We start from the raw sequence: 57404 nt of genomic DNA on the forward strand, positions 1-57404 counted from the left end.
GCTACGAGACGGCCTGCGACCCGCGGCTGAACCGCAGCCAGTCCCTCGACCTGGCGTTCCTGGTCGCGGAGATGTACCGGGACCAGTAGGCGCACGGCGACATCCGTACAGGTGGGGCGCGGATCCATGTGATCCGCGCCCCACCGGCGTACCCGGGGCTTTTGTGGGTCCCGGGTCGCGGGTAAGGTTAGGTTAGCCTCACCGATCAATGAGTTCGGTACGGCGCTGCCCACCGGCCCCTGGGCCCCGATCGGGAGGTGAACCCGCGTGTACGTCTGCAACTGCTTCGGTATCACCGAGGCGCAGGTGAGGCAGCACGCGGCGGACGGCGCCTGCACCCCCCGGCAAATAGCGTCGGCCAGCAAGGCGGGTACCGACTGCGGGTCCTGCGTGCGGCGCATCCAGGCGCTGCTCGGCCGGGGCACATGCCCCCGCCGTGACCTCCTCGACCAGGGGGAACCCGCGGTGGCCCTGGCCCCTGAGGCGGAGCTTCCGGAGGCGGCCTAGCTCTCCGGCTGCTCGATGAGCTGGGCGATGTACAGCGGCTCCCCGAGCTTCTCGACCAGTTCGAGCTGGGTGTCGAGATAGTCGATGTGGTGCTCCTCGTCCTCGAGGATCGACTCGAAGATGTTCGCGGACGTGATGTCGCCCTTGGCGCGCATCACCTCGATGCCGCGCTTGAGGCGGTCGATCGCCTCCGCCTCGATCTGGCGGTCCGCCTGGAACATCTCGGTGACGGACTGACCGATGCGTACGTGGAACAGCCGCTGGTAGTTGGGCAGGCCGTCGAGGAAGAGGATCCGGTCGGTGAGCACCTCGGCGTGCTTCATCTCGTCGATCGACTCGGACCGGGTGAACTTGGCGAGCTTCGTCCAGCCGTTGTTCTCCTGCATCTTCGCGTGCAGGAAGTACTGGTTGATCGCGGTGAGCTCGGCGGTCAGCTGCTCGTTGAGGAATTCGATGACCTCGGGGTCGCCCTGCATCGCAGAGGCTCCTTCCAAGCGGGGGACTGGCAGGTAGCGCGCATCCTTGCACCGGCGTCCGAGGGGCGTCCAGTAAGTGCACGCTTAGTAGGAGTTGCCCGAATCCGCGTATACCTGGTCACGTCCACTGCTTCCGGTCTGTCAGGATGGAGGCATGGGTCAGCCGGTGGGTCGTACATCTCGAGACGTAGTGGAGCCGGACCTTCCGCCGGGGCAGCGACTGCAGCGCGGCTGGCCGGTCACGCACTACGGCCCGGTTCCCAAGTTCCGCCCCGAGCGCTGGGACTTCAGGGTGTTCGGCGCCACCGCCGACGGCGAGAAGCACTCCTGGACGCACGAGGAGTTCTCGGCCCTGCCGTACGCGACGGTGGTCGCCGATCTGCACTGCGTCACGAAGTTCAGCATGCTCGGCGCCGAATGGGGCGGCGTGCTCGCCCGCGACTTGACCGAACTCGCGCCGCCCGCGCCGAACGCCACCCACGTGATGGTCTGGGCCGAGTACGGCTTCAGCTCGAATCTGCGCCTCGCGGACTTCCTCAGCGACCGCACGATTTTCGCCACCCACAAGGGCGGCGAGCTGCTCACCGCGGAGCACGGTTTCCCGCTGCGGCTCGTGGTGCCCCACCTGTACGCCTGGAAGGGCCCCAAGTGGGTCCGCGGCATCGAGTACATGACCGCCGACCGCCGCGGCTTCTGGGAGGAGCGCGGCTACCACAACATCGGCGACCCCTGGCGCGAGCAGCGCTACTCCTACCAGGAAGAGCCCGGGGACGGCCCCGAGCTCTGACGCCTGGCGGCGCGGTCCGCGCCGGTCAGTGGTGGTACTGGTGCACCACCGCGTGGCCCTTGCCGCGGCCGATCATCCACTTGTTGACCGGCGTCGTGATCACGAAGGCGGCGGCGAGCGCGATCGCGAGCAGGTACCAGAACATCGCGTCCGACAGATGGGCGTCCATGCCGCCGGGCCACAGCGCGATCACGCCGTTGTCGATGAGCTCCATGACGGCGATGGACAGCGTGTCGGCGGCGAACGCGACCCGCAGGGCCGTCTTGAAGTCGACGCCCGCCTTGAGGATGCCGCGCAGCGTCAGCGAGTAGCCGAAGAGGAACGCCAGGATGATCGCGAGGGTCATCGTCGGCACATTGCCCCAGCCGAGCGCGGTGCCGATGATCATGCCGAGCACTTCGCCGATGGCGCACCCGGTGAGGCAGTGCAGCGTCGCCTGCGCGGCCATGGACCAGCTGACCTTGCCGCCATCGGCTCCGTGATGGGCATGCGCGCCGTGGTCCGCGTGGCCGTGGTGCTGGTGTTCGGCGTGATTCTGGTGCGCTGCGTGGTTCCCGTGCTCCGGGTGCTCCGCATCGTGACTGTGGTGCTCGTGGTGCTCGTGGTGCTCGTGGTGTCCGTGCTCCGCATGCGTGTCGTGCTGCATGACAAATCCCCCGACGTCAGATAGCGGTTCCTGCCTCCGAGCAGGAACCGTATACCCCCACAGGGTATTCCTCAAGATCTTGAAAGCCGCTTCTCGGGGGTCGGCCCCTGCGCTATCCCCTGAGCTCCTTGAGGCGTGCCACGTCGGCGGCGTGCCCTTCCTTCCCGCCGGGCGTCTCGATGATCAGCGGTACGCCGTCCGTGGCCGGGTGGGCCAGCAGCTCGCGGAAGGCCTCGGCGCCGATGTGGCCGGTGCCGATGTTCTCGTGGCGGTCCTTGTGCGCGCCGACGACGTCCTTGGAGTCGTTGGCGTGGACCAGCTTCAGGCGGCCCTCGCCCACGGTGTCGACGAGCAGGTCGAGCGTCTGCTTCACGCCACCGGGACCGGCCAGGTCGTGCCCGGCCGCGAAGACGTGGCAGGTGTCCAGGCAGACGCCGAGCTTCGGGTGGGCGTCCAGGGCCTCGAAGTACGGGCCGAAGTCCCAGGTGCGGGAGCACAGCGACGAGCCCTGGCCCGCGGTCGACTCCAGGAGCAGGAACGGGGCGTCGTCGTGCGTCAGCTCGTCGAGCAGCGGCAGCATGTGCTCGCGCACCTGGCGCAGCGCCACGTCACGGCCCCGGCCGCCGGTGGCCGAGCCGGTGTGCACGACCACGCCGAGCGCGCCGATCTCCCGCCCGCGGCGCAGCGAGTGCCGCAGCGACTCCACGGACTTCTCGACCGTGGCCTCGGTGTGCGAGCCGAAGTTGATGAGGTACGGCGCGTGGACGTACGCCGGGATCCCCTCGGCGGCGCAGGCCGCGCGGAAGGCCTCGTCCTGCTCGGGGTTGCCCGGGGGCGTCGCCCAGCCGCGCGGGTTGGCGACGAAGACCTGGACGGTTTCCGCGGCGAGGTCTCGGGCGTAGGCGAGACCGACACGGGCGAGGCCGCCGGCGACGGGGACGTGGCTGCCGATGGGGGACTTCTTGTTGCTCATTCGAACCAGGGTGGCACGCCGCCGGGGCAGGTCCCGCGCGGGGGCGCCCCAGACCTCGCTCCTCAAACGCCGGAGAGGCTGAAACACAGCCGCAAGCGGCACCATCCAGCCCGTCCGGCGTTTGAGGACGAGGCGCGAAGCGCCGAAAAGGCGGGGGCACGGGGGCGGCAGCCCCCGGATCGGGAAGGGGCGGGTCAGGGGCGCCCCGCGAGGGAAGCCGGTCAGCGGATCTTGATGGTGACGGTCGACCCCTTGGGCGCCTCGTCCCCGGGGTCCACCGACTGGTCCTTCACCGTGTCGCCGAAGATCCCGAGCAGCCCCCGGTCCTCGTCGACCTCGAACCCCGCGGCCTCCAGCTTGTCCGTGGCCTCCCCGACCTTCATCCCCTCGACGTCGGGGACCTCCACCATCTCCGGCCCCTTGGACAGCGTCAGCGTCACCGTGTCGCCCCCGGCGAGCCGCTGCTCCGCCTCGGGGGACTGCTTGGCCACGGCCCCCTTGTCCTCGTCGGAGAAGACCCGCGTCGGCGCGATCTTCACCTTGAGGCCCGCCTCTTCGAGCTCCTCGCGCGCGTCGCTCTCGGAGTCGCCGGTGACGTCGGGCACGTCGATGGGGCTGCCCTTGCTCACGAGGAGGGCGATGGCGGTGCCCGCCCTGCGGACCGTGCCGGGCTTCGGATCGGTGCTGATCACGGAGCCCCTGGCCACGTCCTCGCTGAAGGCCTTGGTGACCATCCCGGCGCCGAGCCCGGCGTCGTCGAGCTTGTCCTTCGCCTCGGAGAGCGGCGTGCCCTCCAGGTCGGGGACCTTCACGGTCTGCGGGCCGAGCGAGACGGTCAGCGTGACCTTGCCGTTCTGCCGGATGCGGTCGCCGACGTCGGGGTCGGTGGCGATGACCGTGCCGCGCTTGTCGGTGTCGCTGTACGCGCCCTTGACCTTGCGCACGTCGAGCCCGACGTCGTCGAGCCGCGCGCGGGCCTCCTTCTCGGTCTTGGCGAGCACCGCGGGGACCGTCGTGAACTGGCCGGAGTTGATGTACCAGACGCCCGCGCCGACGCCCAGGACGAGCAGCACGGCCGCTATCGCCACGGTTATCCCACGCCGGGCGAGCAGCCGCTGGCGGATGCGCTCCTTGACGGAGGCGGGGCGGGCGGCCGGTGCCCCGGCGGGGCGCGGCGGGGGCTGCGGGGTGCGCAGCACGCTGGTGCGGTTGAGCCCGTCCTGCCCCGGGTCGCCGACGTCCCGGGTGGCGGGCAGCGGCAGCTGCACCGCCCGGTCCGCGCGCGGGATGACGCTCGTACGGTCCTCGGAGGTGTCGTGGGCGGTGTGCTCACCGGCGCGGGCCAGCGGCGGCACCGTGTCCAGCTGCGCGTCGGTGAGCGTGAAGCGCGCCTCACGGAGCAGCGCGAGCAGCGCCACCGCGTCGTACGGGCGCAGGTCGGGGTTGCGGGCGGTGGCCGTCGCGACCAGCTCGTCCAGTTCGTAGGCGAGGCCCGGCACCGCCGCGGACGGGGGCGGCACGTCCTCGTTCAGGTGCTGGAACAGGACCTGCGCGGGGGAGTCGCCGGAGTGCGGCTTGGCGCCGGTCAGCATCTCGTACAGGACGACCCCGGACGCGTACACGTCCACGCGGGTGTCGGCCGTGCCCTGCTCGATCTGCTCGGGGGCCAGGTACGACACCGTGCCGAGGACGGTGCCCGTGGTGTTCGTGACCGAGTCCACCGCGCGGACCAGGCCGAAGTCGGCGACCTTGACGCGGCCGTCGTCCCCTATGAGGACGTTCTCGGGCTTCATGTCGCGGTGCACGAACCCGGCGCGGTGGGCGGCGCCGAGGGCGGCGAGGACCGGCTCCAGGATGTCGAGGGCGGCGCGCGGGCGCAGCGCGCCGCGCTCGCGGAGCACGTCGCGCAGGGTGCAGCCCGCGATGTACTCCATCGCCAGGTACACGTACGGGCCGTCGGTGCCCTGGTCGAAGACCCCGACCACGTTCGGGTGGGCGAGGCGGGCGACCGACTTGGCCTCCCGGATGAAGCGCTCGACGAACGAGGCGTCGGCCGCGAGCGTCGGGTGCATCACCTTGAGCGCGAGCACGCGGTCGAGGCGGGTGTCCACGGCCCGGTAGACCGTGGCCATCCCGCCGACCGCGATCCGCCCGTCCACGCGATACCGCCCGTCGAGCACCTGCCCGACGAGGGGGTCCTTAAGGGTCGTGTCCACGCAGGGAGTCTACGAGCCGCCACCGACGCCGGAGCCGCCCCGGGCCCCGCCCGGGGCAGACTGCAGCGGAGCTGTGACCGAGCCCGCGGCTTCAGAAGGCGGGCCGCTCCGGATCCAGGGCGGCCAGGCCCTCCACGGGGGACGAGGCCTCGGCGAAGTGCCGCCGGGGGATGCGTCCGGCCCGCAGGGCCAGGCGTCCGGCGACGACCGCGTGGCTCATGGCCTCCGCCATGAGGACCGGCTCCCGCGCCCGCGTCACCGCGGAGGCGAGCATCACCCCGGCGCACCCCAGCTCCATCGCGAGCGCCACGTCGGACGCCGTCCCGGCCCCCGCGTCCAGGATCACCGGCACGCGCGCGTGCTCCACGATGAGCTGGAAGTTGTGCGGGTTGCGGATGCCGAGCCCGGAGCCGATGGGGGAGCCGAGCGGCATGACGGCCGCGCAGCCGACGTCCTCCAGCTTCCGGGCGAGCACGGGGTCGTCGTTCGTGTACGGAAGGACGGTGAAGCCGTCGTCGACGAGCGTCTCTGCGGCGTCGAGCAGTTCCACGGGGTCGGGCAGCAGGGTGCGCTCGTCGGCGATCACCTCCAGCTTCACCAGGTCCGTGCCGAGCGCCTCGCGCGCCAGGCGCGCGGTGAGCACGGCCTCGCCCGCGGTGAAGCAGCCCGCCGTGTTGGGCAGCACGCGGATGCCCAGGCGCTCCAGGACGGATAGGACGGAGCCGTGCGTACCCGGGTCGACGCGGCGCATCGCGACGGTGGTCAGCTCCGTTCCTGAGGCCACCAGCGAGCGCTCCAGGACGTCGAGGCTCGGCGCTCCGCCCGTGCCCATGATCAGCCGGGACGACAGCGTGAGGCCGCCGATGACGAGGGGGTCGTCCGCCATGTCGTCAGCCTCCTTGGACGGCGGTGAGGACTTCGACGCGGTCGCCGTCCCGGAGCACGGTGGTGGCCCACCGCGCGCGCGGGACGACGGTTTCGTTGAGGGCCGCGGCGACGCCGGACGGCGCGGTGGTCAGCTCGGCGACGAGGGCGTCGAGCGTGGTGCCCGCGGCGACGTCGCGTGCCTCGCCGTTGACCGACAGGGCGAAGGCGGCGGAGGGCGTGGTCATACGGGCAGCTCCGAAAGGTCCTTGGGCGTGGCGGGGGCGGCCGCGGCGAAGCGCAGCGGCGTGAACGGCCGGGCCTCGTCGGGCAGTTCGCCGGTGGTCAGCAGGTGCGCCATGACGTCGCCGGTGACGGGGGTCAGGAGCACGCCGTTGCGGTAGTGGCCGGTGGCCAGGTGCAGGCCGGGCAGGGCGGTGGGACCGAGCAGCGGGGCGTTGTCGGGCGAGCCCGGCCGCAGCCCGGCCCGGGTCTCGGTGAGCGGCAGCTCGGTGATGCCGGGGACCAGTTCGTGGGCGTCGCGCAGCAGCTCGTACACGCCGCCCGCGGTGACCGTGGTGTCCCAGCCGAGTTCCTCGCTGGTCGCGCCCACGACGAGCTCGCCGCTGAGCCGCGGCACGAGGTAGACGTGGCTGCCGCGGACGACGGCGCGCACGGTGCGGCTCAGGAACGGCGCGTACCGCTCGGGCACGGTGAGCCGCAGGACCTGGCCCTTCACGGGCCGCACCGGCGGCAGGACGTGGTCGGGGACCCCGGCGAGACGGCCGCTGAGGCTGCCCGCCGCGAGGACGGTCTGCCCGGCGCCGAGCGTGGTGCCGTCGGCGAGCACGACGCCGGTGGCGCGGTCGCGCGCGACGACGAGCCGCTCCGCCCACGCGCGAGCGAAGGCCACTCCGGCCCGCTCGCAGGCCACCAGGAGGGCGGCGGTGAGCCGGCGCGGGTCGACCTGGTGGTCGCCGTCGACGCGGAGGCCGCCGCGCACTCCGGGGGCGAGCATCGGTTCGAGGCGGCGGCACTCGCGGCCGCTCAGCCACTCCGAGCGGAGGCCCGACTGCCGCTGGAGGAGGTGCAGTTCGCGCAGGTGGGCGCGGTCGTCGGAGTCGAGCGCGACGGCCAGCGTGCCGCAGGCGCGGTAGCCGATGTCCTCGCCGGACGCCTCCGTCAGCTCGGCGGCGAAGTCCGGATAGCGCCGGGCGGAGGCCAGGTTCAGACCGAGCAGCGTCTGCTCGCCGTGGTGCAGTTCGGTGACGGCGGCCAGCATGCCCGCCGCGACCTGTGCGGCGCCGCCGCCGGGCTCGGGGTCGACGACCGTGACGGACAGGCCGCGCCGCGCGGCCCGCCAGGCCGTGACGAGACCGATGACACCGCCGCCGACGACCAGGACGTCCGCCGGGCCGGCGGACGGTGGTGACGTACGAGAAGGTGACGTACGGGAAACGGACGCGTTCGGTGGATTCGTACGGGAACGCATGGGCGTCCAGCCCCTCCCTTCGCCGGCATGACCCGGATCAGGTTCGTACGGTCGGAGGCCGTCCCAGCCTCCCTCTCAGCCCGGTCGTCCGGGCTCCCGCGAGTGCTCTGCACCGGCTACCCTAGCCCGTCGCCCGCCGGGCCGGTAAGCCCGTCGTGTTCAGGCGCCGGGGGCCGTCCTACAGTTGATCGGGTGAGCGAAGAGCGGAAGCGGACGGGACAGCGGGTCGTCATCGTGGGCGCGGGCATGGCCGGGGTGCAGACGGCCGTGGCGCTGCGCGAACGGGGGTTCACCGGCCCGGTCACCCTGATCGGCGCGGAGCCGCACCAGCCGTACGACAGGCCGCCGTTGTCCAAGGCGGTGCTGCTCGGCAAGGCCGAGGGCTCGGCCTTCGACATCGACTTCGAGGCCCTCGGCATCGAGCTGCGGCTCGGCGTGGAGGTCACCGGCGTCCGTCCCGCGGACCACGCGCTGGACACGGCGGCGGGCCCGGTCGGGTACGAGAGCCTGGTCCTCGCCACCGGTGCCGAGCCGATCAGCCTGCCCGGCTCGGACGGCGTGCCCGGGGTCCATCTGCTGCGCACGCTCGACGACGCGGAGCGGCTGCGGCCGGTGCTCGCCGAGCAGCACGACGTCGTGGTCGTCGGGGCGGGCTGGATCGGCGCGGAGTTCGCCACGGCCGCGCGCGACGCGGGCTGCGCCGTGACGGTCGTGGAGGCCTCCGGGCGGCCGCTCGCGGGCGCGCTGCCCGCCGAGGTCGCGGCCCCGATGGCCGGCTGGTACGCCGAGGCGGGCGCCGAACTGCGCACCCACGCGCGCGTGGCGCGCGTCGAGCCGGGCGCGGTCCTCCTCGACGACGGCAGCAGGCTGCCCGCGGGCGCCGTCGTCGTCGGCATCGGCGCCCGTCCCGCCACGGCCTGGCTCGCCGGTTCCGGCATCGAGCTCGGCGCCCACCGCGAGGTCGTGGCCGACGACCGGCTCCGCACCTCCGCGCCCGACGTGTACGCGGTCGGCGACTGCGCGTCCTTCCCGTCGGGCCGCTACGGCGAGCGGCTCCTCGTCCACCACTGGGACAACGCCGTGCAGGGGCCGCGCACGGTGGCCGCCGCCCTCGTCGGCGAGGCCCCGGAGGCGTACGACCCGGTGCCGTACTTCTGGTCCGAGCAGTTCGGCCGCTTCGTCCAGTACGCGGGCCATCACGCGGCCGCCGACGAGCTGATCTGGCGCGGCGACCCCGCGACGCCGTCCTGGACGGTCTGCTGGCTCCGCGAGGGCGCCCTGGTGGCCGTCCTCGCGGTGGGCCGCCCCCGGGACCTGGCCCAGGCGAGGAAGCTGATCGACGCGGCCACCCCGATGGACGCGGCGTTGGTCACGGACCCGGCGATCCCGCTGAAGAAGGCGATCCGCTCCTGAGGCCCCCGCGGGCGGCGGAGCCGCTCGCGCCGGAGCGCCCCAGCACACGGGCCCCGGGGGCGGAGCCCCGGCCCCCCGCTACCGGCTCCCGGCCGGAGGTGGCACGCTTGATCCGTGACCGAGATTGACGCAAAGACCGATGCTCTCGTCCCCGCCTGGCTCCACCTCCCCGACATCGCAGAGATGCTCGACATCGAGGTGACGCGCGTGCGGCAGCTGGTCAAGGAGGGCCAGCTGATCGCCGTGCGCCGCGGTGAGAACAGGACGCTTCAGGTTCCGGCGGCCTTCATCGACGGCGACAAAGTCGTCAAGGGCCTGTCCGGAACGCTGACGCTCCTGCGGGACGACGGTTTCTCCGACGAAGAGGCGCTCGAGTGGCTCTTCACCCCCGACCCGACCCTGCCCGGCACCCCCGCGCAGGCCCTGAGCGAGAATCGCGGCACGGAGGTGAAGCGCCGCGCGCAGGCGCTCGCCGTCTGACCTGACCACCATCTGGCGTACGGGCCGGGGCAGCCGCCCGGCCCGTACGCCACCGACATCGGGGGGAACGCTCCATGGCCACCGACACGGCGGGCGGCTCCGCACGCGCCCGGCTCGCGGACGCACGGCTCTATCTGTGTGTGGACGCGCGCAGGCGCCAGGGGGACCTCCCGCAGTTCCTGGACGCCGTCCTGGCGGGCGGCGTCGACATCGTGCAGCTGCGCGACAAGGGCATGGAGGCCGCCGAGGAGCTGGAGTACCTCCAGGTCTTCGCCGACGCCTGCCGCCGCCACGGCAAGCTCCTCGCGGTCAACGACCGCGCGGACGTCGCGCACGCCATCGGCTCCGACGTGCTGCACCTGGGCCAGGGCGACCTGCCGGTGCCCGCGGCCCGCGCGATCCTCGGCGCGGACGTCCTCGTCGGCCGCTCCACGCACGCCGAGGAGGAGGCCGCCGCGGCCGCCGTCCAGGAGGGCGTGGACTACTTCTGCACCGGACCGTGCTGGCCGACGCCCACGAAGCCGGGCCGCCACGCACCGGGCCTGGACCTCGTGCGCCACACGGCCGGGCTCGGCACGGACCGCCCCTGGTTCGCGATCGGCGGCATCGACGCGGCAAACCTGGACGAAGTGCTCGAAGCGGGCGCCCGCCGGGTGGTCGTCGTGCGCGCGATCGCGGAGGCGGACGACCCCGGCGCCGCCGCGGCGGACTTCGCGAAGCGGCTGCGTACCGTCTGACGGGACGACGGCGCCCGCGACCGTGGCGTACGCGGGACGGCGGTGCTCGCGGCCCTGGCGTACGCGGGACGGCGGTGCTCGCGGCCCTGGCGCACCCGGGGCGGCGGCGCCCGCGCCCGTGGCCGTGGCATACGACGGGGGCACGAGGCCCGAGGGGTACCCCGGTCGCATCAATATGTACGTACACCCGTCTGATCAATAGCTTGTGGGTGTCCGAGGGGCGGACAACAAGCTGACCAAATGGACATATCACCTGCCTTTGGTTGGGCGACCGGCGTGGCCTGGCTAACCTGCCGGTATGGCCCTAGGCACTGCTTCCACCAGGACGGACCGCGCACGCACCGTGCGCGACATGCTCGCGACCGGCAAGACCACGTACTCCTTCGAGTTCTCTGCGCCGAAGACCCCCAAGGGCGAGCGGAACCTGTGGAACTCGCTGCGCAGGGTCGAGGCGGTCGCGCCGAGCTTCGTGTCCGTGACGTACGGAGCCGGCGGCTCCACGCGCGCGGGCACGGTCAAGGAGACCCAGCAGATCGTCGCCGACTCGACGCTCACCCCGGTCGCCCACCTCACCGCCGTCGACCACTCGGTCGCCGAGCTGCGCAACATCATCGGGCAGTACGCGGACGCGGGGATCCGCAACATGCTCGCGCTGCGCGGCGACCCGCCCGGCGACCCGATGGGCGAATGGGGCAAACACCCCGAAGGGCTTACCTACGCCGCCGAACTGGTCCAGCTCATCAAGGAGTCCGGTGACTTCTGCGTGGGCGTGGCGGCCTTTCCCGCGATGCACCCGCGCTCGACCGACTGGGACTCCGACGTCCGGCACTTCGTCGACAAGTGCCGCGCGGGCGCGGACTACGCGATCACGCAGATGTTCTTCCACCCCGAGGAGTACCTGCGGCTGCGCGACCGCGTCGCCGCGGCGGGCTGCGAGACGCCGATCATCCCCGAGATCATGCCGGTCACGAACGTGCGCCAGCTGGAGCGACTGCCGCAGCTCAGCAACGCGGACTTCCCGCCCGCGCTCAAAGAGCGGATCCTCTCGGCGCAGGACGATCCCGCCGCTGTACGCTCCATTGGTATCGAGTTCGCGACGGAGTTCTGCGCGCGGCTCCTCGCCGAGGGCGTCCCGGGGCTGCACTTCATCACGCTGAACAACTCCACGGCGACGCTGGAGATCTACGAGAACCTGGGCCTGCACCACCAGCAGGCCTGACCGGTCGTACCCGCGCGGCGACCGCAGGGGAGAGGGGCGTACATGGGCTTGACGGTCCTCTACTGCGCGTTCGGCGCGGTCGCGCTGTGGCTGCTCGGCGAGGTGCTGTTGCAGTACAAGGCGCGGCTGCGCTGGCGGCTCCTCGCGTTCGTCGGCTTCCTCGGCGTGGTCGTCGGCGTGCTGATGTCGTCGGTGCTCGTGATCGCCGCGGGCGCCGTCGCCTTCGCCGTCGGGCAGACCTATGTGACGCTGTCGTTCCGCCGCGGCTTCGCGAGCGGCTGGGCGGTCGGCGGCAGGCCCGGCGCGAGCAAGCGCCGCAGGGCGGGCTCCGGCGCCGCGGCGGCCCAGCCGACGCTCCAGGTCTCCGAGCTGGAGTACGAGGCGGACGCCGCGGGCCCCGAGGCCTCCGCCGAGCCGGACCCGCTGGAGTCGACGGCCATGATGGAGGTGCAGACCGCGGGCCCCGGCGTGTACGCCCCCGAGCCGATGCCCGACGACACCGGCCAGTACGGCGTCTACGGCGACGGCCCGCAGCCCCCGCCCGCCGCCGCTGACGGCTACGCCTTCGACACCTACGCCCCGTACGACCAGCAGGAGGCACCGCCCCAGCAGGACCCCCTGCACTTCGCCTACGGCGACACGGGGGAGCAGCGGTACGCCGCCTACTCCGACCCGTACATCGGCCCGCAGACCTACGGCGCCCAGCCGAGCTACGACGCCTACGCCGACAAGGCCGCCTACGCGCCCTACGGCGGGGACGCGTACGGCACGGGCTATCAGGACACCCCGCCCGGCGGCGTCTGGGTGCCGCACCAGCGCACCGGCGACACCGCGCCCTACGGCGCCGAACCGCCGCTCGAACAGCCTCCATACCCGCCGTTCGACCCCGCCGACGGCGAGCCTGACCAGCGGAACGTCTTCGGCTACGAGCCGGGGCACAACGGCGAGCAGCAGTACCGGTACTGAGGCGGGCCGGGCCCTCGGGCCCGCGCCGCCCGGCTCACCGGAGCCGCGGAGCTCCGGTCACGGGGAGTCGCGGAGCTCCGGTCACTGGGAGCCGCGGAACTCCGGCCCCTCCACGATCAGCCCGGCGACCAGCGTGCCGGACATGCCCGCGTGCGGCAGGCCGCCGCCGGGGTGCGCCCAGCCCCCGGCCGCGAACAGGCCTGCCACGGCCGTGCTGTTGGCGGGGTGCAGCAGGTGGCCGCCCGCCGCGGCGAGAGCGGGCGGCGGGACCGCGCCGCCCTCGGCGCCGGTGGCCTCCTCGACGTCGGCCGGGGTGCGGACCTCGTGCCACAGGAGGCGGTCGCGCAGGCCGGGGACGGCGGTCTCGGCGCGCTCGACGAGCGACCGTACGTCCGTGTCCGTGACGGTGGCGCCCGCCGGGACCGTGGCGGTCAGCGTCACGGCCTCGTGGTCCGCGTCCGGTCTGCCCGCCGGGTCGTCCGGGCGCAGGACGGCGAGGGTCGGCGCTGCGGGGAGCCCCGGGCGCGGCCCGAAGACCCGGTCGAGCTCGTCCGCGCGGTCCGGGGTGTGCAGCACCGTGCGGTGCGGGGTGCCCTCGGGGCGGGCCCCGCGCAGGGCGAGGAGGACGGTGAGGCGGCTGGGGAGGCCCGACCGCGCGGGAACCTCGCCGGCGGCGCGCGCCGGCGCCCCCGCGTCCGGACCGGCCGCGTCGGACAACAGGACCTCCAGCGTGCGCGGCGGGACGCCCGCTACCACGAAGTCCGCGTCCACCACGGTGCCGTCCGCGAGGCCGACGCCCGCCGCGCGGCCGTCCTTCACCACGATCCGCGTCACCGCCGAGCCGAAGACGAACTCGACCCTGCGGGCCAGGCACCGCTCGTACACCGCCCGGGCGAGCGCGCGCAGGCCGCCGCGCACCGACCAGGAGCCGAAGGTCTGCTCCAGATAGGGCAGGACGGCCGCGCTCGCGGGTGCCGTGCGCGGGTCGAGGCCGTGGGCCAGGGCGAAGTGCTCGAGCAGGGCGCACAGCCGGGGCTCGCCGCCCAGCTCGAAGGCGCCGATCTCGGCGAGCGTGGCCGCGCGCCGCTCCTTGCGCAACAGGCGGCGCCGGGCGACCGAGGGGTAGGGCTCGCGCTCGGCGAGGACCTGCCAGTTCGGCCACAGGGGCTCTTCCAGGAGGGGGCGGCGGGTGCGGTCCCAGGCCTCCCGCGCGCGGTTCATGAACGCCGACCACCGGTCGCCCGCGCCGGAGCCGAGGGCCGCGTCCAGGGCCTCGCTGACGCCCGCCCGCGAGGCGTTCGGCAGGTCCGTCGTGGTGCCGTCCGCGAAGACGTGCCGGACCGCGGGCTCGACCTGCGACAGCTCGACGCAGTCCTCCAGGGGCTGCTTGCCCGTCTTCACGAACAGGTCGCGGTAGACCGCGGGCAGGTGCAGCAGGGCCGGGCCCGTGTCGAAGCCGAAGCCGTCGCGCTCCACGCGGCCGACCGCGCCGCCGTACGTCCGCGCGCGCTCGTGCACCACCACCCGGTGGCCCGCGACGGCCAGCCGGGCGGCGGCCGTCATGGCGCCCATCCCGGCGCCGATCACCACAATCCGTGCCATGCCAGGGACTTTATCCGCCGCCACTGACAACGCCGTCGGCCGCCCGCCCCCTACGACTTCCCGCCCCTACGGCCACCCGTCCCGCGGGCGGCCCGGCCCGGCAGGCGGCCGGTCCGGTGGCCGCCCGGCCGCGGCGGCCAGGCGGCGCTCCTCGCGGCGCTGCGCCCTGCGCCGCAGGAACCGGCGGATGCGCGAGGCGAGGAAGGCGAGCAGCACCAGGCCGATGAGCAGCAGCACGCCCGCGATGACCGCCGCGGCCTCGGGGTGGAACATCGCGAAGCTGACCACCCCGCCGACGCCGAGGTCCTCCGCGGTGCTCACGATGAGGTTGCTGAACGGCTCCGGCGAGGTGTTGACCGCCATCCGCGTCCCGGCCTTGACGGCGTGGCTCGCCAGGGCCGTGGAGCCGCCGATGGCGCCCGCCGCCACGTCCGGGAGCGAGCCGCTCTGCCCGGCGAGCAGCGCGCCCACCCAGGCACCGGACAGCGGCCGGACGACGGTGTGCACGGCGTCCCACACCGAGTCCACGTACGGGATCTTGTCGGCGACGGCCTCGCAGGCGAAGAGCACGCCCGCGGCGATCAGCACCCCCGGGCTCTGCAGCGACTCGGGCACGTCGTCGGAGACCCCCGTGGCACCGAACACGCCGAGCAGCAGGACCACCGCGTAGGCGTTGATCCCGCTGGCCCAGCCGCTGGTGAACACCAGGGGGAGAACACTCACCAGGTCACCGGCCCGCGGAAACGCGCGTCAGGCGGGCGGGGAAGTCAGCACGGGTCAGCACCACCCCAGGATCACGCAGCGGGACGCGGTACGCCATCGAGGGCCGCCACGATCCGAGCGGCGACGGCTCGCCGAACCTCGCGGGCGACACGCACGGGGACCGCAGCAATGCGAAGAGCGCCGCGGGGCGGGGACTACGGTGCGGGCGTGTTCGGTCTTGTGGTCATGTTCGTGCGGCTCGGGAGTGCGCTGCGTACGGCTTGGGGAAGGCCCGCGTTCCGGGGAACGGCGTGGACGCTGGCGTTGCTGTGGACCTCGGCCACCTTCTTCTACGCGCATCAGGAGGGGTGGGGCGTGCTGGACTCCTTCTACTTCGCGGTGTGCACCGGGTTGACGATCGGGTACGGGGACCTGGCCCCCGCCACGGCTCTCGGGAGGCTCTTCACGATCCCGTACGGGCTCCTCGCGGTGGGTGTGTTCGCCGCCCTGGCCACTCAGCTCGCCCAGGCCTTCACCACGACGCATGCCGGCCGGGCGGCCCGCATCAAGGCCCGGAAGGGGACGGCGAAGCACGGGCACGGACGTGATCGCAACTAGTAAGCGACGTTCCGGCCTGGGCGTGAGCACCCGGGCCTGAGTATCCGTACCTAGGGGTGGAGATGAGTACGCGCGCGGATGGGGTCCGACGTGCGTGGACGGGAGAGTGATGACACGGAGAAGGGCGCGGCGCCGGCACCGCCGACACGGGGCGGCGGAACGGGGCGGCGCCCTTGGCCGCTCCTCCCGCCTCGAAGGGCGGGAGCGAGGTCACGGGGGCGACCGGGGGAACGACCACGGGGGTCGCGCGGGGGACCGAGTGGGCGCCGGTCCGGTGTGCCTGTGCCAGGCCGCACCGGGCCGGCGCCGTGCGACGGGGGACGCGTACGAACGGGTGAACCGCGGCGCGCGTGCGCGCCGGTGGGCCGCCCGGGTCAGCGGCTGCCGCTCACCCGCCCCTGGAGCAGCCGGGACAGCGCCGCGTGCACGTCGTCGAGCGAGCGCTCCGGCTGGAAGGACTGCCAGTCGAGCGCGGCCACCAGGACCATGCCCACGAGGGCCGCCGCCGTCAGGGGGATGTCGATCTCCTCGCTGAGCTCGCCGTTCGCCACGCCCGCGCGCAGGACGTCCTCGACCACGGCGACGGCCTGCTGGCGGACGACCATCAGGGTGGACTGCCAGGCCCGGTTCGTGCGCCACAGCTCGGCGACGTACAGCTGGGTGAAGGCCGGGTAGCGGTCGATGAAGAGGAGGCCCGCGCGGATCATCGCGTCCAGGGCGTCGACCTTGCTGCCGCCCTGGAGGACGGTCTGCTCGGCGGCGTCCTTCAAGGATGCGGTGAGCAGGCCCACGCCGTGTCGCAGCAGCTCTTCGAAGAGGACGGACTTGCTGGCGAAGTTGTAGTAGACCGTGCCTTTCGCGACGCCCGCCCGTTCGGCGATCTCGTCAACTGTCGTGGCGGAGAACCCCTGTTCCGCGATGAGGGTGACGGCGGCCTCGTACAACTTCTGTCTGGTGGCCTCACGCCGCGTGCTGCTCGCGCTGCTTTCCATGCGCCTGATTTTCACAGGTTCCGTCCCGTTCACAGGCTCAGCTCCGGGTGCAGCCGGTCGAGTGTCCACACCTGCTTGCGGCGCGCGGTGACGGCGGTGAGCGCGAGGGCGCCCGCGGTGAAGGCCGCCAGGACCGCGCACGCCTGCCAGACCGGGCCGAGGCCGCCGCCCGTGATGAGCCTCCTGAGGGCGTCGACGACGTAACTCATCGGCAAGTAGGGGTGGATCGCGCGGAAGAAGCCGGGGCTCGTCTGCACGGGGTACGTGCCGCCCGCCGACGTCAGCTGGAGCATCAGGAGCGCGAGGACGAGGATCCGCCCGGCCGCTCCGAAGCGCGCGTTCAGCCACTGCACGAGGGCCGCGAAGCAGGCCGTCACCAGGGTCAGGAATCCGATCGTTCCGGCGGCCCGCGTCATCTGGAGCCCGAGGCCCCAGTGCAGTACGGACATCAGGGCGGCCACTTGCAGCACGCCCAGGGCAGCGACCGGCAGCCAGCCCGCGAGCGCGACGCGCCACGCGGCGGCGCCCGCGGCGAGCGCGCGCCGGTTGAGCGGCTGGATCAGCATGTACGCCACCATCGCGCCGACCCACAGGGACAGCGGGATGAAGTACGGGGCGAAGCCGGTGCCGTAGTTGGGCGCCTTGTGCAGGGACTGGGAGGCGAGCTGCACGGGGTCGGCCATGACGTCGGTGCGCCGGTCGCGGTCCTTCTTGTCGTAGTCGGGGATCTTCTCGACGCCGTCGTGCAGGCCGCCCGCCAGCTTCTGGGAGCCGTCCGCCAGGGTGAACAGGCCGCCGTTGAGGTCGCTCGCGCCCGTCTTCAGCCTGCCCACGCCCGCGTCCAGGTCCGTCGCTCCGGTCTTGGCGGTGCCGAGGCCCGTGTGCAGCTTCTTGGCGCCCTTGGCGACGTCCCCTGCGCCCTTGTCGAGCGCGTTGACGTCCCGGACGGTCTTCTCCAGGTCCTCGTCGAGGTGCGGGGCGCGGTCGGCGAGGCCCTGGGCCTTCTTCTGGAGCGCGGCGAGGCTCGTGTCGAGCCGCTTCAGATCGCCGTTCTGGTCCTTGACCAGCGTGTCCACGTCCCCGGCGATGGTCGAGACGTCGGCCGCGACCTCCTTGGCCTTCTTCAGCTTCGGGCACCAGGGCGGGGCCTCGGGAGCGCGCAGGCACTGCTCTTCGTAGACGCCGTCCAGGGCGGCCGAGGCCTCCTTGGCGTCGGTGGCGGCCCTGGGGGCCTTCTCGACCAGGGTGTTCAGGTTGTGGCGGACCGCCCTGGAGGAGTCGGCGACCAGCTGCGCGCTGTCACCGAGGGTCTTGCCGTTGTCCTTCAGGTACGGCCGCACCTTGGCCGCCTCGCCGTTGACGCGGTCGGCCAGCTTCCGCGTGCCCTCCGCGACGCGGCGCGAGCCGTCCTCCAGGTCGCCCGCGCCGGTGTGCAGCTTCCTGACGCCCGAGGCGAGGTGCCCGCTGCCGTCCTTGGCGCTCTTCAGGCCGTCGACGAGGTCCTTGGAGCCCTTCTCCGCCTTTCCGATGCCGCCTTCGAGCTTGTCGGCGCCCTTGGCCGCCTTCGCCGTCGCCCCGTGGATGTCGGAGAACGAGATGAAGATCTTGTCGAGGAAGCCGCGCGAGGCCTTCGTGGATGCTGCCCTGCGCACCTCCGAGAACACCGTGCGGGAGATCTGCCCGACGATGTAGTTGTTCGCGTCGTTCGTACGGACCTGGAGGGCCCCCGTCTCCGGGGAGGCGCCCGAGCTCGACGCGACGCGCCTGCTGAAGTCGGACGGCATGGTCAGCGAGAGGTAGTACGTGCCGTCCTCTACGCCCTCACGGGCCTCGGCGGCGCTCACCTGGTGCCAGTCGAAGGTCTCGCTGTCCCGCAGCTTCTTGACGATGGTGTCGCCCGCGGCGAGCTTCTCGCCGTCGACCCGGGTCCCCTTGTCGTCGTTGACGAGCGCCACGGGGATCCGGTCGAGGCGGCCGTACGGATCCCAGAACGAGCACAGGTACAGCGCGCCGTACAGCAGGGGAAGCAGCAGCAGCGCGACGAGTGCCGCGCGCGGGAGCCTGCCCCTGCCGAAGCGCTTGAACTCAAGCGCGGCGAGCTTCGGGGAGCGCATCCGCCGTCTCCTTGTCGTCGTCGGTGGGGCCGGTCGGGCTGGTGGTGCCGGTCGCGTCGGTCGGGTCGGTGGGCCCGGTCGGGTCGGGGCGTTCGGCGGCGGGTGCGGTCGAGACGACGACCGCGCCCTCGGGGGCCTCGCTGCACACGGCCACGACCGTCGTCCCGCGCGCGGCGACGGAGCGCAGCAGCTCCCAGGCGGCGTCCCGCTCGGCGTCCGACAGCTTGAGGTCGGTGTCGTCGACGCCGAGCAGCCGGGGACGCCCGACGAGCGCGAGCGCCACCGAGAGCCGCAGCGCGTCGAGGCGCTCCAGGTCCCGCACCGACGTCCGCGAGCCCTTGGGGAGCGCGGCGACGTCAAGACCGGCGGCCCCGAGCGCGGTGTCGATCCGCAGCCGGGATTCGGTCGCCCGCTCGGCGCGCGGGCGCAGCAGGGCGCGCAGCGAGCCCTCGTACCGCCGCTCCAGGAGCGCGCGCTCCCGCAGGTGCTCGGCGACGGTCAGCGCGGGGTCGAGGTCGTTGACGCCCGGCACCGGGCCGAGCCCGCTGATCCGGCGCACCGCGGCGAGCTGCCCGGGAAGCCGGGCGCGGCCCACGGAGGCCGTGCCCTCGGTGGCCCGCATGCGCCCCGTGAGCGCGAGCAGCAGACAGGTGCGGCCGGACCCGGAAGGGCCCTCGACGGCGACGAGCGCGCCCGGCTCCGCCGCGAAGCCGATGCCGCGGAAGGCCCAGCCGCGTGGCCCCCGGAGTCCGAAGTCCGCCGCGCTGAGGGCGGCGCCGTGCGAACCGTTCACGGTCTTCCTCGCCTTTCAGGTCGTCCGAAGCGTGCGGGGCGACCGGCCGACCAGCAGGGGCCGGTGAGCCCGGGCCGCCCGGCCGATGCCGCCGGGCGGGGCCACCGGGCAAGTTTTTGTACTGACTGGTCAGTTCAAAAGGTAGCCCGAACCGACGAACGGGGCAAAGCCCCAGGTCAGCGCCGATTGTCAGTGGCGTACCCCACGATGGGCACATACGGCCACTGCGCCGTCACACAGACGACAGGAGGTTCGTCATGGCCCGTTCGCACGCAGCGGCCGCCGCACCCCGGCGCCGCGCCGCAGGCCCTGCCCCCTCACTGACCGGCCCGGCGAGCGACGTGCACCCCGTCCTGCGCCGCGCCACGGCCCCGCCCGCCGCCCTCGAACTGCTCGCCCAGGCCCGCGCCGGACTCGACGAGGCCGCCCGCCTCGACCCTCCGAACGAGCGCTATGCGACGGCCCACCTGGCCGCCCTGCGCACCGCAGCCGCCGTCCTCGCCGCCCGCGGCCGCCCCGAGCTCAGCCCCCGGCGCAGGCAGCGCATCCGCAGCGCCTGGGAGGTGCTGCCCGAGATAGCCCCCGAGCTGACCGAGTGGAGCGCCCTGTTCGCCTCCGGGGCCGCCCGCAGGGCCCGCGCCGAGGCGGGCATCCAGGGCGCTGCCGGCGTCCGCGACGCCGACGACCTGCTGCGCGACGCGGCGATGTTCCTGCGCCTGGTCGAGCGGATGCTGGTCCTCCAGCCCGTGCTGCCCCAGGCCCGCCAGGAGCCGCCGGATGCGGGCTGACCTGGGCGTGCGCCGCGAGGCCCGGACCGGCCCCGCGGCGCACGCCCGGCCCGGGGGCGGCCGGGTGCCGCCGTGAGCGGGCGTCCGCGCCGCCCGCCCCCGGTGATGCCGGGGCACAGGTCCAGAGGCAATAGGGTGGGAGCGCCCGTACCCGAACAGCCCGCCGACGCACAGGCGGAGCCGCGCCGAGGAGTCAACTGCCGTGTCGGACCCGATGCGCCCGCCCGCCTCCCCCTGCCCGCCGCAAGCGGCGTCGCTGCGCTCCGACCCCCCTCGCCCCCGCGCTTCCCTCCGTACGGCCGTGGTCTGGGAGGTCCTGAAGGACGCCCTCGACCGCCGGGTCAAGGCCACCGCGGGCGACGGCCCCGGCGGCCTGGAGGTCCTGGACACCGGCGGTGGCAGTGGCAACTTCGCGGTACCCGTGGCCCGCCTCGGCCACCGCGTCACGGTCGTCGACCCCAGCCCCAACGCGCTGTTCGCGCTGGAGCGCCGCGCCGCGGAGGCCGGTGTCGCCGACCGCGTGCGCGGCGTCCAGGGCGACGTGCACGGCCTCTTCGACGTCGTCGAGCGCGGCGGCTACGACGCGGTGCTCTGTCACGGCGTCCTGGAGTACGTGGACGACCCCGCCGAAGGCGTGCGCAACGTGGTCGGAGCCCTGCGCCCCGACGGCGTCCTCAGCCTGCTCGCCGCGGGCCTCGGCGGCGCCGTCATCGCCCGGGCCCTGGCCGGACACTTCACCGAGGCCCACCGCGCGCTCCAGGACCCGGCCGGGCGCTGGGGCGAGGGCGACCCGGTGCCGCGCCGCTTCACCGCCGACCAGCTCACCGGCCTGGTCGAGGGCGCGGGCCTGCGCGTGGCCGGGGTGCACGGCGTGCGGGTCTTCGCCGACCTCGTGCCGGGCGTCCTCGTCGACACCGAGCCCGGCGCCCTGGAGGCCCTCCTGAAGCTGGAGGCGGCGGCCGCCGAGCTGTCCGCGTTCCACTCCGTGGCCACCCAGCTGCATGTGCTCGGCGAGACCCCCGAGGCGAGCGGGGCCTGAGCGCCGACGGGCCGCTGCGGCTCCTGTGACGCCTGGGGCTACCTCGCTGATCAGGGGCGCAGCGGCACATGGAGTACGCCACAGGCCCCCCGAACGGGCTACCGGCGCCGTATGATCGAGGGACACCGTCCGGCATGACAGACCGGCCGCTGGGGAATGCAGGCTTCAGCGAGCCGGAGCGACCTGACGGTCCGGTTTGGCGAAGTTGGCGCAGAGGGGCGGGTTTCACGGGGGCGATTCCCTGCCTATCCTGAAGGGGACCCCCCGGTCGCCCCGGCGACTGCACGATGAGGAGGACTCCGTGCCGCTCTCGGAGCACGAGCAGCGCATGCTCGAGCAAATGGAGCGAGCGCTGTACGCCGAAGATCCCAAGTTCGCGACAGCGCTTGAGGGAAGCGGGCTGCGTACGTACACCCGGAAGCGGGTCTACCAAGCGGTCGCGGGCTTCCTGGTGGGCATCGCCCTTCTCATGGCCGGAATGGTCGCCCAGCTGATCTGGGTGAGCGTGGTGGGATTCCTCGTCATGCTGGGTTGCGCGGTGCTTGCCGTCACCGGTTGGCGCAAGGCGCCCAAGCCGGGTGAGCAGGCCCCCGGCATCCCGGCTGGATCCGCCGCCCCGCACGGGCGGCGGCAGCATCAGCCCAGGCAGCGGCGGTCCATGATGGACCGCATCGAGCAGCGCTGGCAGCGCCGCAGGGACGAGCAGCAAGGCGGCCAGTAGCTCTCCCGCAAGATTTCCCCGCCGCGCCTGACTTCCCAGCTCCGCCCAAGGCCCGTCGCGCACCCCGCGCGCCGGGCCTTGTCGCTGTCCGGCGCCGTCCGGGCGGACGCCGGTGCCGCACGGCGGTCCGCGCCGAGGCCGGTGCCGTGCAACCGTCCGCGCCGCCGCCGGCACCCGGTGATCCGTGCGGGCTCCGGAGCCCGCACGCCCTGCTGCCCGGGCTCCGTGAAACAGCCGCTCCGGCATTTGCTCGCGCATGTGCACCCGCACACGCGACAAGGGTGAGGGAGCCGCACACGACGGTGGGGCGACCGCGGACAGGCGGTCACCCCACGGACGTTTCGGGCCAGGCCGCAGCGGCCGGACCCGGGGCCTCAGCTCCCCTCGCGCGCCGCGGACCGGGCCGGCCAGCGCTTGGCAAGACGCCACTGCCACCGGGCGCGCAGCCCGGCCCAGCGCCCCGAAAGCGCCCACATCACCCGCGCGGCCGAACGCGGCGCGAGCGTCGCCCGCAGCCGGGCCGAACGGCTCGCGGAGGCCCGCAGCCCCGCCCGCAGCCGCCGCACGTCGTCCGGCAGCCCCGTCGCGTGCCGCGGCTGCGGCGCGTAAAGGACCTGCTCCACGGCCGCCGCCACCCGGTGCACGGACTCCGCGGCACCCGCCTCCAGCTTGCCGAGGCGGACGATCCGGGCCGCCGCCGTGCGCGGTGTCCGGGACTCGTCCGGCGGGATGCCGTGGTCCCACGCGGTGTCCGTGACCTCCAGCCACGCCGCGAGGGTCCGCGCTGCCGCGTCCGCCTCGGTGCGCCCGCCGACGCCGAGGCGCACCGCGCGCACCCGCGTCCGCCACAGCAGCGGCAACAGGGGCACCGCGAGCACGGCGAGCCCCGCCAACGACCCGCCCACGATCATCGCGACCGGCGGCCCGTCGTCGTCGGAGCCGGACGGGAGCTGCGGCATCGCGCTGCTGCACCCGCCCGCCTGCCGCTGGTCACGCGGGCAGTCCGAGGACTGCGAGGGCCCAGGGGACTCCTTCGCCGACGTGGACGGCCCGGGCGCCGCCGGGTCGCTGGAGTCGTCGGACGGGGTCTGGTCCCGGGTGTACTCCGGCACGGAGCCACGGGTCGGCGTCGGCTCGAAGCGGGTCCAGCCCACGCCCTCGAAGTACAGCTCGGGCCAGGCGTGCGCGTCCCGAAGACCCACCGACATGGTGCCGTCCGCCTGCGCGGAGCCCGGTGTGAAGCCCACCGCCACGCGCGCCGGAATGCCGAGCGTGCGCGCCATCGACGCCATGGCGAAGGAGAAGTGGACGCAGAAGCCCTCCTTCTGGTCCAGGAAGCGCGCGATCGCCGAGGGCCCGCTGCCCGCGCGGACCTGCGTGTTGTACGTGAAGCCGCCGTCGGAGGCGAACCAGTCCTGGAGCTTCACCGCCCGCTCGTAGTCGTTCGCCGCGTCGCGGGTGATCCTGCGGGCCGTCTCCGCCACCACCGAGGGCAGCGAGTCCGGCACCTTGGTGAACTCCCGCTTCACCGCCGCGGGCGGCGGGGGAGCGGCCGCGAGCTGCTCGGCCGTGGGCTCCACGACCAGGCTGTTGACGGAGTACTGCACGCCCCGCGTGGTCTGCCCGCGGTCGCCGACCACGGCGCGGCCCACGGGCTCGTACCGCCAGCGCCCCTCGATGCGCACCTGGCTCGCCGGATACGGCATGGGCAGCCAGTTCTGCGCGTAGCCGTCCGCCGCCGAGAGGTTCGTCTGGATCTCGGTCCTGCGGACGGTGGGGGACAGGCCCTGCGGGTCCGGCAGGCGCGAGGGGATGTCCTCGATGTCCCGGACGGTGGTCTTCCACGTCGTGCCGTCGAACTGGTCGAGCGACACGATCCGCAGATACATCTCCTGGGAGTTCTTCGCGTTCGTGCGGTACGAGATGACCTCGCGGTCCTCCGGCTGGTTCAGGCTGTCCTGGAGCGCGACCAGCGGGTTCACCGCGGAGATGGTGCCGCCGCCCCCGCGGCTGCCGCCCCCCGGCCCGTTCGAGTCGTCCAGGAGGCCGCCGTCGAGGGCGGGCAGCGCGAGCGGCACCACCAGGGCGACGCCCAGGGCGACGGCGCCGATGCGGCGGCCCGTGCGCACCGGGGCGAGCGCGCCGCCGTCGCCGTCCAGGCCCGCCGAGATCCGGCCGGGCGGCCGGGCCGCCCCGCCGAAGACCCGCCCCCACTGCGAGAGCCGGTCCCGGCCCTCCGCGAGGAGCAGCAGCAGATATCCGGCGGCCGCGAGCAGGAACCACAGCCACCCGGCGCCGTCCTCGGCGAGGCCCGCCGCGATCGAGTACAGGGCGAGCAGCGGAAGGCCCGCCGGCGCGGCCGTGCGGAACGTCACCGCGAGCGCGTCCACCATGAGCCCGACCACCAGGACCCCGCCGACCAGCATCAGCCGGATGCCGTCGGTGAGCGGCGCCGGGATCGCGTACCGCCCGACGTCGTCGCCGCCCGCCTCCAGGAGCAGCCCGAAGTGCCGGAACACCTCGGGAGTGGGGATCACCCCGGCGAGCGCCTGCTCCCGGCCGAAGACCAGCGTGAGGAGCAGCAGCGTGACCAGGGCCTGCGCGGCCACCGTCAGCGGCCGGGCGAGCGGCACCCGCCGCGCCAGGCCGCCCGTGCCGCTCTGCAGCGCGAGCAGGATCGCCGCCTGCACCAGCCAGCCCGACTCGTCGACGAGCGGCAGCATCGCGCCCGACGCCATCAGCGTCGCGGCGGCGGCGCACAGCGCCAGTCGCGTACGCCCACTCATGTCCATCCCCCCGTCCCGCCCGCCGTCAGGCCCGTGCTCGCCGCGGAGGCCGCCACCGTGCCGGTGCGCAGGTGGTCCGCCTGGCGCCACACGTCGACCAGCGACACCCCGGGCGGCACGGCGACCGCCGTCCAGCCCGCCTCGCGCAGCAGCCGCAGGCCGTTCGCGGCCGCCGCGGACGGCGGGGCGCCCGCGCCCCGCAGCCAGGCGTGGCTGTCCGTGAGGAAGGCGACCGCGGCCCCGCTGCGCTGGCGCATCTTGGCGACCACCGTGGCCTGCTCCTCGTCGAGGTCGCCGAGGAAGGCCACGAGAAGGCCTTCGTTGCCCCCGCGGAGCACGTCGTACGCGCGCGAGAGGCCCGCGCCGTCCGAGTGGTCGATCACGGCGAGCGTGTCCATCATCAGCCCGGCCGCGTCCGCCGACTCCTGGCTGGCGCCCGCGAAGCCGTCGGCGCCCTCGCCGGGCAGCGAGTTGCCGGTGTCGGTCAACAGGCGTACGGAGAAGCCCCGCTCGAGCATGTGCACCAGTGTGGAGGCCGTGCCCGAGACCGCCCACTCGAAGGCCGAGTCCGGGCCCGCGCCCTGGTGGGCCACCGCGCGGGTGTCCAGGAGGACCGTGCAGCGGGCGCGCTGCGGCTGCTCCTCGCGGCGCACCATCAGCTCGCCGTAGCGCGCGGTGGAGCGCCAGTGGACGCGGCGCAGGTCGTCGCCGTAGCGGTAGCCGCGCGGAATGACGTCGTCCTCACCCGCGAGGGCGAGCGAGCGGTGCCGTCCGTCGCCGTACCCCTTGGCCTCGCCGGTCAGGCGCACCGCCGGGAGCGCCTCCACGCGCGGGACCACCGTCAGCGTGTCGTACGTGGAGAAGGACCTGGTCAGCTCGCACATCCCGAAGGGGTCGGTGAGGCGCAGCTGGAGCGGGCCCAGCGGATAGCGGCCGCGCAGGTCGGAGCGGACGCGGTAGGACACCTCGCGGCGCCCGCCCGCCTCCACGCGGTCGAGTACGAACCGCGGCCGCGGCCCGAGCACGTACGGAACGCGGTCCTGGAGCATCAGCAGGCCGGTGGGCAGCCGCGAGACGTTCTCCATGCGCAGGTGCACGCGCGCCTCCGAACCGGCGGGCACGCGCGCGGGGGTCAGCCGGCGGCTGCCCGCGACGCGGTAGCGCGTGCGGTACAGCACGCCGGAGCACACCAGCGGCAGGACCGCGAGCAGCAGTCCGACCCGCAGCAGGTCGCCCTGGCCGAGCACGTAGGCGCAGACGGCGGCGGCGATGCCCGCGGCGAAGAAGGAGCGGCCCCGGGTGGTGAGCCCGGCGAACGCCGTGCGCAGACCGCCTCGCTCCCCCCTGTCCCCGTTGTTTCCGCTGCCTCCGTCGGCTCCGCTACGCCCAGTGCCGCCCGTGCCGCCGGTGCCGCCGGGTCGCTCCGACGGCATCCCCCCGGCAGTCATCACAGCCTCCGCGCGCCGGGCGGCTGCTGGCCGAAGAATCCCTGGCCGGGCTGTGGCGTCGCCGGGACCGGGGTGCGCTGCAGGATCTCCAGGACGACCGACTCGGCCGTGCGGCGGTTCAACTGCGCCTGGGCCGTGGGCAGCAGCCGGTGCGCGAGGACGGCGACGGCCAGCGCCTGCACGTCGTCCGGAAGGGCGAAGTCACGGCCGCTGAGCGCCGCGGACGCCTTGGCGGCCCGCAGCAGGTGCAGGGTCGCGCGCGGCGACGCGCCGAGTCTCAGATCGGGGTGGTTGCGGGTGGCGCCGACCAGGTCGACCGCGTACCGCCGCACGGCCTCGGCGACGTGGACCGTGCGGACCGCGTCGATGAGCTTCACGATGTCGTGCGCGTGCGCCACCGGCTGGAGGTCGTCCAGCGGGGACACCCCGCCGTGCACGTCCAGCATCTGGAGCTCGGCCTCCGGGCCCGGATAGCCGATCGAGACGCGCGCCATGAAGCGGTCGCGCTGCGCCTCGGGCAGCGGATAGGTGCCCTCCATCTCCACCGGGTTCTGCGTGGCCACCACCATGAAGGGGCTCGGCAGCTCGTACGTCTGCCCGTCGATGGTGACCTGGCGCTCCTCCATGGACTCCAGGAGCGCGGACTGCGTCTTCGGGGACGCGCGGTTGATCTCGTCGCCGATCACGATCTGCGCGAAGATCGCTCCCGGTTTGAACTCGAAGTCACGGCGCTGCTGGTCCCAGATGGACACACCCGTGATGTCCGACGGCAGCAGGTCCGGCGTGAACTGGATACGCCGCACCGAGCAGTCGATGGACCGCGCGAGCGCCTTGGCGAGCATGGTCTTGCCCACGCCCGGCACATCCTCGATGAGCAGGTGCCCCTCGGCGAGGAGCACGGTCAGCGAGAGCCGTACGACCTCCGGCTTGCCCTCGATCACACCCTCGACCGACCCGCGGACACGCTCCGCCGTGGCGGTCAGATCTGTGAGGCTCGCTCGATCGTCATAGGTCGTCACCCGGCCCTCCTCGGCCCTTCCCCACGCTCGGCAAGGAGCAAGGGACACCTCTTTTCATGGTTCCCCGGGCCGACACTCACGTGCGGACCGGCCCACCCCGAAACACGGACACCACGCGTGAATGGTTCAGCGCGGCGCCACACAGGCATTCTTGTTGGGCATACCGGTTCGTGTCACTCGCCTGTGGATAACTGGCACCGTTATGTCGGATCTTGCGGCGTTTCGGGTGCCGGAAATTGTCCGGTACCCGGTACCTCAGCGTCACACACTGTCGATTCGGTCACGCGGGCCCGCCGCGGTCGCGCGCGAGCGGGGCGCCGCCGTTCCCGGTCGGCGCCCCGCTCGCGTCCTGCGGGTGTGTCGTCGTGGCCTCAGGCGGGGTCGATCTCGCGCAGCAGGCCCGTGTGCACGTCGAAGACGAAGCCGCGCACGTCGTCGGTGTGCAGCAGGAACGGCGAGGTGCGCACGCGCTGCATCGACTGCCGCACGTCCTGGTCGACGTCGCGGAAGGACTCCACGGCCCACGAGGGCCGCTGCCCGACCTCCATCTCGAGGTCGTGCCGGAACTCCTCGGTGAGGGACTCCAGGCCGCAGCCGGTGTGGTGGATGAGGGCCACGCTGCGGGTGCCGAGCGCGCGCTGGCTGATGGTCAGCGAGCGGATGACGTCGTCGGTGACGACGCCGCCGGCGTTGCGGATGGTGTGGCAGTCACCGAGTTCGAGGCCCAGTGCGGCGTGCAGGTCGAGACGGGCGTCCATGCAGGCCACGACCGCGACCCGGAGGACGGGCCGGGCGTCCATGCCGGGGTCGGTGAAGCCCGCCGCGTAGCGCGTGTTCGCGTCGACCAGGCGGTCGGTGACGGTGGCGTCCTCGCGCGCACCCGTGGGTATGGCGCCTTCGGGCTCGGTGGGGAGGGATGCGGAAGTCGTCATGACTATGACGGTAGTGGTCACCGCGGGTGCGGGCCTGTCGTGGGAGGGGACAAAGAACGCCATCGAACGTTGTTGTGAGGTAACCCACAGGGACGCGCCCGGGCCCGCCGAACGGGTGAAGTCACGCTGATCACGGACGTGATCCCGGCCGGGCCGCGCCGCGCAGGCCGGTTGATTGACCGCGAGACAGGGTGGACTAAAGTGACGCGAAGCGGGAGCGGAGACCTGCTCCCCGCTGGTACATCCGGAGATTCGCAGAATTCCCCACGTGCGTGGCGCGTACGTACGGCTCGGCCTCCTCCCGCTCCCGGTCGGCTGACGCCGCCTCCCCGGCGCCGACGTCCGGCTCCCCTTCACCGAGCGGGCGGGGACCCGGCGGTGCGTACGACACCCGCCGGATCTGAGAGGGCCCCAAAGTGACAGGGCGCGAAGCGCTTCCCCATGAGGGTGGTGGGCGACGGGCGGGCCGACACGTCCCGGTGATGCTCCAACGGTGCCTGGACCTGCTGGCCCCGGCGCTCACCCGGCCGGGAGCCGTCGTCGTCGACTGCACCCTCGGCCTCGGTGGCCACAGCGAGGCCCTCCTCACCGCCTTCCCCGAGGCCCGTCTCGTCGCCCTGGACCGGGACAAGGAAGCGCTGCGCCTGTCCGGTGAGCGGCTCGCGCCCTACGGCGAGCGCGCGACCCTCGTCCACGCGGTCTACGACGAGCTGCCCGAGGTGCTCGACCGGCTCGGCCTGCCGCGCGTCCAGGGCGTCCTGTTCGACCTCGGCGTCTCCTCCATGCAGCTCGACGAGGCGGACCGCGGTTTCGCCTACGCCCAGGACGCTCCCCTGGACATGCGCATGGACCAGACGACCGGCATGAGCGCCGCCGAGGTCCTCAACACCTACCCCGCGGGCGAACTGGTGCGGATCCTGCGCGCGTACGGCGAGGAGAAGCAGGCCAAGCGGATCGTGTCCGCCGTCGTGCGCGAGCGCGACAAGGAGCCCTTCAGCAACAGCGCCCGGCTCGTCGAGCTGATCAGGGACGCGCTCCCGCAGGCCGCCAAGCGCACCGGCGGCAACCCCGCCAAGCGCACCTTCCAGGCCCTGCGCATCGAGGTCAACGGCGAGCTGAGCGTCCTGGAGCGGGCCGTCCCGGCGGCCGTGAAGGCGCTTGCCGTGGACGGCCGCATCGCCGTCCTGTCGTACCACTCCCTTGAGGACCGCCTGGTCAAGCAGGTGTTCGCGGCCGGGGCGGCGAACACCGCGCCGCCCGGCCTGCCGATCGTGCCCGAGGAGTACCAGCCGCGGCTCAAGCTCCTCACGCGCGGTGCCGAACTGCCCACCGAGGAGGAGATCGCGGAGAACCGCAGGGCCGCGCCCGCGCGGCTGCGCGGAGCCCAGCGCATCCGCGAGGACGTCACTCCGTGAGAGGCGTCCGCGAGGTGCCCGCGTGAGCGGGGCGGCTCGCGGAGGCGAGGGGAGCGAGGGGTCCGCATGACCGAGGTGGCTTCGTGGAGGAGGTGGCTTTCGTGAGCAGGAGACCGCAGCTCCGGGGGCGGGCGGCGCGGCTCGCGCGGCTGCTGCCGGGCGGCCCGAGCCAGGCCGCCCGGACCCCCTTCATGCTCCTGGTCGTGCTGCTGCTCGGCGGCGGCCTGATCACGCTCCTGCTGCTCAACTCCTCGCTCAACGAAGGGTCCTTCCAGCTCAGCAAGGTGAAGCGGGAGACTCAGGAGCTCACCGACGAGGAGCAGCAGCTCCAGCGGGAGGTCGACGAGTACGCCGCCCCGGACGCGCTCCAGCGCCGCGCCCGCGAGCTCGGCATGGTCCCCGGCGGCGACCCGGCCTTCCTGAACCCCGACGGCACCGTCCGCGGGGTCCCCGGCAGCGCGCCGGGCCCCTCCGCCCTGCGCGAGTCCGCGGCCCGCCCGCCCGCGCCGCTGCCCCCGGCGCCGCAGGCCCCCGAGGCGCTGCCCACGCCCGCGGCCGTGCCGTCCCCGGCGCCGAGCCCGGCCGCCGTGCCGCCCGCGAGCGGCACCTCACCGGGCGCTGCCTCACCGGGCGCCGCCCCGCCGGGGGCCGCCCCGCCCCCTTCCGCGAAGCCCGCCCCCACGACCTCCGGCAGGTGACGTTAAGTGACGGACCGTCAACCGCCGCCCCGGCGTCGCGTCCCCGGACCGGCCCGCCCCGTCCGGCCCGCCCGTGACGGCGGGCCGCGCCGCCCCCAGCAGGGCCGGCGGCCCGCCCGCCGCCCGCGCCCGGCCGCGGCCAGGCCGCTGCGCCTGGGCAGCCCCCGGCCGCGGCTGCGCCTGGTCAGCCTCGCCCTGACCCTGGTGATGCTGGCGTTCGTGGTGCGGCTCCTACAGGTGCAGGCCGTCGACGCCGACGCGTACGCCGCCAAGGCGGAGAAGAACCGGTACTCCAGCCACAAGATCGCCGCCGAGCGCGGGGCCATCACCGACCGCCGCGGCGTCGAGCTGGCCACCAGCGTGGACGCGTACGACATCACGGCCGACCCCACGCTGTTCACGGCCGGGGAGACGAAGATCAAGGACGCGCCCGAGCAGGCCGCGGCCCTGCTCGCGCCGATCGTCGACGAGGACGCCGACGTCCTGGCCAAGAAGCTCAGGACGCCCAAGACCCGCTTCACCCTGCTCGCCCGGCGCGAGACCCCGCAGGTGTGGAAGCAGATCAAGGACCTGCGCGCCACGCTCGCCGACAAGGCGAACGCCGACGCCACGGCGGTCAACGTCCTCGCGGGCGTCTTCGCCGTGCCCACCAGCAAGCGCGTGTACCCGAACGACGACCTGGCCGCCGGGATACTGGGCTGGGTCAACGCCGACGGCAAGGGCGGCGGCGGCATCGAGCAGCAACTCGACAAGGGCCTCGCGGGCAAGCCCGGGGAGATCCGCTACGCCCAGTCCGGCGGCCGCCAGGTGCCGACCGCGGGCACCAACGAGAAGCCCGCCGTGCCCGGCTCGGACGTCGAGCTGACCATCGACCGCGACATCCAGTGGGCCGCGCAGGACGCCATCACCGAGCAGGTCAGGAAGTCCCGGGCGGACCGCGGCTACGTGGTCGTGCAGGACACCCGCACCGGTGAGGTCCTCGCCATGGCCAATGCGCCCGGCTTCGACCCCAACGACCTGTCCCGGGCCGCGAGCGGAAGCCTCGGCAACGCGGCGGTGCAGGACGCCTACGAACCGGGCTCCACCGCCAAGGTCATGTCGATGGCCGCCGTCCTGGAGGAGAACGCGGCGACCCCGCAGACCCGGGTCACCGTCCCCAACCGGCTGCACCGCGGCGACCGGCTCTTCCAGGACGACATCGACCACCCGACCTGGTACCTCACGCTCAACGGCGTGCTCGCCAAGTCCAGCAACATCGGCACGATCCTGGCCACCGGGGAGCTGGGCGACACCCAGCGGCAGGTGAACCGCACCCTCTACTCGTACCTGCGCAAGTTCGGCATCGGCAAGCCCACCGGACTCGGGTTCCCGGGCGAGACCAAGGGCATCCTCGCGCCGCCCGAGAAGTGGTCGACCTCGCAGCAGTTCACCATCCCGTTCGGCCAGGGCGTCTCCATCAACGCCATGCAGGCGGCCTCCGTGTACTCGACCATCGCCAACGACGGCGTACGGATCGAGCCCACGCTCGTGCGCGGCACCAAGGGGCCCGACGGCCGCTTCACGCCCGCGCCCGCGCCCGCGAAGAACCGCGTCGTCAGCAAGAAAACCGCGAACACGGTCGCGCGGATGCTGGAGTCCGTCGTCGACGACGAGGAGGGCACCGGCACGAAGGCGCGCATCCCCGGCTACCGCGTCGCGGGCAAGACCGGCACCGCCAACCGCGTCGACCCGCAGACCGGCCGCTACCGCGGCTACACCTCGTCCTTCGCCGGGTTCGCGCCCGCCGACAAGCCGCGCGTCACCGTCTACTGCGTCATCCAGAACGCCAAGAAGGGCAGCTACTTCGGCGGCCAGATCTGCGGGCCCATCTACAAGAAGGTCATGCAGTTCTCCCTGAAGACCCTCCAGGTGCCGCCCACCGGCCACACCCCCGCCCGCCTCCCGGTCACCTTCACGCCGGGCAAGCCGGAGACGCCCGGCCGCCCGCCGGTCGCCGACAAGCCGGGCCGCTGAGCGGGATCCGCCGTGACGACGATCACCCCGGATCCGGGGAACCGCACACCAGGGCCCCTCCCTTTTGGCCCCAGCGGGGGTACGCCCGGTACGCTCACCGCCGTGCCACACGCTGATCAGTCCCAAACCACCCAGAAGGACGCTCCCGTGACCCATCCGGGACCGCCCAGGCCGGCCCAGGTCTCCGCCACCCCCCTCGCGGAGCTCGCCGATCAGCTGGGGGCCGCGGCCCCGGGCACCGCACCGGGAGCCACCGGTGTCACCGGCATCACCCACGACTCGCGTGCCGTGCGCCCCGGCGACCTGTACGTCGCGCTGCCCGGCGCCCGCATGCACGGCGCCGACTTCGTCGCCCAGGCCGCCGACCACGGCGCCGCCGCCATCCTCACCGACCCGACGGGCGCCGATCGCGCCGTCGGCACGGGCCTGCCGGTCCTCGTCGTCGAGGACCCGCGCGGCCGCATGGGCGAGCTGGCCGCCGCGGTGTACGGCCACCCCGGCCGCGACCTGCTCCAGATCGGCATCACCGGTACGTCGGGCAAGACCACCACCGCGTACCTCATGGAGGGCGGCCTCAGAGAGGTCCGCAGCACCGGGCTCATCGGCACCGTGGAGATGCGCATCGGTGACGAGCGCATCAAGTCCGAGCGCACCACGCCCGAAGCCACCGATCTCCAGGCGCTGTTCGCGGTGATGCGCGAGCGCGGCGTCCAGGCGGTCGCGATGGAGGTCTCCAGCCACGCCCTGGTGCTCGGGCGCGTGGACGGCTGCGTGTTCGACGTGGCCGTGTTCAACAACCTGAGCCCGGAGCACATGGAGTTCCACTCCGACATGGAGGACTACTTCCGGGCCAAGGCGCAGCTGTTCACACGGCGGCGCGCCCGGCTCGGCGTCGTCAACTACGACGACGAGTACGGCCGCAGGCTCCTGACCGAGTCCGAGGTGCCGGTCACCACCTTCTCCGCCGAGGGCCACCCGGACGCCGACTGGCGCGCCGAGGACGTCCAGGTGGGGCCGATGGACTCCACGTTCACCGCCGTCGGCCCCAAGGGCGAGCGGATCGCCGCGAAGTCGCCGCTGGCGGGCCCGTTCAACGTGGCCAACACGCTCGCCGCGATCGTCGCGCTCGCCGTCGCCGGGATCGACCCGCAGACCGCGGCCGACGGCGTGGCCGCGGTGCCCGGCGTCCCGGGCCGCCTGGAGCGCGTCGACGCGGGCCAGGACTACCTCGCGGTCGTCGACTACGCCCACAAGACGGACGCCGTCGAATCGGTCCTGCGCGCGCTGCGCAAGGTCACCGAGGGCAAGCTGCACATCGTGCTCGGCTGCGGCGGCGACCGCGACCAGACCAAGCGCAGGCCGATGGGCGCCGCCGCGGCCCGGCTCGCCGACACCGCCGTACTGACCTCCGACAACCCCCGCTCCGAGGACCCCCTCGCGATCCTCGCCACCATGCTCGCGGGCGCCGCGGAGGTGCCCGCCCACGAGCGTGCCGAGGTCGCCGTCTTCGAGGACCGGGCCGCCGCGATCGCCGCGGCCGTCGCCCGTGCCGAGCCCGGCGACACCGTCCTCGTCGCGGGCAAGGGCCACGAGCAGGGCCAGGACATCGCCGGGGTGGTCCGTCCCTTCGACGACCGCCAGGTGCTTCGCGAAGCTATCCAGCAAACCCAGGGATGAAGTTGTGATCGCCCTCTCCCTCGCCGAGATCGCCACCGTCGTCGGCGGGCAGACGTACGACATACCGGATCCGTCGGTCCGGGTCACCGCGCCGGTCGTCCGGGACTCCCGTGAGGTGGAGCCCGGCGGCCTGTTCGTCGCGTTCGCAGGCGAGCGCGTCGACGGCCACGACTACGCCGCGCAGGTCGTCGCGGCGGGCGCCGTGGCCGTCCTCGCGCAGCGGCCCGTCGGCGTGCCCGCCGTCGTCGTCGACGACGTACAGGCGGCGCTCGGCGCGCTCGCCCGGCACGTCGTCGCCCGGCTCGGCGCCACCCTCGTGGCCCTCACCGGGTCGGCGGGCAAGACCAGCACCAAGGACCTGATCGCGCAGGTGCTCCAGCGCGCGGCGCCGACGGTGTGGACCCCCGGCTCGTTCAACAACGAGATCGGGCTTCCGCTGACCGCCCTGTCCGCCACCGAGGAGACCAGGTTCCTGGTCCTGGAGATGGGCGCGCGCGGCAAGGGCCACATCCGGTACCTGACCGGCCTCACCCCGCCGCGGATCGGCCTCGTCCTGAACGTCGGCACCGCCCACATCGGCGAGTTCGGCGGCCGCGAGCAGATCGCGGAAGCAAAGGGCGAGCTGGTCGAGAGCCTCCCGGCGGACGGCACCGCGATCCTCAACGCCGACGACCCGCTGGTGCGCGCGATGGCCTCGCGCACGCAGGCGCGCGTGCTGCTCTTCGGAGAGGCCGACGACGCCGACGTACGCGCCGAGAATGTCCGGCTCATGGAGAACGGACAGCCGGCCTTCACGCTGCACACACCCTCCGGGTGCAGCGACGTGCGACTGCGCCTGTACGGTGAGCACCACGTGTCGAACGCGCTCGCCGCGGCCGCCGTCGCCCATGACCTTGGCATGTCCGTGGACGAGATCGCCCTCGCGCTCTCCGAGGCGGGCACGCTGTCCCGCTGGCGTATGGAGGTCACCGAGCGCCCGGACGGCGTGACGGTCGTCAACGACGCCTACAACGCGAACCCCGAGTCCATGCGCGCCGCCTTGCGCGCGCTGGTCGCCATGGGCAAGGCCGCACAGGCCAAGGGCGGGCGCACGTGGGCGGTGCTCGGCCCGATGGCCGAGCTCGGGGACGAGGGGCTCGCCGAGCACGACGCGGTCGGGCGCCTCGCCGTCCGGCTGAACGTGAACAAGCTCGTGGCAGTCGGGGGCAGGGAAGCGTCCTGGCTCCAACTGGGCGCATACAACGAGGGTTCGTGGGGTGAGGAGTCGGTGCACGTGTCCGACGCACAGGCGGCGATCGACCTGCTGCGCAGCGAGCTGCGCCCAGGAGACGTCGTGCTGGTGAAGGCGTCCAGATCGGTGGGCCTCGAGAGCGTCGCGCAGACGCTCGTGGCGGACACCGCCGCCGGCACCGCGACGGGCGGAGTTGACGCCCGATGATGAAGCAAGTTCTCTTCGCGGGTGTGATCGGGCTCTTCCTGACCCTGGTCGGGACGCCCCTGCTGATCAAGCTCCTGGCACGCAAGGGCTATGGCCAGTACATCCGCGACGACGGCCCGCGCGAGCACCACAGCAAGCGCGGCACGCCGACCATGGGTGGCATCGCCTTCATCCTGGCGACCCTCATCGCGTACTTCCTGAGCAAGATCATCACAGGTGCCGAGCCCACCATCTCGGGCCTGCTCGTGCTCGGCCTGATGGCGGGCATGGGCCTGGTCGGCTTCCTCGACGACTACATCAAGATCGTCAAGCGGCGCTCGCTCGGTCTGCGCGCCAAGGCGAAGATGGCCGGACAGCTCATCGTCGGCATCGCCTTCGCCGTGATCTCGTTGCAGTTCGCCGACGGCCGGGGCCAGACCCCGGCGTCCACGAAGCTGTCCTTCGTGGAGGACTTCGGCTGGTCGATCGGCCCGGTCCTGTTCGTCGTCTGGGCGCTGTTCATGATCCTGGCGATGTCGAACGGCGTGAACCTCACCGACGGCCTCGACGGCCTCGCCACCGGCGCCTCCGTGATGGTCTTCGGCGCGTACACGTTCATCGGTGTCTGGCAGTTCCAGGAGTCCTGTGCCAACGCCCAGGACCTCACCAACCCGGCCGCCTGTTTCGAGGTCAGGGATCCGCTGGACCTGGCCGTCGTGGCCTCCGCGCTGATGGGCGCCTGCTTCGGCTTCCTGTGGTGGAACACCTCGCCCGCCAAGATCTTCATGGGCGACACCGGCTCCCTCGCGCTCGGCGGCGCCCTCGCGGGCCTCGCCATCTGCTCCCGCACGGAGATGCTGCTCGCGCTCCTCGGCGGCCTCTTCGTCCTCATCACCATGTCGGTGGTCATCCAGGTCGGCTCCTTCCGACTGACCGGTAAGCGGGTCTTCCGGATGGCGCCACTGCAACACCACTTCGAACTCAAGGGCTGGTCCGAAGTCCTGGTCGTGGTCCGCTTCTGGATCATCCAGGGCATGTGCGTCATCGTCGGACTCGGCCTCTTCTACGCCGGATGGGCAGCCAAGAAGTGAGCGCCTCGCAGGACTCCTGGAAGGGGCTGCGCGTCACCGTGGCCGGGCTCGGCGTCAGCGGCGTCAGCGTCGCGCGCGCCCTCGCGGGCCTCGGCGCCGCGGTGACCGTCGTGGACGGCGGCTCGGGCCCGGCGCTCCAGGCGCGGGCCGCGGAGCTCGCCGAAGCGGGCGTCGCCGTGCGCCTCGGGGACGCCGAGACGCTGCCCGAGGGCACCGGCCTCGTCGTCACCTCGCCTGGCTGGAAGCCGGACAGCCCGCTGTTCGCGGCCGCCGCCGCGGCGGGCGTCGACGTCATCGGCGACGTGGAGGTCGCCTGGCGCCTGCGCGGCCCCGGCGCCGCCCCCTGGCTGGCCGTCACCGGCACCAACGGCAAGACCACGACCACGCAGATGCTGGCGTCGATCCTGCGCGCCGGCGGCCTGCGCACCGCGGCCGTCGGCAACATCGGCACGCCGATCGTCGACGTCGTCCTGGAGGACAGGGCGGCCCGCGAAGCGCGTTCCGCCGAGGGCGGTGAGCGACGGGAGGGCGACAACGCCTACGACGTCCTGGCCGTCGAGCTGTCCAGCTATCAGCTGCACTGGGCGCCCTCCCTGCGCGCGCACTCCGCCGCCGTGCTGAACCTCGCGCCGGACCACCTCGACTGGCACGGCTCCATGGAGGCGTACGCCGCCGACAAGGGCCGGATCTACGAAGGCAACCAGGTCGCGTGCGTCTACAACGCCGACGCCACCGCCAAGCCGTCCACCGAGGACCTGGTCCGGGAGGCCGACGTCGAGGAGGGCTGCCGCGCCATCGGCTTCACGCTGGCCGCGCCCGCCCCCTCGCAACTCGGCGTCGTGGACGGCATCCTGGTCGACCGTGCCTTCGTACCGGACCGCCAGAAGCAGGCCCAGGAGCTCGCCGAGGTCTCCGACGTCCGGCCTCCGGCCCCGCACAACATCGCCAACGCCCTCGCGGCGGCCGCGCTCGCGCGCGCCTTCGGCGTGGAAGCGGCGGCCGTCCGCGACGGCCTGCGGGCCTTCAGCCCGGACGCCCACCGCATCGAGCACGTGGCCGACGTGGCCGGGGTCGCCTACGTCGACGACTCCAAGGCCACCAACACCCACGCGGCCCAGGCCTCGTTGGCGGCGTACGAGTCGATCGTGTGGATCGCGGGCGGCCTCGCCAAGGGCGCGACCTTCGACGAGCTGGTCGCCGCGTCGGCGAAGCGGCTGCGCGGGGCCGTCCTGATCGGCGCCGACCGCGCCCTGATCAGGGAAGCCCTCGCGCGACACGCGCCACAGGTGCCGGTCGTCGACCTCGACCGGACCGACACTGGGGCGATGGCCGAGGCGGTACGCCAGGCGGCACGGCTCGCAGCGCCGGGGGACACCGTCCTGATGGCCCCGGCCTGTGCGTCGATGGACATGTTCACCAACTACAACAAGCGTGGTGACGCGTTCGCGGAAGCGGTTCGCGAACTCGGCGCGAGCGCCTGACACGGACCCGGGCCGGGTGCCGTCGTCAGGCACCCGGCACCGTGAGGAGGGCACGTGAAAGCGTCGGCGTTGTGGGTGTGGGGGCGTTGTCGGGTACGGCCGCGCGCCGGTCGGGGGCGGCGCTGATGGCCGGGCGCGCCCCGGTCCGTACGCCCCGGGCCCCGCGTACGCCGAAACGGCCGGCCCGCCCGCGCAGCACCCCGGTGCCGCGCGAGAGCCCCGTACGGCGGCTCTACGTCCGGGCCCGGCGGGCCTGGGACCGGCCCCTGACCGCCTACTACCTGATCCTCGGCGCCGCCCTGCTGATCACCGCCCTCGGCCTGGTGATGGTCTACTCGGCGTCGATGATCCAGGCGCTGCAGCTGAACCTGCCCGCCTCCTACTTCTTCCGCAAGCAGTTCGTCGCCGCGGTGCTCGGCAGCGCGCTGCTGCTCATCGCCATGCGGATGCCGCTCAAGCTGCACCGGGCGCTGTCCTACCCGATCCTCGCGGGGTCCGTCTTCCTGATGGTCCTCGTCCAGATCCCCGGGATAGGGCGCAGCGTCAACGGCAATCAGAACTGGATCTATTTGGGCGGTCCGTTCCAGCTCCAGCCCAGTGAGTTCGGCAAGCTCGCCCTGGTCCTGTGGGGCGCCGACCTGCTGGCACGCAAACAGGACAAGCGGCTGCTCACGCAGTGGAAGCACATGCTGGTGCCGCTCGTGCCCGTCACCTTCATGCTGCTCGGCCTGATCATGCTGGGCGGCGACATGGGCACGGCGATCATCCTCACCGCGATCCTCTTCGGCCTGCTCTGGCTGGCCGGGGCGCCCACGCGGCTCTTCGCGGGCGTGCTGAGCATCGCGGCCGTCCTCGGTGTGATCCTCATCAAGACGAGCCCCAACCGGATGGCGCGCCTGCAGTGCATCGGCGCGACCGAGCCGGGCCCCGGCGACTCCTGCTGGCAGGCCGTGCACGGCATCTACGCCCTCGCCTCGGGCGGATTCTTCGGTTCCGGACTGGGCGCGAGTGTGGAAAAATGGGGTCAACTACCCGAACCGCACACCGACTTCATCTTCGCCATCACCGGCGAGGAACTCGGCCTCGCGGGGACACTGTCGGTGCTCGCCCTGTTCGCGGCTCTAGGCTATGCGGGTATCCGCGTGGCCGGACGCACGGAGGACCCCTTCGTGAGGTACGCCGCGGGAGGTGTGACCACCTGGATCACGGCCCAGGCCGTGGTCAACATCGGTGCGGTGCTCGGCCTGCTGCCGATCGCCGGTGTCCCGCTCCCGCTGTTCTCCTACGGAGGCTCAGCCCTGCTGCCGACCATGTTCGCCGTCGGACTCCTCATCGCCTTCGCGCGACAGGACCCCGCGGCGAAGGCGGCCCTGGCCATGCGGCAACCTCGGGTGAGATGGAACACGATGCGACGGCGCGTCAAGGCGCGTTCGTCCGGAGAGCGGTGAATTTCGGTGCATGTCGTACTCGCCGGCGGGGGGACCGCCGGCCACATCGAGCCCGCGCTTGCCCTCGCAGACGCCCTGCGCAGGCAGGACCCGACCGTGGGCATCACGGCCCTCGGCACGGAGCGCGGCCTCGAGACCCGACTCGTACCCGAGCGCGGTTACGAACTCGCCCTGATCCCCGCCGTCCCCCTGCCGCGCAAGCCCACACCTGAGCTGATCACGGTGCCCGGGCGGCTGCGCGGCACCATCAAGGCGGCCGAGCAGATCCTGGAGCGCACCAAGGCGGACTGCGTCGTCGGCTTCGGCGGCTATGTGGCGCTGCCCGGCTACCTCGCGGCCAAGCGCCGCGGCGTGCCGATCGTGGTGCACGAGGCCAACGCGCGCCCCGGCCTCGCCAACAAGATCGGCTCCCGGTACGCGGCGGCCGTCGCGGTCTCCACGCCCGACAGCAAGCTGCGCGGCTCGCGCTACATCGGCATCCCGCTGCGCCGCGCCATCGCCATGCTGGACCGCGCGAAGGTGCGCCCGGAGGCCCGGGACACCTTCGGCCTCGACCCGAACCTGCCGACCCTGCTCGTCTCCGGCGGCTCCCAGGGCGCCCGCCGGCTGAACGAGGTCGTCCAGCAGGTCGCCCCGGTCCTGCAGCGCGCGGGCATCCAGATCCTGCACGCCGTCGGCCCGAAGAACGAATTGCCGTACGTCGAGAACATGCCCGGAATGCCGCCCTACATCCCGGTACCGTACGTGGACCGGATGGACCTCGCGTACGCGGCGGCGGACATGATGCTCTGCCGCGCGGGCGCGATGACCGTCGCCGAACTCTCCGCCGTCGGGCTCCCGGCCGCCTACGTCCCGCTGCCCATCGGCAACGGCGAACAGCGGCTCAACGCCCAGCCGGTGGTCAAGGCGGGCGGCGGACTGCTGGTCGACGACGCGGAACTGACGCCCGAATGGGTCCAGTCCCAGGTGCTCCCCGTGCTCGCCGACCCGCACCGCCTGTACGAGATGTCCCGTGCCGCCTCGGAGTTCGGCCGCAGGGACGCCGACGACCTCCTCGTCGGCATGGTGCACGAGGCGATTGCGTCACGCCGCAGCGCGTGAGAAGGCAGGGGAGAGTGGCCGGACAGAAGACCGCCGAACGGCAGGGGCCCAAGTCCGGCCCGCCCCGCCCCCGCTCGCGCCGCCCCCGGCTGCCGAAGTCGCGCACCCTGATCCTCCTCGCGGCCCTGCTGTGCGTCCTCGGCGGGGCCGCGGTCTGGGTGCTCTACGCCTCGCCCTGGCTGCGCGTGGAGCGGATCACGGCGACCGGGACGGTCGTCCTCAGGCCGGACCAGGTGCGCGAGGTGGCCGGGATCGGCACCGGCGGACCGCTGATTTCGGTCGACTCCGACGCCGTCGAGGAGCGGCTGCGCAGAGAATTGCCCCGGATCGACACGGTTGACGTCATCCGCTCCTGGCCCCACGGGATCACCTTGAAGGTGACCGAGCGCACCGCCGCCCTGCTCATCGAAAAGGGTGGAAAGTTCGTCGAAGTGGACGCCAAGGGTGTGCGCTTCGCCACGGTCGACAAGGCTCCCAAGAACACCCCCCGGCTGGCCCTGACACCGCATCAATCCGGTGGCGCGGCCGCCAGCCTGCGTCGCTTCGGCCCCGACCGGCTGCGCCGGGAGGCGGTCCGGGTGGTCACGGACCTGCCCGGCGCCGTGGCCGCGGAGACCACCACCGTCAAGGTCAGGTCGTACGACTCCATCTCGCTGGAGTTGGCGGACGGGCGTACCGTCGCCTGGGGGAGCAGCGAGAACGGCCGTATGAAGGCCGAAGCTCTGAGCGCCCTGATGAAAGCCGTCCCCAAGGCACGGCACTTCGACGTGACGGTCCCCACCGCCCCGGCGTCATCGGCGAGTTGACGTACATCAGCGCAGGCCAGCACCCTGGATGGGCATTGCTACGCCTGATCACATAGGGTGAAAAGAAAAACGGGAGGTTCGGCGTGTTCGTTGAACGCGCGCCACTTGTCGACTTAGTGTCCTGTTCGGAAGAGTCCAGGGAACAGACACACTGGTAACCCTAAACTTCAGCGTTAGGGTTCGGGTCGGCGATTCGGACCGTCCCATTCGGCATCAGTCGGCGTATCGCGGCAGTGCGGTACGACGACACGTAACTCGAGGCGAGAGGCCTTCGACGTGGCAGCACCGCAGAACTACCTCGCAGTCATCAAAGTCATCGGTGTCGGCGGCGGTGGTGTCAATGCCATCAACCGGATGATCGAGGTCGGTCTCAAGGGCGTCGAGTTCATCGCCATCAACACCGACGCGCAAGCCCTGTTGATGAGCGACGCCGACGTCAAGCTCGACGTCGGCCGTGAACTCACCCGCGGACTCGGCGCCGGCGCCAACCCGGCCGTCGGCCGCAAGGCCGCCGAGGACCACCGCGAGGAGATCGAGGAGGTCCTCAAGGGGGCCGACATGGTCTTCGTCACGGCCGGTGAGGGCGGCGGCACCGGCACGGGCGGTGCGCCCGTGGTCGCCAACATCGCGCGCTCCCTCGGCGCCCTGACGATCGGTGTGGTCACCCGGCCGTTCACCTTCGAGGGCCGCCGTCGCGCCAACCAGGCGGAGGACGGCATCGCCGAGCTCCGCGAAGAGGTCGACACCCTCATCGTCATCCCGAACGACCGGCTGCTCTCCATCTCGGACCGCCAGGTCAGCGTGCTCGACGCCTTCAAGTCGGCCGACCAGGTCCTGCTCTCCGGCGTTCAGGGCATCACCGACCTCATCACCACGCCCGGCCTGATCAACCTCGACTTCGCCGACGTCAAGTCGGTCATGTCCGAGGCCGGTTCGGCCCTCATGGGCATCGGCTCGGCCCGCGGCGACGACCGCGCGGTGGCCGCGGCCGAGATGGCGATCTCCTCGCCGCTCCTGGAGGCCTCCATCGACGGCGCCCGCGGGGTGCTGCTCTCCATCTCCGGCGGCTCCGACCTGGGCCTGTTCGAGATCAACGAGGCGGCCCAGCTGGTGAGCGAGGCCGCCCACCCGGAGGCCAACATCATCTTCGGCGCGGTCATCGACGACGCGCTCGGCGACGAGGTCCGGGTCACGGTCATCGCCGCCGGGTTCGACGGCGGACAGCCGCCGGCCAAGCGGGACAACGTCCTGGGATCGGCCTCCAGCAAGCGCGAGGAGCCCGCTCCCGCGAGCCGTCCCACCGAGTCCTCCCGTCCGGGACCGGCCTTCGGCGGCCTCGGCAGCGTCACTCCGCGCGAGGAGCCCCCGGCCCCGGAGCCCGTCGAACCGGCTCCGGTGAACGAGGCGCCCGCGACGCCGGTGACGCCCCCGCAGGTCCCGCCGACCCGTCTGCACCAGGACAGCCAGGCCGAAGAGCTGGACGTGCCGGACTTCCTGAAGTGATAGGCAAGCGCTCCGGAACGAGCACTGTGAGCGGCGCGCACTTCGCCTTCACCGACCGGTGGGGCGGAGTGAGCGCCGCTCCGTACGCGGAGCTCAACCTCGGCGGAGCGGTCGGCGACGACCCCGACGCCGTCCTGCACAACCGCGAACTGGCCGCCAAGTCCCTGGGCATCGACCAGGGACGGGTGGTCTGGATGAACCAGGTGCACGGCAAGGACGTCGCCGTGGTCGACGGGCCCTGGCCCGCGGACCAGGAGGTTCCGGCGGTCGACGCCGTCGTCACCGCCGAGCGGGGCCTCGCCCTCGCCGTGCTGACCGCCGACTGCACCCCCGTACTCCTCGCCGACCCGGTGGCGGGCGTCGCCGCCGCGGCGCACGCGGGCCGTCCCGGCATGATCGCCGGAGTGGTGCCCGCGGCCGTCGAGGCCATGGTGGCCCTCGGCGCGGAGCCCGGCCGGATCGTGGCCCGCACCGGGCCCGCCGTCTGCGGCCGCTGTTACGAAGTGCCCGCGGACATGCGCGCCGACGTCGCCGCCGTGGAAAGCGCGGCGTACGCCGTCACGAGCTGGGGCACACCCGCGGTCGACGTGACCGCCGGGGTGCACGCCCAGCTCGAGCGGCTCGGGGTGCGCGACCGGGAGCAGTCGCCGGTGTGCACGCTGGAGTCGGGAGACCACTTCTCTTACCGCCGCGACCGCGTCACCGGTCGGCTCGCGGGCTATGTCTGGCTGGACTGATGGGGCATGACGGACCGTAAGTCGGAACTCGCCACAAATCTGGCGCAGGTGGAAGAGCGCATCGAGGCGGCCTGCGCGGCCGCCGGGCGCAAGCGCGAAGAAGTGACCCTCATCGTGGTCACCAAGACCTACCCCGCGAGCGACGTACGCGCGCTCGCGGAGCTCGGCGTCCAGCACGTCGCCGAGAACCGCGACCAGGACGCGGCCCCCAAGGCCGCCGCCTGCGCGGACCTGCCGCTCGACTGGCACTTCGTCGGTCAGCTGCAGACCAACAAGGTGCGTTCCGTGGTCGGTTACGCGGACGTGGTGCAGTCGGTGGACCGGCCGAAGCTCGTCACCGCGCTTTCGGCCGCGGCCGTGCGCGCCGAGCGGGAGGTGGGCTGCCTGCTCCAGGTGGCCCTCGACGCCGGGGAGAGCGGCCGCGGGGAGCGTGGTGGCGTCGGCCCCGGCGGAATCGAAGAGTTGGCCGGTCTCGTGGCCGACGCCCCCGGGCTCCGGCTCGACGGTCTGATGACGGTCGCGCCGCTCACCGGGGAGTACGCGGGACGGCAACAGGCGGCGTTCGAGCGGCTGATGGTTTTGTCGACTGCCCTGCGCGTGGCCCATCCGGCTGCGAACATGGTGTCGGCAGGTATGAGTGCGGACCTCGAACAGGCCGTTGCGGCCGGTGCGACACATGTGCGCGTCGGGACAGCGGTACTCGGAGTCCGACGCGGGCTCGGGTAACGTCGCCAGGAAGTCGGACCACAGCAGAAAATATGGTCATTCCCACCGCTGAGCGGGGATGGCTCGTGGATCGCGGGCAGTTGGTGACGACCCTCTCGATCCACCACAGAGCGGAGGACTCAGAGCATGGCCGGCGCGATGCGCAAGATGGCGGTCTACCTCGGCCTCGTGGAGGACGACGGTTACGACGGCCGGGGCTTCGACCCCGATGACGATTTCGAGCCCGAGCCGGAGCCCGAGCGCGACCGCCGGCGGCACGAACCACCGCACCAGTCGCACCAGTCCCACCTTGCAGACCGGGACTTGGAAAGGGACGAATCGGTACGAGTGGTGCAGCCGCCGGCGCAGCGCGAGCCGGCGCCGCGACCCGCTTCGCTTGCCGCCGAATCGGGACGACCGGCGCGAATCGCCCCCGTGGCATCTATCACACCTGAACGTCAGAGCCTGGAGAAGAACGCACCGGTGATCATGCCCAAGGTCGTGTCCGAGCGTGAGCCCTACCGCATCACCACGCTTCACCCCCGGACCTACAACGAAGCCCGTACCATCGGGGAACACTTCCGCGAAGGCACCCCGGTGATCATGAACTTGACGGAGATGGACGACACCGACGCGAAGCGACTTGTCGACTTTGCCGCCGGTCTGGTCTTCGGTCTGCATGGCAGTATCGAGCGAGTGACGCAGAAGGTGTTCCTGTTGTCGCCTGCTAACGTCGATGTCACGGCGGAGGACAAGGCCCGTATCGCAGAGGGCGGGTTCTTCAACCAGAGCTGAGACGCAGTGCAGTAGCCAGCAGCAGTACCGGACCGATTCAGCGCGGATGCGACCAGAAGCAGGGGAGAGGGAAACGCGGACATGGGCGTGGCCTTGCAAGTGATCTACATCGCGCTGATGTGTTTCCTCATCGTGCTGATCTTCCGGCTGGTCATGGACTACGTCTTCCAGTTCGCCCGCTCATGGCAACCCGGCAAGGCGATGGTGGTCGTTCTGGAGGCCACCTACACTGTCACCGATCCACCGCTCAAGCTTCTGCGGCGGTTCATTCCGCCGCTACGTCTCGGCGGCGTGGCGCTCGACCTGTCCTTCTTCGTACTGATGATCATCGTCTACATCCTGATCACCGTCGTGAGCCAGCTGTGAACGATACGGTCTTGCCGAATGCCGACGACTACGTTGAGGTGAAGAGATGCCGTTGACCCCCGAGGACGTGCGGAACAAGCAGTTCACGACCGTCCGCCTCCGAGAAGGCTATGACGAGGACGAGGTCGATGCCTTCCTCGATGAGGTCGAAGCCGAACTGACGCGCCTGCTCCGCGAGAACGAGGACCTGCGCGCGAAGCTGGCCGCCGCCACGCGCGCGGCCGCGCAGAACCAGCAGCAGGGCAACATGCGCAAGGGCCCCGAGGGCGGCCCCCAGGACCAGCGAGGTCCCGGCGCGCCCGTGCCCGCCGCAATATCTGGTCCGCAGCCGGTTCCGCCGCAGCAGCAGATGGGCGGCCCGATGGGCGGCCCGCCGCAGCTGCCCGGCGGTGCGCCGCAGCTGCCCGCAGGCCCCAGCGGGCACGGCCCGCAGGGTGGTCCGCAGGGTCCCGGCCCGATGGGTCAGGGTCCGATGGGCCAGGGGCAGATGGGTGGCCCCATGGGCGGTCCCATGGGCGGCCACGGCCCGCAGATGCCGCAGCCCGGCCAGGGCCCCGGCGGCGACAGCGCCGCCCGTGTGCTCTCGCTCGCGCAGCAGACCGCCGACCAGGCGATCGCCGAGGCCCGTTCCGAGGCCAACAAGATCGTGGGCGAGGCCCGTTCGCGCGCCGAAGGTCTGGAGCGGGACGCCCGTGCCAAGGCCGACGCCCTGGAGCGGGACGCGCAGGAGAAGCACCGGGTCGCGATGGGCTCCCTGGAGTCCGCCCGCGCCACCCTGGAGCGCAAGGTCGAGGACCTGCGCGGCTTCGAGCGCGAGTACCGCACGCGACTGAAGTCCTACCTGGAGTCGCAGCTGCGTCAGCTGGAGACCCAGGCCGACGACTCGCTCGCCCCGCCGCGCACTCCGGCGACCGCCTCGCTGCCGCCGTCCCCGGCGCCTTCGATGGCCCCGGCCGGCGCGGGTGCCCCGTCCTACGGCGGCAACCAGTCGATGGGCGGCAACCAGCCCGCGGGCGGTCCGTCGTACGGCGGCCAGCAGCAGATGTCGCCCGCGATGACGCAGCCGATGGCGCCGGTGCGGCCGCAGGGCCAGCCGCCGATGCAGCAGGCTCCGTCCCCGATGCGCGGCTTCCTCATCGACGAGGACGACAACTGACGGGCGACACCACGCCATAGGCGTCGGCAGCGTTCAGGGCGGAGCCCCCGGATTCCCCGGGGGCTCCGCCCTTTTGCGCGTGCTCCCGCGCGCGTGCTGCCGTGTGCGCTGCCGCGCGTGCTGCCGTGTGTGCGCTGCCCGGTTCCCGCCGTGCACGGTGGCGCGTACGACATGACGAAGGCCCGGTCCCGCCAAGCAGCTTGGCGGGACCGGGCCTTCGGTCGTCGGGGTTACGCCTTGCGGAGGCGGAACGTCAGGTTCAGGGAGTCGTCCTTGAACGGCTCGCCATAGCTGTCGTCCGCGTCGCCGGAGGCGAAGTCCGTGGCCAGGACCTCGTCGGCGATGAGGGCCGCGTGGTCGGTGAGGGCCGTGACCGTGGCCTCGTCCGCGGACGTCCAGCGCAGGGCGATGCGGTCCGCGACGTCCAGGCCGCTGTTCTTGCGGGCCTCCTGGATCAGTCGGATCGCGTCCCGCGCGAGGCCCGCCCGGCGCAGCTCGTCCGTGAGCTCCAGGTCGAGGGCGACCGTGGCGCCGGAGTCGGACGCCACCGACCAGCCCTCGCGCGGGGTTTCGGTGATGATGACCTCGTCCGGGGCGAGCGTCACGGTCTCGCCGTCGACCTCGACGGACGCGGTGCCCTCGCGCAGGGCGAGGGACAGCGCGGCCGCGTCGGCCTCGGCGACGGCCTTGGCCACCGCCTGGACGCCCTTGCCGAACCGCTTGCCGAGGGCGCGGAAGTTGGCCTTCGCGGTGGTGTCGACCAGGGAGCCGCCGACCTCGGAGAGCGAGGCGAGGGAGGACACGTTCAGCTCTTCGGTGATCTGGGCGCGCAGCTCCTCGCCCAGCGTCTCGAAGCCGGAGGCCGCGACCAGGGCGCGGGACAGCGGCTGACGGGTCTTGACGCCCGATTCGGCACGCGAGGCGCGGCCGAGCTCCACCAGGCGCCGGACCAGGACCATCTGCCGCGAGAGCTCCGGGTCGACGGCCGACAGGTCGGCCTCCGGCCAGGTGGACAGGTGCACCGACTCCGGGGCGTCCGGGGTGACGGGCACGATCAGGTCCTGCCAGACGCGCTCGGTGATGAACGGCGTCAGCGGGGCGAGCAGGCGCGTGACCGTCTCGACGACCTCGTGCAGGGTGCGCAGCGCCGCCTTGTCGCCCTGCCAGAAGCGGCGGCGCGAGCGGCGCACGTACCAGTTGGAGAGGTTGTCGACGAAGGCCGACAGGAGCTTGCCCGCGCGCTGGGTGTCGTAGGCGTCCAGGGCCTGCGTCACCTGGTCGGTGAGCGCGTGCAGCTCGCTGAGCAGCCAGCGGTCGAGGAGCGGGCGGTCGGCGGGCGCCGGGTCGGCGTCCGAGGGCGCCCACTTCGACGTACGGGCGTACAGCGCCTGGAAGGCCACCGTGTTCCAGTACGTCAGGAGGGTCTTGCGGACGACCTCCTGGATCGTGCCGTGGCCCACGCGGCGGGCCGCCCAGGGGGAGCCGCCCGCGGCCATGAACCAGCGGACCGCGTCGGCGCCGTGCTGGTCCATCAGCGGGATCGGCTGGAGGATGTTGCCCAGGTGCTTGGACATCTTGCGGCCGTCCTCGGCGAGGATGTGGCCGAGGCAGACGACGTTCTCGTAGCTCGACTTGTCGAAGACGAGCGTGCCGACGGCCATCAGCGTGTAGAACCAGCCGCGGGTCTGGTCGATGGCCTCGCTGATGAACTGCGCCGGGTAGCGGGACTCGAACAGTTCCTTGTTCTTGTACGGGTAGCCCCACTGTGCGAACGGCATCGAGCCCGAGTCGTACCAGGCGTCGATGACCTCCGGCACGCGCACCGCTTCGAGGGAGCAGCCCTCGTGGGTGCAGGTGAAGGTGATGTCGTCGATGAACGGGCGGTGCGGGTCCAGGTCCGTCTGGTCGGTGCCGGTCAGCTCGGTGAGCTCCGCGCGCGAGCCGACGCAGGTGAGGTGGTTCTCCTCGCAGCGCCAGATGGGCAGCGGGGTGCCCCAGTAGCGGTTGCGGGACAGGGCCCAGTCGACGTTGTTGGTCAGCCAGTCGCCGAAGCGGCCGTGCTTGACCGACTCGGGGAACCAGTTGGTCTTCTCGTTCTCCTGGAGGAGGCGGTCCTTGACCTTCGTGGTGCGGATGTACCAGGACGGCTGCGCGTAGTACAGGAGCGCGGTGTGGCAGCGCCAGCAGTGGGGGTAGCTGTGCTCGTACGCGATGTGCTTGAAGAGCAGGCCGCGGTCGTCCAGGTCCTGGGTGAGCGTCTCGTCGGCCTTCTTGAAGAAGACGCCGCCGACCAGCGGGACGTCCTCCTCGAAGGTGCCGTCCGGGCGGACGGGGTTCACGACGGGCAGGCCGTACGACCGGCAGACCTTGAGGTCGTCCTCACCGAAGGCGGGGGACTGGTGGACGAGACCGGTGCCGTCCTCCGTGGTCACGTAGTCGGCGTTGACCACGTAGTGCGCCGGAGCGGGGAACTCCACCAGCTCGAAGGGGCGCTGGTAGGTCCAGCGTTCCATCTCGGTGCCCGTGAACGTCTGGCCCGTGGTCTCCCAGCCCTCGCCGAGGGCCTTCTCGACCAGGGGCTCGGCGACGACCAGCTTCTCCTTGCCGTCGGTCGCGACCACGTAGGTGACGTCCGGGTGGGCGGCGACGGCCGTGTTGGACACCAGGGTCCAGGGGGTCGTCGTCCACACCAGGAGGGCGGCCTCGCCCGCGAGGGGGCCGCCGGTGAGCGGGAAGCGGACGTAGACGGACGGGTCGACGACCGTTTCGTAGCCCTGCGCCAGCTCGTGGTCGGACAGGCCGGTGCCGCAGCGGGGGCACCAGGGGGCGACGCGGTGGTCCTGGACGAGGAGGTCCTTCTTGAAGATCTCCTTCAGGGACCACCAGACGGAGTCCACGTACTCCGGGTTCATCGTCCGGTACGCGTCGTCCAGGTCGACCCAGTAGCCCATGCGGGTCGTGAGCTCGGCGAAGGCGTCGGTGTGGCGGGTCACGGACTCGCGGCACTTGGCGTTGAACTCGGCGATGCCGTACGCCTCGATGTCCTTCTTGCCGTTGAAGCCGAGTTCCTTCTCGACCGCCAGCTCGACGGGCAGGCCGTGGCAGTCCCAGCCGGCCTTGCGCGCCACGTGGTAGCCGCGCATGGTGCGGAAGCGCGGGAAGACGTCCTTGAAGACGCGGGCCTCGATGTGGTGGGCGCCCGGCATGCCGTTGGCGGTGGGCGGGCCCTCGTAGAACACCCACTCGGGGCGGCCCTCGGACTGCTCCAGGCTCTTGGCGAAGATCTTCTGCTCGCGCCAGAAGTCGAGCACGGCGTGCTCGAGGGCGGGCAGGTCGACCTGGGCGGGTACCTGGCGGTACTGCGGCGGCGTCATATCGCGCTTCCTCCGGCGGACGTGCGTTCCGTTCCGTCGGAGGGACGAGAGCCTTGTCTGCGCTCCCGCGGTACCACCCTCCTTGGCCGTCGTGGCGCCGGTGGCGCTCTTGACGACCCCCTCATTGGGGTCGCGATGCCGGTTCTACTCGCCTCTGCCCCGCCTCTACGGCGGTGGGCTGCGGCTTTCCTCCGGCGGCTCCGGGGTGATCTTCACGTCGCGCTCGCCCCCGGGCTCGCACCGTCCCCGGGTCGCTCATGGCTGCGTACGTCGCTACTCGTCCCCATCCAAGCTTTTCGCTCCGGCCAGTGTACGGCGCCCGGGGAGGGGCGGCCCACCGGATTTCGACGGGCCCCGGGCGGTACGGGGCGCGAGGGGCGTACTGACCCGAATGGCGAGACGCGCGCCAACGCGTCCCGGTGCGCCCCGGCCGGCGGATTACGGGGCGGGGAGCTGGGCACAACGCATGAAGGCTCGCCGCGCGGCACCCGTGGGGCGGGCGAATCGAGCGGCGTGCCCCGTTGCCGCGGGCCTGGAGTCGATTTATCGTCCCAGCACGATTCGCGTGCAAGATCACAATATGTGAAGGGGCCGCGGCCATGGTGGCGAAGAAGACCGCCGTACAGCAGTCGGCGTCCAGCAGATCCACAGCCGCGGGGGCCGGCGGGGCGGCCGCGGAAGGGGGCGGCAAGGCGTCCCGCGCCGTGAAGACCGTGCGGGCGGGCAAGGCGGCGGGCGCCGCCGGGGAGGGGCCGAAGAAGACGGCCACGAAGGCCGCCGCGAAGAAGGCGGCTGCCTCCGGAGCCCCGGCCGGGAGGGCGGCCGCTGCCAAGGCCACGGCGAAGGCCCCCGCCAAGGCCCCCGCCAAGAAGGCCGCCGCTTCGAAGACGGCCTCGGCCGCGGTCACGAAGAAGACGGCCAAGAAGGTCCCGGCCAAGGAGGCCGCGGGCAAGAAGGCGGCTGCGAAGGCCCCGCCCGAGGAGGCGGGCGCCGAGCAGGCACCACCGGCGGAGAAGGCCGTGGCCAAGAAGACCGCGACCAAGAAGGCGGCGACCAAGAAGGTTGCCGCCGAGAAGGCCCCGGTCGAGAAGGCAGTTGCCAAGAAGGCTGCCGCCAAGAAGACCCCGGCCAAGAAGGGGGCGGCCAAACAGGCGGCCCCCCAGAAGGCCCCGGCCAAGAAGACGGCGGCGGCCGGAGCGGTGGCCCGGCCGCAGGCACCGGCCGAAACGGCGGCCGTGGCCGGGAGCGAGGGCGCGGCGGGAGGTACCGCCCCCGGCAGGGAGGTGAGCGGGGGTCGTGGTGCGTCCAAGAAGGGGACGGGGACCACGGCGAGGAACCGAGGGACCAGCACACGTTCGGCCAAGAAGACGGCCGCGCCCGCGGCCGAGGATGCGGCTCAGGCCGCGGAGACGACGGGAGCCACGACAGTGGTTGCGAAGAAGACTCCGGGCACGGCGACGGCGACGCAGCAGGCGGCAGCCGCGACGAAGGCGGGAACGGTACCGAAGGCGCGGGCCGCGACCGTGCCCGGCGAGCTCGCGGTGCGACCCGGTGAGGACCCGTGGACCCCGGCCGAGGTCGCCGAGGCGCGGACCGAGCTGATGGCGGAGACGATGCGCCTGCGCACCGAGATCGAGGCGTCCGAGACGTCCCTGGCGGGGCTGATGCGGGACTCCGGGGACGGCGCGGGCGACGACCAGGCAGACACCGGCACCAAGAACATCACGCGCGAGCACGAGATGGCCCTGGCCGCGAACGCCCGGGAGATGCTGGAGCAGACCGAGCGCGCCCTGGAGCGCCTCGACGCGGGCACGTACGGGCTCTGCGAGAACTGCGGCAACCCGATCGGCAAGGCCCGCATGCAGGCCTTCCCGCGCGCGACCCTGTGCGTCGAGTGCAAGCAGAAGCAGGAGCGGCGCTCCTGAGCGCGGCCTGGAAACCGGCTGCCTTATGCGTGTGTCGTACCCTCGTCCCAGTCAGGTACCTAGGTTGAGGGATTCACGTGGCAGAGGCGGAGCGCATCATCGGTACGCCGGACATCCCTGAGGCAGAGCACGGCGCCGACGGCGGCCAGGACGCCGGGGGCGGCCAGGACGCCGAGGGCGCGCAGAAGCCCACGGGCAAGCGCAAGATCGCCGTGCTCTTCGGTGTGGCCCTGGTCGCGTACGCCCTGGACCTCGTCAGCAAGATGGTCGTGGTCGCCAAACTGGAGCACCACGAGCCGATCGACGTGGTCGGTGACCTGCTGCGCTTCAACGCGATCCGCAACGCGGGCGCCGCCTTCGGCATGGGCGAGGCCTACACCATCATCTTCACGGTGATCGCCGCGGGCGTGATCGTGGTGATCGCCCGGCTCGCGCGCAAGCTCTACAGCCTGCCGTGGGCGATCGCGCTCGGCCTGCTGCTCGGCGGCGCGCTCGGCAACCTGACCGACCGGATCTTCCGCTCGCCCGGCGTCTTCAAGGGCGCGGTCGTCGACTTCATCGCCCCCAAGGGCTTCGCGGTGTTCAACCTCGCGGACTCGGCGATCGTCTGCGGCGGCATCCTGATCGTGCTGCTCTCCTTCCGCGGGCTCGACCCGGACGGGACCGTGCACAAGGACTGACCCGTACCGAAGGCCCCGCGCGCGGGGCCTTCGGTACGGGAGTGTCCGCCCCCTCCTGCATACTCGTGGGGTGAGCACGATTCCCGAGATCCGTACCCTGCCCGTGCCCGACGGCCTGGAGGGCGAGCGCGTCGACGCCGCCATCTCGCGCATGTTCGGGTTCTCCCGCACGAAGGCCGCCGAGCTCGCGGCCGCCGGCAAGGTGCTGGTCGACGGCGCGGTCGCCGGCAAGTCCGAGCGCGTGCACGGCGGCGCCTGGCTGGAGGTGGAGATGCCGCAGGCGCCCGCCCCGGTGCAGATCGTCGCCGAGCCCGTCGAGGGCATGGAGATCGTGCACGACGACGAGGACATCGTCGTGATCGTCAAGCCCATCGGCGTCGCCGCGCACCCGAGCCCCGGCTGGACCGGCACCACCGTGATCGGCGGCCTCGCGGCGGCGGGGTACCGCATCTCGACGTCCGGCGCCGCCGAGCGCCAGGGCATCGTGCACCGCCTGGACGTGGGCACCTCGGGCCTGATGGTGGTCGCCAAGTCCGAGCGGGCGTACACGTCGCTGAAGCGCCAGTTCAAGGAGCGCACGGTCGACAAGCGGTACAACGCGCTGGTGCAGGGCCACCCCGACCCCATGAGCGGCACCATCGACGCCCCCATCGGCCGCCACCCGAACCACGACTACAAGTGGGCGGTCACCGCCGAGGGCAAGCCCTCGGTCACGCACTACGACCTGATGGAGGCCTTCCGCTCCGCCTCGCTGCTCGACATCAAGCTGGAGACGGGCCGCACCCACCAGATCCGCGTCCACATGGCCGCCCACCGCCACCCGTGCGTGGGCGACCTGACGTACGGCGCGGACCCGACGATCGCCAAGCGCCTGGGCCTGACCCGGCAGTGGCTGCACGCGGTGCGGCTCGGCTTCGAGCACCCCGGGGACGGCCAGTGGGTCGAGTACGCGAGCGGCTACCCCGACGACCTCCAGCAGGCCCTCGACCGGGTGCGGGCGGAGAGCCAGTGAGCACCCCCGTGACCTGCCGGGTCGCGGTCGGCCAGGAGGACCTGGACGCCTGTTTCGCCGTCCGCAAGGAGGTCTTCGTCGCCGAGCAGGGCGTGCCCGAGGACCTGGAGTACGACGCGTACGACACGGGGGCCGTGCACGTCCTCGCGGTGCGCCGCGAGGACGGGGCGCCGCTCGGCACCGGCCGGCTCCTCACGGGCGAGGCCGCGGCCGTCAAGAACGGCGGGGACGCCACCGTGGGGGCCCTGGGCAGGCTGGCCGTGCTGCGCTCCGCGCGCGGGCTCGGGGTCGGCGCCGCGCTGGTCCGGGCCATCGAGGACGCCGCCCGCGAGCGCGGGCTCGGCGCCGTCGACCTGCACGCGCAGACGCACGCCCTGGGGTTCTACGAACGGCTGGGGTACGAGGTGTACGGCCCGGAGTTCCCCGACGCGGGAATCCCGCACCGGGCCATGCGCAAGGCACTGCGCTAGCCGGACGCAGCCGGGCGGGCGGGTGATTCGCCCGCTTTGCCCCCTTCCGTGGCAAGGTTGAGGTCCTGATCGTGCAGGACTCGGCTCCCGGAGGGCACCCGTGGATCAACTGGCGCTGCTGCTCGTCCTGTTGCTGGGAGCCGTGGTGACGGTGCCGGTGGGGGACCGGCTCGGGCTCCCCGCGCCCGTCCTGATGACGCTCGGGGGCATCGTCCTCGCGTATCTGCCCTTCGTGCCGAACGTGGACGTCCCGCCGGACTTCATCCTTCCGCTGGTGCTTCCGCCGCTGCTCTACGCCGCCGTGCAGCGCACGTCCTGGCGGCAGTTCGCGGCCAACATCCGCCCCATCCTGCTGCTCGCCGTCGCCCTCGTCTTCGTGACGACGGCGGCCGTCGCGGCCGTCGCGCACGCGATCGTGCCGGGCCTGCCGCTGGCCGCCGCGCTCGCCCTCGGCGCGCTCGTCGCCCCGCCCGACCCGGTCGCGGCGACCGCGGTGGCCGGATCGCTAGGCCTGCCGCGGCGCCTGGTGTCGATCCTGGAGGGCGAGGGCCTGTTCAACGACGTCACGGCGATCGTGCTCTACCACGTGGCGATCGCCGCCGCCGTCAGCGGCACCTTCTCCTGGCCGTCGGCGGCCGGTCAGCTCGTGCTCTCCGCGGTCGTCGCCGTGGCCGTGGGGCTCGCGCTCGGCTGGCTGAGCAACCAGCTGATGGGCCGGCTCGCCGACGCGACGCTCCAGACGGGCCTGACCCTGCTCGTGCCGTTCGTCGCCTACGTCCTCGCCGAGGAGCTGCACGGCTCCGGCGTCCTCGCCGTCCTGACCACCGCGCTCTATCTGGCCGAGCACGCCGTCGACGCCGACGACGTGCTCGGCCGGATCACCGGCCAGTCCTTCTGGCAGATCGTCGACACGCTGGTCACCGGCGTCGCCTTCGGGCTCATCGGGCTCGAACTGCACAACGTCTTCGGCACGTCCGAGGGGCGCGAGTGGCAGATGCTCGGCTGGGGCGCCGCGGTCGTGGCCGTCGTCGTCGGCGTACGGCTGCTGTGGCTGCTGCCCGCGACGTGGCTCGCCAAACGACTGCACCAGCGGCGCGACTACGACGAGGAGATCCCGATGTCGTGGCGCGAGACCGTCGTCATGTGGTGGTCGGGGATGCGCGGCGTCGCCTCGGTCGCGCTCGCCCTCGCCATCCCGCTCAAGACGGACGACGGAGCCCCGTTCCCGGGCCGCGACGAGGTCGTCTTCATCGCCTTCTGCGTCATCATGGCCACGCTCGTCGCCCAGGGCCTGACCCTGCCCTGGCTGGTGAAGAAGCTCGGCGTCCGCGCGGACACCGACGCCGAGCGGGCCCTGGAGCGCGCTCTCGCCCTGCGCGCCGCCAAGGCCGCCAAGGCCCGGCTCCGGGAGATCGAGGAGGTCGAGGAGCTGCCCGAGGAGCTGTCCGAGCGGCTCCTGCGCGGCGCCTTCGACATCGGCGCCCGGATCAGCCCGGACATCGTCGACGACGAGCGGCGCGAGCGGTACGCCAAGCGCGTCGACCGCTTCAAGGCGGTCCAGCGCATCCAGCGCGAGATGATGTCGGCGGCCCGGCACGCGGTCCTCTCCGCGCGCAGCGAGCCCGGCTCCGACCCGGAGATCGTGGACCGGGTCCTGCGCCAGCTCGACGTCCGCAGCCTGCGCTGACGGGCGCCCGGCTCAGCCCCGGCCGGTGCGCGGCGCGTGCGGCGCCGTCGGGCGCGGCCGGGCGTCGTCGGGCGGCAGCTCCGCCCAGGCGGTGTTGACCCGTGGCAGCGCGTACGGATGGTGCTCGGCCAGCCAGGCGACGAGCTGCTCGCGGACCGTGACCCGTACCGTCCAGATGTCGTCGGCGTCCTTGGCGGTGGCGAGCGCGCGCACCTGGATCGTGCTGACCGTGGTGTCGGTCACCGCCAGGCCCCAGTCCCGGCCGTCCCAGGCGGCGCAGTCGCGCAGCACGTCGTGCAGCTTCTCGCGCATGGCCGCGACCGGGGCGGTGTGGTCGAGGTGGAAGAAGACCGTGCCGGTCATCTGGGAGCCGCCGCGCGACCAGTTCTCGAACGGCTTCGACGTGAAGTACGAGACGGGCATCGTGATCCGCCGCTCGTCCCAGGTGCGCACGGCCAGGAACGTCAGCGTGATCTCCTCGACGGTGCCCCACTCGCCGTCCACGACGACGGTGTCGCCGATCCGCACCATGTCGCCGAACGCGATCTGCAGCCCGGCGAAGAGGTTCCCGAGCGTGGACTGCGCGGCGACGCCCGCCACGATGCCCAGGATGCCCGCGGACGCCAGGAGCGAGGCCCCGGCCGCCTGCATCGCGGGGAACGTGAGCAGCATCGCGGCCACCGCCACCACGCCGATCAGGGCCGCGACGACGCGCTGGATCAGCGTCACCTGCGTACGGACGCGGCGCACCCGGGCGGGGTCGCGGTGGGTGGCGGCGTAGCGCGCGTACGACGCTTCCACTATCGCCGTGGAGATCCGCACCGCGAGCCAGGCCACCGAGCCGATCAGGACCAGGGTGAGGGCTCTGCCGATGCCCGCCGAGTGGTCCTCGGCGATCTTGGCGTGCGCGTACGAGCCGCGCAGCAGGGCGGCGCACAGGACGACTTGCAGGGGCAGGCGGCAGCGGCGGAGCAGTCCCCACAGGGGACGCTGCGGCTGCAGGGCGTCGGCACGGCGCAGTGCCGTGTCCACCAGCCAGCCGACGGCCAGGGTGAGCACGAGTACGGCGCCGACCACGATCAACGGTCGCAGGACGTTCTCCATGTGTCCGAGGGTAGGTGGAGCGGGTGGGACGATCGAGAGCAGGTGGGACGGGTGGGCTCGGATGGCACGATGGAGCCATGAACATCGTGCTTTTCCATTCGACGTACGGGCTGCGGCCCGCGGTGCGCGCGGCGGCCGACCGGCTGCGCGCGGCGGGCCACCAGGTGTGGACCCCCGACCTCTTCGAGGGGCGCGTCTTCGACACCGTCGAGGAGGGCATGGCCCACCAGGAAGAAGTGGGCAGGGACGAGCTCCTCAAACGTGCGGTTCTGGCCGCGGCGCCGTACTCGGACCGCGGCCTGGTCTACGCGGGCTTCTCGTTCGGCGCCTCGGTCGCGCAGACCCTCGCGCTCGGCGACGACAAGGCGCGCGGCCTGCTGCTCCTGCACGGCACGAGCGACATCGCCGAGAAC

Annotated in this window: 52 protein-coding genes and 1 riboswitch (2 of these 53 cut by a window edge); of the genes, 34 read left to right on the forward strand and 18 right to left on the reverse strand. The window is 72.7% G+C overall.

Going from position 1 to position 57404, the window contains the following annotated elements; translation table 11 throughout:
* Both AC5WAM_RS30350 and AC5WAM_RS30355 read left to right on the forward strand, forming a co-directional pair.
* Positions 1–89: the 3' end of a class II 3-deoxy-7-phosphoheptulonate synthase gene (locus AC5WAM_RS30350; protein ID WP_366791329.1), read on the forward strand. The gene continues 1267 nt to the left of window position 1, outside the view; only the last 89 of its 1356 coding nucleotides appear in the window; the start codon falls outside the window, past its left edge; it ends in the stop codon at positions 87–89.
* Positions 90–267: 178 nt separating this feature from the next.
* Positions 268–507, forward strand: a complete 240-nt coding sequence (locus tag AC5WAM_RS30355) for a (2Fe-2S)-binding protein (protein ID WP_495519488.1) — start codon at positions 268–270, stop codon at positions 505–507.
* Here AC5WAM_RS30355 and bfr read toward each other — a convergent pair.
* Positions 504–983 (reverse strand): bacterioferritin, encoded by a 480-nt coding sequence (bfr, locus tag AC5WAM_RS30360; RefSeq protein ID WP_138959260.1) that lies wholly within the window; start codon positions 981–983, stop codon positions 504–506. The genes AC5WAM_RS30355 and bfr overlap by 4 nt on opposite strands.
* A gap of 154 nt (positions 984–1137) precedes the next feature.
* On the opposite strand from bfr, the gene AC5WAM_RS30365 reads away from it, so the two are divergent.
* Positions 1138–1770: a sulfite oxidase-like oxidoreductase gene (locus AC5WAM_RS30365; protein WP_138959259.1), complete on the forward strand. Its 633-nt coding sequence runs from the start codon at positions 1138–1140 to the stop codon at positions 1768–1770.
* A 25-nt stretch (positions 1771–1795) separates the two neighbouring features.
* On the opposite strand, the gene AC5WAM_RS30370 is transcribed toward AC5WAM_RS30365, so the two are convergent.
* The 6 genes from AC5WAM_RS30370 to thiO form a co-directional block, all read right to left on the reverse strand.
* Complete coding sequence (locus tag AC5WAM_RS30370) at positions 1796–2416, reverse strand: DUF4396 domain-containing protein (RefSeq protein ID WP_495519489.1); 621 nt, start codon at positions 2414–2416, stop codon at positions 1796–1798.
* A 112-nt stretch (positions 2417–2528) separates the two neighbouring features.
* The gene (locus tag AC5WAM_RS30375; protein WP_495519490.1) at positions 2529–3389 is read right to left on the reverse strand and encodes a deoxyribonuclease IV; all 861 of its coding nucleotides are present in this window, start codon (positions 3387–3389) and stop codon (positions 2529–2531) included.
* A gap of 221 nt (positions 3390–3610) precedes the next feature.
* Complete coding sequence (gene pknB, locus AC5WAM_RS30380; protein WP_495519491.1) at positions 3611–5605, reverse strand: Stk1 family PASTA domain-containing Ser/Thr kinase; 1995 nt, start codon at positions 5603–5605, stop codon at positions 3611–3613.
* 91 nt (positions 5606–5696) lie between these two features.
* Positions 5697–6491 carry a thiazole synthase gene (locus AC5WAM_RS30385; protein WP_495519492.1) on the reverse strand — a complete coding sequence of 265 codons (795 nt, stop codon included), beginning with the start codon at positions 6489–6491 and terminating at the stop codon, positions 5697–5699.
* Positions 6492–6495: 4 nt separating this feature from the next.
* Positions 6496–6717: a sulfur carrier protein ThiS gene (gene thiS, locus AC5WAM_RS30390; RefSeq protein WP_366790792.1), complete on the reverse strand. Its 222-nt coding sequence runs from the start codon at positions 6715–6717 to the stop codon at positions 6496–6498.
* Positions 6714–7961: a glycine oxidase ThiO gene (gene thiO, locus AC5WAM_RS30395; protein ID WP_495519493.1), complete on the reverse strand. Its 1248-nt coding sequence runs from the start codon at positions 7959–7961 to the stop codon at positions 6714–6716. Before thiO ends, thiS begins: the two co-directional genes overlap by 4 nt.
* A riboswitch (TPP riboswitch) is annotated at positions 7959–8071 on the reverse strand. It overlaps the preceding gene by 3 nt.
* 136 nt (positions 8072–8207) lie before the next feature.
* Between thiO and AC5WAM_RS30400 the strand changes: the two genes are divergently transcribed.
* From AC5WAM_RS30400 to AC5WAM_RS30420, 5 genes are all read left to right on the forward strand, one after another.
* A complete protein-coding gene (locus AC5WAM_RS30400) occupies positions 8208–9374 on the forward strand; it encodes an NAD(P)/FAD-dependent oxidoreductase (RefSeq protein ID WP_495523676.1) in 1167 nt (388 codons plus the stop codon).
* A gap of 114 nt (positions 9375–9488) precedes the next feature.
* Positions 9489–9854 (forward strand): Rv2175c family DNA-binding protein, encoded by a 366-nt coding sequence (locus AC5WAM_RS30405; protein ID WP_030679421.1) that lies wholly within the window; start codon positions 9489–9491, stop codon positions 9852–9854.
* Between the two features lie 74 nt (positions 9855–9928).
* Positions 9929–10591, forward strand: a complete 663-nt coding sequence (gene thiE, locus AC5WAM_RS30410) for a thiamine phosphate synthase (protein WP_495519494.1) — start codon at positions 9929–9931, stop codon at positions 10589–10591.
* 298 nt (positions 10592–10889) lie between these two features.
* The gene (gene metF / locus AC5WAM_RS30415; protein ID WP_138959250.1) at positions 10890–11810 is read left to right on the forward strand and encodes a methylenetetrahydrofolate reductase [NAD(P)H]; all 921 of its coding nucleotides are present in this window, start codon (positions 10890–10892) and stop codon (positions 11808–11810) included.
* Between the two features lie 42 nt (positions 11811–11852).
* A complete protein-coding gene (locus AC5WAM_RS30420) occupies positions 11853–12776 on the forward strand; it encodes a hypothetical protein (RefSeq protein WP_495519495.1) in 924 nt (307 codons plus the stop codon).
* An 81-nt stretch (positions 12777–12857) separates the two neighbouring features.
* Here the strand turns inward: AC5WAM_RS30420 and AC5WAM_RS30425 are convergent, their stop codons facing one another.
* Entirely contained in the window at positions 12858–14378 is a 1521-nt protein-coding gene (locus AC5WAM_RS30425) for a phytoene desaturase family protein (RefSeq protein ID WP_366790788.1), read from the reverse strand.
* 66 nt (positions 14379–14444) lie between these two features.
* On the reverse strand, positions 14445–15101 hold the full coding sequence (locus AC5WAM_RS30430; protein WP_495519496.1) for a DUF4126 domain-containing protein: 657 nt from the start codon (positions 15099–15101) through the stop codon (positions 14445–14447).
* A 207-nt stretch (positions 15102–15308) separates the two neighbouring features.
* Here AC5WAM_RS30430 and AC5WAM_RS30435 point away from each other — a divergent pair, with 207 nt between their 5' ends.
* Entirely contained in the window at positions 15309–15698 is a 390-nt protein-coding gene (locus AC5WAM_RS30435) for a potassium channel family protein (protein ID WP_366790786.1), read from the forward strand.
* A 374-nt stretch (positions 15699–16072) separates the two neighbouring features.
* Here AC5WAM_RS30435 and AC5WAM_RS30440 read toward each other — a convergent pair whose 3' ends face one another.
* The 3 genes from AC5WAM_RS30440 to AC5WAM_RS30450 are packed head-to-tail and all read right to left on the reverse strand — an operon-like array spanning position 16073 to position 19597.
* Positions 16073–16690 carry a TetR/AcrR family transcriptional regulator gene (locus tag AC5WAM_RS30440; RefSeq protein WP_138959246.1) on the reverse strand — a complete coding sequence of 206 codons (618 nt, stop codon included), beginning with the start codon at positions 16688–16690 and terminating at the stop codon, positions 16073–16075.
* Positions 16691–16719: 29 nt separating this feature from the next.
* A complete protein-coding gene (locus AC5WAM_RS30445) occupies positions 16720–18804 on the reverse strand; it encodes a YhgE/Pip family protein (RefSeq protein ID WP_495519497.1) in 2085 nt (694 codons plus the stop codon).
* Positions 18776–19597 carry an ATP-binding cassette domain-containing protein gene (locus AC5WAM_RS30450; protein WP_495519498.1) on the reverse strand — a complete coding sequence of 274 codons (822 nt, stop codon included), beginning with the start codon at positions 19595–19597 and terminating at the stop codon, positions 18776–18778. Before AC5WAM_RS30450 ends, AC5WAM_RS30445 begins: the two co-directional genes overlap by 29 nt.
* Positions 19598–19854: 257 nt before the next feature.
* Here AC5WAM_RS30450 and AC5WAM_RS30455 point away from each other — a divergent pair, with 257 nt between their 5' ends.
* The 3 genes from AC5WAM_RS30455 (at position 19855) to AC5WAM_RS30465 (ending at position 22145) form a co-directional block, all read left to right on the forward strand.
* Entirely contained in the window at positions 19855–20385 is a 531-nt protein-coding gene (locus AC5WAM_RS30455) for an SAV_6107 family HEPN domain-containing protein (RefSeq protein WP_366790783.1), read from the forward strand.
* A 202-nt stretch (positions 20386–20587) separates the two neighbouring features.
* Complete coding sequence (locus tag AC5WAM_RS30460; RefSeq protein WP_495519499.1) at positions 20588–21424, forward strand: methyltransferase; 837 nt, start codon at positions 20588–20590, stop codon at positions 21422–21424.
* A 301-nt stretch (positions 21425–21725) separates the two neighbouring features.
* Positions 21726–22145, forward strand: coding sequence for an SCO2097 family morphological protein (locus AC5WAM_RS30465; protein WP_366790781.1), 420 nt, complete (start codon positions 21726–21728; stop codon positions 22143–22145).
* Positions 22146–22519: 374 nt separating this feature from the next.
* Here AC5WAM_RS30465 and AC5WAM_RS30470 read toward each other — a convergent pair whose 3' ends face one another.
* The 4 genes from AC5WAM_RS30470 to AC5WAM_RS30485 all read right to left on the reverse strand — a co-directional run bounded on the left by AC5WAM_RS30470 (position 22520) and on the right by AC5WAM_RS30485 (position 28330).
* Complete coding sequence (locus AC5WAM_RS30470; RefSeq protein WP_495519500.1) at positions 22520–24931, reverse strand: transglutaminase TgpA family protein; 2412 nt, start codon at positions 24929–24931, stop codon at positions 22520–22522.
* Entirely contained in the window at positions 24928–26379 is a 1452-nt protein-coding gene (locus AC5WAM_RS30475) for a DUF58 domain-containing protein (RefSeq protein WP_495519501.1), read from the reverse strand. Before AC5WAM_RS30475 ends, AC5WAM_RS30470 begins: the two co-directional genes overlap by 4 nt.
* On the reverse strand, positions 26379–27398 hold the full coding sequence (locus AC5WAM_RS30480) for an AAA family ATPase (RefSeq protein WP_366790778.1): 1020 nt from the start codon (positions 27396–27398) through the stop codon (positions 26379–26381). The genes AC5WAM_RS30475 and AC5WAM_RS30480 overlap by 1 nt, the downstream gene beginning before the upstream one ends.
* Positions 27399–27769: 371 nt before the next feature.
* On the reverse strand, positions 27770–28330 hold the full coding sequence (locus AC5WAM_RS30485; protein WP_366790777.1) for a beta-class carbonic anhydrase: 561 nt from the start codon (positions 28328–28330) through the stop codon (positions 27770–27772).
* 479 nt (positions 28331–28809) lie between these two features.
* On the opposite strand from AC5WAM_RS30485, the gene rsmH reads away from it, so the two are divergent.
* The 16 genes from rsmH (at position 28810) to AC5WAM_RS30565 (ending at position 46739) form a co-directional block, all read left to right on the forward strand.
* Positions 28810–29745: a 16S rRNA (cytosine(1402)-N(4))-methyltransferase RsmH gene (rsmH, locus tag AC5WAM_RS30490; protein WP_495519502.1), complete on the forward strand. Its 936-nt coding sequence runs from the start codon at positions 28810–28812 to the stop codon at positions 29743–29745.
* Between the two features lie 101 nt (positions 29746–29846).
* Positions 29847–30443, forward strand: a complete 597-nt coding sequence (gene ftsL, locus AC5WAM_RS30495) for a cell division protein FtsL (RefSeq protein ID WP_495519503.1) — start codon at positions 29847–29849, stop codon at positions 30441–30443.
* Positions 30444–30449: 6 nt separating this feature from the next.
* Positions 30450–32456: a peptidoglycan D,D-transpeptidase FtsI family protein gene (locus AC5WAM_RS30500; protein WP_495519504.1), complete on the forward strand. Its 2007-nt coding sequence runs from the start codon at positions 30450–30452 to the stop codon at positions 32454–32456.
* A 12-nt stretch (positions 32457–32468) separates the two neighbouring features.
* A complete protein-coding gene (locus AC5WAM_RS30505; protein ID WP_495519505.1) occupies positions 32469–34133 on the forward strand; it encodes a UDP-N-acetylmuramoyl-L-alanyl-D-glutamate--2,6-diaminopimelate ligase in 1665 nt (554 codons plus the stop codon).
* A 4-nt stretch (positions 34134–34137) separates the two neighbouring features.
* A complete protein-coding gene (locus tag AC5WAM_RS30510) occupies positions 34138–35571 on the forward strand; it encodes a UDP-N-acetylmuramoyl-tripeptide--D-alanyl-D-alanine ligase (RefSeq protein ID WP_366790772.1) in 1434 nt (477 codons plus the stop codon).
* Positions 35568–36641 (forward strand): phospho-N-acetylmuramoyl-pentapeptide-transferase, encoded by a 1074-nt coding sequence (mraY, locus tag AC5WAM_RS30515; RefSeq protein ID WP_030679360.1) that lies wholly within the window; start codon positions 35568–35570, stop codon positions 36639–36641. The genes AC5WAM_RS30510 and mraY overlap by 4 nt, the downstream gene beginning before the upstream one ends.
* Positions 36623–38122, forward strand: a complete 1500-nt coding sequence (gene murD, locus AC5WAM_RS30520) for a UDP-N-acetylmuramoyl-L-alanine--D-glutamate ligase (protein WP_495519506.1) — start codon at positions 36623–36625, stop codon at positions 38120–38122. The genes mraY and murD overlap by 19 nt, the downstream gene beginning before the upstream one ends.
* A gap of 125 nt (positions 38123–38247) precedes the next feature.
* Positions 38248–39570 carry a putative lipid II flippase FtsW gene (gene ftsW / locus AC5WAM_RS30525; protein WP_366790770.1) on the forward strand — a complete coding sequence of 441 codons (1323 nt, stop codon included), beginning with the start codon at positions 38248–38250 and terminating at the stop codon, positions 39568–39570.
* A gap of 6 nt (positions 39571–39576) precedes the next feature.
* Positions 39577–40671: an undecaprenyldiphospho-muramoylpentapeptide beta-N-acetylglucosaminyltransferase gene (gene murG / locus AC5WAM_RS30530; RefSeq protein WP_138959230.1), complete on the forward strand. Its 1095-nt coding sequence runs from the start codon at positions 39577–39579 to the stop codon at positions 40669–40671.
* A 14-nt stretch (positions 40672–40685) separates the two neighbouring features.
* Positions 40686–41477: a cell division protein FtsQ/DivIB gene (locus AC5WAM_RS30535; RefSeq protein WP_495519507.1), complete on the forward strand. Its 792-nt coding sequence runs from the start codon at positions 40686–40688 to the stop codon at positions 41475–41477.
* Positions 41478–41753: 276 nt separating this feature from the next.
* Positions 41754–42980, forward strand: a complete 1227-nt coding sequence (ftsZ, locus tag AC5WAM_RS30540; protein WP_138959228.1) for a cell division protein FtsZ — start codon at positions 41754–41756, stop codon at positions 42978–42980.
* Positions 42981–43006: 26 nt separating this feature from the next.
* Complete coding sequence (gene pgeF, locus AC5WAM_RS30545) at positions 43007–43717, forward strand: peptidoglycan editing factor PgeF (protein WP_495519508.1); 711 nt, start codon at positions 43007–43009, stop codon at positions 43715–43717.
* Positions 43718–43723: 6 nt separating this feature from the next.
* Complete coding sequence (locus tag AC5WAM_RS30550; protein ID WP_495519509.1) at positions 43724–44443, forward strand: YggS family pyridoxal phosphate-dependent enzyme; 720 nt, start codon at positions 43724–43726, stop codon at positions 44441–44443.
* A 126-nt stretch (positions 44444–44569) separates the two neighbouring features.
* Positions 44570–45217: a cell division protein SepF gene (locus AC5WAM_RS30555; RefSeq protein WP_399614448.1), complete on the forward strand. Its 648-nt coding sequence runs from the start codon at positions 44570–44572 to the stop codon at positions 45215–45217.
* Between the two features lie 81 nt (positions 45218–45298).
* Positions 45299–45583: a YggT family protein gene (locus AC5WAM_RS30560; protein ID WP_366790766.1), complete on the forward strand. Its 285-nt coding sequence runs from the start codon at positions 45299–45301 to the stop codon at positions 45581–45583.
* Between the two features lie 46 nt (positions 45584–45629).
* Positions 45630–46739 carry a DivIVA domain-containing protein gene (locus AC5WAM_RS30565; protein WP_138959224.1) on the forward strand — a complete coding sequence of 370 codons (1110 nt, stop codon included), beginning with the start codon at positions 45630–45632 and terminating at the stop codon, positions 46737–46739.
* A gap of 230 nt (positions 46740–46969) precedes the next feature.
* Here the strand turns inward: AC5WAM_RS30565 and ileS are convergent, their stop codons facing one another.
* Positions 46970–50113: an isoleucine--tRNA ligase gene (gene ileS / locus AC5WAM_RS30570; protein ID WP_495519510.1), complete on the reverse strand. Its 3144-nt coding sequence runs from the start codon at positions 50111–50113 to the stop codon at positions 46970–46972.
* Between the two features lie 599 nt (positions 50114–50712).
* Here ileS and AC5WAM_RS30575 point away from each other — a divergent pair.
* The 5 genes from AC5WAM_RS30575 to AC5WAM_RS30595 all read left to right on the forward strand — a co-directional run bounded on the left by AC5WAM_RS30575 (position 50713) and on the right by AC5WAM_RS30595 (position 55887).
* Positions 50713–52038, forward strand: coding sequence for a TraR/DksA family transcriptional regulator (locus AC5WAM_RS30575; RefSeq protein ID WP_495519511.1), 1326 nt, complete (start codon positions 50713–50715; stop codon positions 52036–52038).
* 77 nt (positions 52039–52115) lie between these two features.
* Positions 52116–52718 (forward strand): signal peptidase II, encoded by a 603-nt coding sequence (gene lspA, locus AC5WAM_RS30580; protein ID WP_366790763.1) that lies wholly within the window; start codon positions 52116–52118, stop codon positions 52716–52718.
* A 70-nt stretch (positions 52719–52788) separates the two neighbouring features.
* Positions 52789–53730 carry an RluA family pseudouridine synthase gene (locus tag AC5WAM_RS30585; protein WP_138959220.1) on the forward strand — a complete coding sequence of 314 codons (942 nt, stop codon included), beginning with the start codon at positions 52789–52791 and terminating at the stop codon, positions 53728–53730.
* Positions 53727–54200, forward strand: a complete 474-nt coding sequence (locus AC5WAM_RS30590) for a GNAT family N-acetyltransferase (RefSeq protein ID WP_495519512.1) — start codon at positions 53727–53729, stop codon at positions 54198–54200. Before AC5WAM_RS30585 ends, AC5WAM_RS30590 begins: the two co-directional genes overlap by 4 nt.
* A gap of 100 nt (positions 54201–54300) precedes the next feature.
* Positions 54301–55887, forward strand: a complete 1587-nt coding sequence (locus tag AC5WAM_RS30595) for a Na+/H+ antiporter (protein ID WP_495519513.1) — start codon at positions 54301–54303, stop codon at positions 55885–55887.
* Positions 55888–55899: 12 nt separating this feature from the next.
* On the opposite strand, the gene AC5WAM_RS30600 is transcribed toward AC5WAM_RS30595, so the two are convergent.
* Positions 55900–56991 (reverse strand): mechanosensitive ion channel family protein, encoded by a 1092-nt coding sequence (locus tag AC5WAM_RS30600; RefSeq protein ID WP_495519514.1) that lies wholly within the window; start codon positions 56989–56991, stop codon positions 55900–55902.
* A gap of 77 nt (positions 56992–57068) precedes the next feature.
* Between AC5WAM_RS30600 and AC5WAM_RS30605 the strand changes: the two genes are divergently transcribed.
* A protein-coding gene (locus AC5WAM_RS30605) for a dienelactone hydrolase family protein (protein ID WP_495519515.1) crosses the window boundary here: on the forward strand, positions 57069–57404 show its 5' portion. The gene runs 234 nt beyond the window's last position; only the first 336 of its 570 coding nucleotides appear in the window; the start codon lies at positions 57069–57071; its stop codon lies off the right edge, out of view.

The organism is Streptomyces sp. JLYT201, from assembly GCF_059448825.1.

Bases quoted from the DNA above. Each gene is read 5' to 3' on its own strand.
- AC5WAM_RS30485 (WP_366790777.1), bottom strand. From the start codon at position 28,330: ATGACGACTTCCGCATCCCTCCCCACCGAGCCCGAAGGCGCCATACCC.
- thiO (WP_495519493.1), bottom strand. From the start codon at position 7,961: ATGCGTTCCCGTACGAATCCACCGAACGCGTCCGTTTCCCGTACGTCA.
- AC5WAM_RS30445 (WP_495519497.1), bottom strand. From the start codon at position 18,804: ATGCGCTCCCCGAAGCTCGCCGCGCTTGAGTTCAAGCGCTTCGGCAGG.
- AC5WAM_RS30440 (WP_138959246.1), bottom strand. From the start codon at position 16,690: ATGGAAAGCAGCGCGAGCAGCACGCGGCGTGAGGCCACCAGACAGAAG.
- ftsW (WP_366790770.1), top strand. From the start codon at position 38,248: ATGGCCGGGCGCGCCCCGGTCCGTACGCCCCGGGCCCCGCGTACGCCG.
- metF (WP_138959250.1), top strand. From the start codon at position 10,890: ATGGCCCTAGGCACTGCTTCCACCAGGACGGACCGCGCACGCACCGTG.
- thiE (WP_495519494.1), top strand. From the start codon at position 9,929: ATGGCCACCGACACGGCGGGCGGCTCCGCACGCGCCCGGCTCGCGGAC.
- AC5WAM_RS30365 (WP_138959259.1), top strand. From the start codon at position 1,138: ATGGGTCAGCCGGTGGGTCGTACATCTCGAGACGTAGTGGAGCCGGAC.
- AC5WAM_RS30470 (WP_495519500.1), bottom strand. From the start codon at position 24,931: ATGAGTGGGCGTACGCGACTGGCGCTGTGCGCCGCCGCCGCGACGCTG.
- bfr (WP_138959260.1), bottom strand. From the start codon at position 983: ATGCAGGGCGACCCCGAGGTCATCGAATTCCTCAACGAGCAGCTGACC.
- AC5WAM_RS30455 (WP_366790783.1), top strand. From the start codon at position 19,855: ATGGCCCGTTCGCACGCAGCGGCCGCCGCACCCCGGCGCCGCGCCGCA.
- ileS (WP_495519510.1), bottom strand. From the start codon at position 50,113: ATGACGCCGCCGCAGTACCGCCAGGTACCCGCCCAGGTCGACCTGCCC.
- AC5WAM_RS30375 (WP_495519490.1), bottom strand. From the start codon at position 3,389: ATGAGCAACAAGAAGTCCCCCATCGGCAGCCACGTCCCCGTCGCCGGC.
- AC5WAM_RS30475 (WP_495519501.1), bottom strand. From the start codon at position 26,379: ATGACTGCCGGGGGGATGCCGTCGGAGCGACCCGGCGGCACCGGCGGC.
- AC5WAM_RS30385 (WP_495519492.1), bottom strand. From the start codon at position 6,491: ATGGCGGACGACCCCCTCGTCATCGGCGGCCTCACGCTGTCGTCCCGG.
- AC5WAM_RS30370 (WP_495519489.1), bottom strand. From the start codon at position 2,416: ATGCAGCACGACACGCATGCGGAGCACGGACACCACGAGCACCACGAG.
- murD (WP_495519506.1), top strand. From the start codon at position 36,623: ATGGGCAGCCAAGAAGTGAGCGCCTCGCAGGACTCCTGGAAGGGGCTG.
- AC5WAM_RS30575 (WP_495519511.1), top strand. From the start codon at position 50,713: ATGGTGGCGAAGAAGACCGCCGTACAGCAGTCGGCGTCCAGCAGATCC.
- mraY (WP_030679360.1), top strand. From the start codon at position 35,568: ATGATGAAGCAAGTTCTCTTCGCGGGTGTGATCGGGCTCTTCCTGACC.
- thiS (WP_366790792.1), bottom strand. From the start codon at position 6,717: ATGACCACGCCCTCCGCCGCCTTCGCCCTGTCGGTCAACGGCGAGGCA.
- AC5WAM_RS30425 (WP_366790788.1), bottom strand. From the start codon at position 14,378: ATGGCACGGATTGTGGTGATCGGCGCCGGGATGGGCGCCATGACGGCC.
- AC5WAM_RS30420 (WP_495519495.1), top strand. From the start codon at position 11,853: ATGGGCTTGACGGTCCTCTACTGCGCGTTCGGCGCGGTCGCGCTGTGG.
- AC5WAM_RS30400 (WP_495523676.1), top strand. From the start codon at position 8,208: ATGGCCGGGGTGCAGACGGCCGTGGCGCTGCGCGAACGGGGGTTCACC.
- AC5WAM_RS30555 (WP_399614448.1), top strand. From the start codon at position 44,570: ATGGCCGGCGCGATGCGCAAGATGGCGGTCTACCTCGGCCTCGTGGAG.
- AC5WAM_RS30565 (WP_138959224.1), top strand. From the start codon at position 45,630: ATGCCGTTGACCCCCGAGGACGTGCGGAACAAGCAGTTCACGACCGTC.
- AC5WAM_RS30550 (WP_495519509.1), top strand. From the start codon at position 43,724: ATGACGGACCGTAAGTCGGAACTCGCCACAAATCTGGCGCAGGTGGAA.
- AC5WAM_RS30600 (WP_495519514.1), bottom strand. From the start codon at position 56,991: ATGGAGAACGTCCTGCGACCGTTGATCGTGGTCGGCGCCGTACTCGTG.
- AC5WAM_RS30560 (WP_366790766.1), top strand. From the start codon at position 45,299: ATGGGCGTGGCCTTGCAAGTGATCTACATCGCGCTGATGTGTTTCCTC.